This window comes from Bacteroides faecis MAJ27, assembly GCF_900106755.1.
In the GTDB taxonomy this organism is placed as follows: domain Bacteria; phylum Bacteroidota; class Bacteroidia; order Bacteroidales; family Bacteroidaceae; genus Bacteroides; species Bacteroides faecis.
Map to the genome: position 1 here is coordinate 1 of NZ_FNNN01000014.1, position 57,671 is coordinate 57,671.

A 57,671-nucleotide genomic window follows, 5' to 3' on the forward strand; every position below is an offset into this window, starting at 1 on the left:
CTAAAGTTAAGTTCTTCATTGTTTCACGTTTTAAATTCACGCAAAACTAGGAAGAACTTTCAGAGGGGGAAATACGGGGTTTGCTGAATGCTTACGTACATCCGAAACGAGATATGCGGAAAAAAAATAATCTCGGCATATAATTACATCATAACATTCCTTTTTCAATAGGTCAGAAAACGATTTACCAAAAAGCAACGCATAATTTTCAGGAAAGAATGTTTCATTGTTTTTGAAATTGGCTTTGTGGAATTCCCAAACCTCAGCAAACACAGTTTCGCCTACCCATATCACCCTATGTTTCTTTTGAAGTGAAGTGTATAGAGAGTAAAGAGTACCTGACCAGTTATTTTGATCATTAGGGTTTAATGAAGATAAAAAAGCGATATTCATGATTGTCCTAGTTATATCTAAAATAATTTATTAATTTTCAATTGAAAGATTAAACCATCGTATCGCGTTGTATTCTATTAAATAGATTCACAAAAAAACGAAATATGTCTTCATTAGACATCCATTTATTCTTTTCTAAATTTTCAAAATCGGATAATAGGCTATTTAATGTTTTATTATTATATACAGAGAGAAGATAGAGAAGAATTTCCTTTCTCAAGCGTATTGAACCTAAAGACATTTCCTCTTTCTTCGTTACGGTGACCTGCGTATCACTTCTTCTAAACATTAATAGTTCTTGTGGTTCTACAAATAATATTCCTCCAGATTTCGCTATATCAAACCACAATTTATAATCTTCCACACAGGGGTAATTTTGATATTTAATATGGTGATTAAGCAGAAACTCTTTTTTAATCATCACACTAGGGTGAAGTAGCATGTTATATTTTAGTAACTCCAATACAGGTTCATGTATAATTCCATATCCAAGATGAGAAATTTTTCTTTCGTTGCCCTTATCGCTGAAAATCTTAGCCCATGTACCACAAACTGTGATATCCGGATTTTTTTTCATTCGTTTTAATTGAATTCTTAATCGTTCTGTATGCATGATATCGTCTGCGTCCATGCGTGCGATATAAGCGCCGGAAGCTAACTGCAATCCTTCATTTAAGTTTTGAATGAATTGATGTTTTCTTTTGACCAAATGTATTCTTTCATCTGCATAGTCCTGAATGATTTTCACAGTCCGGTCTGTTGAACCGTCATCTATAATAAGAAATTCAAAATCGGTCAGAGTCTGATTCAAGACACTGTCAATAGCATTCTTTATGTATTTTTCGCCATTTCTGACAGGCATTAAAACTGTTATTTCAGGCATTGTCTTGTTCTATTAATTGTTCATATACATTAATCGTATTATCTATCATCTTTGTCAGTGTGAATCTTTCTTGGTAGTTCTTGATTGCATTTGCGCTTAGTTTTAACCTTAAGGCTTCGTCATCTATCAAACGCATGATGGCATCCGCTAATTTTTCTTCATCTAGCTCTAAGCCAAAATCTTCATCAAATATTAAAGGAATTTTTAAAGCATTCACTTCATCTTCAAACATCTCGGAAAGTGCGTCTACGTCCGATACAATCATTGGTATACCAAACATTGACATTTCAATAGCTACATAGCTACATTGTTCATGCAAAGAAGGAATGACTCCTATAGTATTTGCTGAATATAATTCTTTCAGTTCATTAAAAGAAACAGCCCCCAATATTTCAATGTTTAGTTGTTTGTACGCTTTATGAATATGTGTCGACATATAACCAGTACATTGTCCAACTAATTTCAGTTTACAAAAGTACCCTCTATTAAATACTTTGTTCAACGCATTAAGTAGGCAAATCACTCCTTTTTCACGGCTGATTCTACCTACGAAAAGAATCTCTGGTATTCCATGTTTTCTTTCCTGCAAGGTAATCCCCGTATTATCCATACCATTATATATTACAGATATTTTGTCCGGATGAATACCATATGCTGAAACAATGTGTTTCATTGCGGAATAAGAGACACATATAATTCTATCAGATAAGGGATATGCAATCTTTTCTAGTTGATTATCGTTTATTAAATTGAATGTATTATTCAACCATTGAGAATACTGTTTTCTAAACTGGCTTTCGTTATATTCAAGGCTTAATTTCCAAGGAATGATATGTAAATGGGTCAAAGTATATCCGCCCAAAGACGATTTTAAAATATCGGCTAATTTAAATAGTAATAATTCTTGTACATGCCAAATTAATTGTTTCCTATCTTTTAAATAAGGGGATATTAGGTCGGATATGACGTTAAAATACTTAGTAAGCCAATATATTTCATTTCTCAGAGGCTTGGATTTAGATGGATATGGGATATTAGCAATTATCCTATCCTCCATCACTTCTAATTCTGGAAATATCAGACTGGTATTTAAACAAATGATGTGAACTTTAATACCGTTTATATGCCTCATGCCTTCTGTTAACATTTGAATATAGCGTACAACACCGGACGGATTTCCAGTTTCTATTCTGAGGATTACAATATTCTTTTCTGTCATTGTTGCATTAAATAGTGTCCGGTGGATCTTATATCTTGAAAATTAAGACATTTCATAAGTAGTAATTGAGGAATTCCTCCTTTTAGCCTATTTAATGTCAGTCGATTTCCTTTGTATAAATAAGATTCTTTATTAAACAGTAAGTTTGATAATTCTTCTTTTAAAGATGACCATTCGCTTTTTTTATTAAGAAGTTGCAATTTATTCAGATTGTAAATCGTGTCAATTGCCTCTTTTAAGTTTAGGGTTTCCAAAACCATATTTGAAAAGTAGCATTTTGTAATCGTATTTGCCAACTTTATGATATCTTTGCGTTTATGGTACAAGCCATATTGCAAAAGATTGACTCCAAACGATATATTGGTACAAACATATTTATCACTGATTAATTTTCTATGTGTTTGTACTATTATGTCAATTAATGTTTCTCCTCGAATATTTAATTCTTCATAAAGATTATATTGACAAAGCACTTTCGTAGCATGGTAATAGAATAAGTTACGTTCAAACAAGCTTTTAGGAATTAGTTTCAAATAATCACAGAGGTTCTCTATTAAATTGGGAACTATTTCATCAATATCAGATTCTGGAATATATGATTTAGAAGTTATTAAAAAAGATATAGCGTCGCTTTTAGATACAATATTGTTCATATCTGTTTTTAATTGTTTTATGAATGCTACTATTTCTTTATGTTCTTGACCATATAATTCCAGATAATCAGCTTCAATATATTCTTTTTCGATAAGATGAATAAGTGACCATGCTATTCCCATTTTTCCTTCATTAAATGTATTGCTTTTCATAGGAGAAGCTAGTACCTCTTGCAATAACTCAAAAGCATGTTTTTCAGCTAAAGCATCCTTAAAATAGTGAGAATATTCGAAAAGAATTAAAGAATACCCCATTTTACCAAACATCAGACTAGAGTTGTCTAATGAATATCCATGTAATAATATAAAGTTCACCAAAAAAATATTTTTCATACTTCGTTTATATTAACTCGCTTTAATAGGGAAATCTTCAATATTGAATTGTACTATGGCAGAATGGTTGTAGTCCTTCTTTGTGGCAATTTCAATAAGCAGTGTCCGAAATCAGTGACTTAGTATTGTTTCTTGACTTAATATCAATATTCAAGGTAGTCTTCAATCTTAAACTTTTCATCTTTTACAATAAATTTTAAATATCGACCATATAACATTTTCTTGTCAATGGTTATCAGGGGGCCAAAACTGTTTTCAGGAAACTTCCTTATTTGTTTTTCTAAATAAGATACAATCATTTTCTCGTCGGTAGATAATGCTTTCGGCAATAAGAGGTGTGGAATAATTTGTCCTGTTTTAGGGGCTACTTCCAATAGAAATGAATATTCCTTCCCAACATGTTTGCTAAATTCTGTAGGAAAATTTTCATTAATAAGAGGAGAGATTAAAAAATCTATATTCCTTTTAATGTCATCATACCAACATCCGTCTTCGCGTATTAATATCATACCTCCTTTTTGTGGGAAACAAGAAGATTCAAACTTACCCTCATCTGGAGTTATTTGTTTTTCGTCAGATATCCTGCCTTTATGAATGGATATGAGTGAAGCTTTCTTTGATACAATTGTATTAAATAGCTTTCTTGGGCAATGCAAAACGAATAATCTGCCAGTGAACCATTTGGCAATTATACCATTATAACCTGCGGGCACATCTTGATACATAGCTGATTCTCTCATTCCATATTTCTCTTTTATTTTTTGTAATTCAAGAGAAGCTTGTTTTAAGGAATCTTTGTTTTGCGGAAATATATCTTCTAAAAATAGATACTTACAGTTTCTGTTTGGGATTCTCCATTGAGCTACACAACAAAATTCTTTCTTTAAAGGTGAAGGATACATAAAGGAAGGCTCATAGAAGTAACCGGGAACATATATTTCGTCATAATCTTGAGGAACACTATTTTTACTATCCTTGAAAAGACTAAACATGTCAGTTAGAGACAGAATCTCATATTTGTCGTCTGCATTATTTTGAGCATAGATCAAACCGGGTAATAAATATACGAAAAGTGATATAATTCTATTTTTCATAATTGTTATTCTCAATATGGAATATAGGTATCAGTTGGCTCATGATAAATATAAAATTCTTTATATCCAATTTCTTGTAATTTACTCTTTGTTTCATAGTCTGCATCACTTGGATAGTTAGCATATTCACTCTGATGGTTATGATATTTTATATCACATCCACTATACGCCATTGACACTTCTTTTTCTTGATGATTGGTACCTGCGAAAAAATGATAAGTTGAACTATCCACGCACATAGACCATTCTACAGAAGTATTTTGAGTTAAAAAACTATAGATTTCTCGATTCTGTTCACTAGTACCTTCAATAACCAATTGACCAGAAGATATTTGAAAAGATGTACCTTGAGGTAATTTCATTGTTGGAGCCCCATCCCATGATCCCATTGATACAAGAACTTCATCTGAATTTGTTTCGTTTGAGTAAAGTACACGCCCATCCTCTCCAATTACATATAAGGTACCTCCGATTACTCCTTTTTCTTCATTTTGACTCAATACCGGCATCTCTTTCCGAATCTCATCAATAAGTGCTCTTGTTAATTTTTGCTTCATAAGTATTAAATTTTATTTGTGTGATTCTCCAAATATAGAAATAAATTCCCATCTTTACAAAGAAATATAAATCTTTTTTTATGCAAACAAGACAATTTCCCTGGGAGTACCAAATGGATGCAAAAGATTGTGGCCCAGCATGTATCAAAATGATAGCTAAATATTACGGCAAATACTATTCGTTACAATATTTGAGGGATTTATGCGGGATAACCAGAGAAGGAGTTTCCTTTTTGGATATTAGCTATGCTGCCGAAAAAATAGGACTAAGAACTGTAGCTGTAAAGGCGACTATGGAGAATCTGACTAACAGGATTCCACTGCCATGTATCATACATTGGGACCAACACCACTTCGTTGTTGTGTATAAAACAAAAAAAGGGAAGATATATGTTTCAGATCCTGCCAAAGGCTTGCTTTCCTACCCGGAAGAGGATTTCAAAGACAGATGGTATAAGGAAGGGGAAGAATTCGGGATGCTGATGGTATTGGAGCCTATGGCAAACTTTAAGCAAATAGAAGCTCATGAACGGATAGAAAGATTCAAAAGTTTCGAAAACCTTCTCAACTATTTTACACCATATAAAAAAGCATTCGGCATATTGTTCGCTATCATGCTGATAGCTACCGGACTGCAAGCCGTACTTCCGTTTATCTCAAAGTCTGTAATAGATATAGGTATATATACTCAGGATATATCTTTCATCTATATGATGCTAATCGGCAATATTGTTCTTTTACTCAGTATAACACTGTCCAATGTATTAAGAGACTGGGTATTGCTGCATGTTTCTACCCGTGTCAATATCTCTCTCATATCGGACTATCTGATCAAACTGATGAAGCTACCGGTGACTTTCTTCGAAAATAAGCTGGTCGGTGATATCCTTCAACGAGCAGGCGATCATGAAAGAATACGCAGTTTTGTGATGAATAATTCTTTGGGGATGTTCTTCTCCATCATTACATTCGTTGTATTCAGCATTATACTGTTGATTTATAATTCTATGATCTTTTTTATATTCATAGCGGGCAGCGGAATCTATGTGGCGTGGATTTTCACTTTTCTGAGTATACGTAAAAAGCTCGACTGGGAATATTTTGAACTGAATGCCAAGAACCAAAGCTATTGGGTGGAGACCATTGAAAATGTTCAGGAAATTAAAATAAACAATTACGAAGACCTTAAACGCTGGAAATGGGAAGCTATTCAGGCAAGGATATACCGGCTGAATCTGAAAGTGTTGAAAATCAATAATGCACAGTCACTCGGTGCGCAATTCATTAATAGTATGATGAATATTGCCGTTACATTCTACTGTGCCATTGCTGTAATCAATGGAGATATAACTTTCGGGGTCATGATTTCAACACAATTTATTATAGGTATGCTGAATGGACCTGTGGCGCAGTTGGTCAGCTTTATGCAATCTGCCCAGTATGCTAAAATCAGTTTTATGCGTATCAATGAAATTCATCAGTTGAAAGATGAAGACGATTCTTCGCCGGTGGTGAGCAACAGTCTCAGTTTACCTTTAGACAAAAGTTTATATTTGAAGAATGTATCATTTCAATATTCGAGAAATGCTCCGTTGGTTTTGAAAAATATCACGCTGCAGATTCCCAAAGGAAAAGTGACCGCTATCGTTGGCGATAGTGGATGCGGCAAATCCACTTTACTCAAACTGTTGTTACGGCTTTACATGCCCTCTTATGGAGAAATCTGTATGGGAGATATGAACGTGAATAATATCAGTCTGCGCAATTGGCGAGCCAAATGTGGGTGCGTGATGCAGGATGGAAAGTTATTTAACGATACCATACAGAATAACATTGTACTGGATGATGCCAATATTGATTATGATGCGTTGCAGAAAGCAGTTGAAGTAGCCAATATCAGTCATGAAATAGAAGCCATGCCACAGGGATACCAGACGATGATCGGAGAAATGGGCAGAGGTTTAAGTGGAGGGCAACGGCAACGGGTGTTGATAGCGAGGGCGCTCTATAAAGATCCGGACTATCTGTTTTTGGACGAAGCGACGAATGCACTGGATACCATTAATGAGCAAAAAATAGTGAAGGCATTAAATAATGTTTTCAAAAACAGGACTGTCATTGTGGTAGCTCATCGGCTTAGCACGATTCGCAGGGCAGATCAAATCATTGTGTTAAAAGCAGGAATAATCATAGAGACAGGCAATCATCAAAGCCTGATGACAAATAAACAGTATTATTATAATTTAATTCAAAGTCAGTATGAGCCGGAAACAAATACCTTCTCCACAGAAGAAAGCACAGACTAAACCATCCGGAAGAAGCGAAGAACTGGATGAGATTATTGACCGGATGCCCATGGCTTTCGGAAAATGGGTGGCATTGGCAGTCATTGTATTTGCAGCATTATTTCTATTGTTCGGATGGATTATCAAATACCCGGACATGGTGACCGGGCAAATTAAAATTAATGCGCAGAACCCGACCATAAGACTTGTTGCCAACAGTACGGGGAATTTGCTGCTTCTTTCGCACAAAGCACAGGAGGAAGTGAAGAAGGGAGAGTATATAGCTGTCGTGCAAAACCCTGCTTCTACAGAGGATGTACAGAAGATTGCGGATATAATGGGCAAAATCAGCATGGAGGATGTGCAATTACCAACATTCAGAGACAGCTTTCCCGATAAAATGTCTTTGGGGGAAATTAATTCCCAGTACTATGCTTTTCTTGCCGCTCTAAAAGCCTGGTGTGATTATATGAGTCGGAACGTGTATGAAAAACAAAAGGATAATATTGCGGCAGGCATTCAATGGAAAAAAGAGATTGTTGGTGAAGCGGAGGAGGCACGGAAAGCGGCAAAAGACAGAATGGACGTCGCTCAAAAATGGCTTAAACGCTATACTTCACTCGATCGGCAACAAATAGCGACTTATGAGTATGAGACTGATCAAGTGAAGAATAATTATTTGACCACTGTACAAGAAGTACAGAACATAAACAGGGAAATTTCTTCGACCCGAATGCAAATAACAGAGGCATACCATCAGCTGGAACAGCTGGAGATTGAACAGAAGGAAAAGGAACGAAATCTGCAAGTAGAACTTTTGTCTACTTATCAAAGCCTTCGATCCAACATTGCTGCATGGGAACAGAAATATGTGCTCAAGGCTCCTTTTGATGGAAGGGTCGAATTCTTGAAGTTTATTGCGGACGGACAATTCGTTGAGGCAGGGGAATCTATATTTGGAATCATACCGAAAGAGAACCATATATATGGGCAGGTACTATTGCCGGCCAGCGGAGCCGGAAAAGTAAAACAAAACAGTAAAGTCGTTATTAAACTGGAGAACTATCCTTATATGGAGTACGGATATATCGAAGGATATGTATCTTCCATCTCCCTGGTCACCCAAACGCAAAAAACAGAAAAAAGCACTGTTGAAACTTATCTGATTAATGTAGAACTGCCCAATGGACTCACGACTAACTATGAGGAGGTTTTGGACTTTAAATATGAATTAGGAGGAACTGCCGATATGATTGTAAAAGACAGAAGATTGATAGAGCGCCTGTTTGATAATTTAAGATACCGGACTAAATAAACTCCATACTTAAATTTGCTCTCCAAGTGAATTAAACATAGATTTTGCTCCCATGCTCTCACTTTCTGCCTGTATCCCTTTATTCATCGTGGTTTTAGCTATGGTAGCAAGTGTGGTGGCAAGTATGAGAGCAAGCTGTTGCTCTCACTTTACTATATTGTATTTTTTATTGTTTCTTCAATGTTATCTTTTGGTTTACAGTGTGTTAATGTCTGACGTGTCAACCATTAACAATTGATTTCTCAGTTATTAATAATTGAGAAATCAGTCGTTAATAGCTGATAATTCATGTATTATTGACTGATAAATGATTTAGTGCTACTTGAAAGAACAGGGTAATTGAAATGCCTGATATGGTCGAATGAATCGAATCATGTGGTTCATTCACTCCAATCAAAGGAGCTTTTGTTAGTTTCATACGCTTGAAACCTTTGGTTTCATGCGGTGAAACTATAGTTTCCAAGCAATGAAACTAAAAGTTTCAAGTAATGAAACCAATAGTTTCAAGCGTATGAAACTCTTATTGGAACTTTTGTTGTATTTTATTATAAGGTTAATATAGGATAACAGGCTGTTTTATCCGGAGAAAAGTTTGTGCCTCGTCATATTTTATCGTACCTTTACAGGACTTAAACGATAAACAATATTGGTAGATAAACAGACAAAAAAATAGAATGAAAATAACTTTAATCAGACAAGACAGCGGGAGTGGAAAAGAAGCTCTGAGCATATGTGAAGCAGGTACATTATTCAACAAAATGAAAACGGAAACAAAATCGGGACACATTACGGCTTTGCGAGAACTTATACCGATGCTGGAAGGTACGTACAGTCAGTACGAACATATAGACAAATTGCCATATATCTATTCTGCTGTAGAATATACCCGCACCAAAGAAGGCGAACGAAAAATGAAACAATATAACGGCTTGGTACAGTTGGAAGTGAAGCGGCTGGCAGGCTTGTCCGAAATGGAATTCGTGAAGCGGCAGGCGGCACTTTTGCCTCAGACCTTTGCCGCTTTTTGCGGTTCCAGTGATCGCAGCGTGAAGATATGGGTACGTTTTGCCTTACCGGATGACAGAGGACTGCCCGAAAAAGAAGCGGAAGCGGAATTATTTCATGCCCATGCCTACTGGCTGGCGGTGAAATGCTACCAACCGATATTACTTCCTTACGATATTGCCCTGAAAGAACCTGTGCTGACACAGAAGTGTCGCATGACACTGGATGAATCTCCTTATTATAATCCTGATGCAGTGCCGTTCTGTCTGGAACAACCGCTCACGATGCCCGGTGAAGAAACTTTCCGGCAGCGCAAACAGGGTGAGAAGAATCTCTTATCACGGCTGCAACCGGGATATGAGTCTGCGAAAACCTTCACGAAGATTTACGAGGCAGCATTGAACCGTGCGTTTCAGGAAATGGAAAACTGGAAACGTGGAGATGATTTGCAGCCTTTGCTTGTACATCTTACCGAACAGTGCTTTAAGTCCGGCATTCCCGAAGAAGAAGCAGTCCGACAGACACTCATTCATTATTATCGGGAAGAGGATGAACGGACCATACGTTCGACGATTCATAATCTTTATCAGGAATGCAAGGGTTTTGGCAAGAAAAGCAGCATAGGCAGGGAACAGGAGACGGCTTTTCTGATGGAAGAATTTATGAACCGTCGTTATGAATTTCGTTATAATACCGTGCTGGATGATCTGGAATACCGTCAGCGTGATTCCATTCACTTCTACTTTAAGCCTGTAGACAAACGTGTGCGCAACAGTATCTCTATCTGTGCTTTGAAAGAGGGCATCAATGCCTGGGATCGTGATGTAGACCGTTTTCTGAATTCGGAATATGTTCCGTTGTACAATCCTGTAGAAGAATATCTTTATGATGTCGGTCGTTGGGACGGGAAAGACCGTATTCGTGCATTGGCCGGACTGGTTCCTTGTACGAATCCGTATTGGAGGGAGTTGTTTTACCGTTGGTTTCTGAGCATGGTGGCGCATTGGAGAGGAGTGGACCGGCAGCATGGAAACAGTACGTCACCTTTGCTTGTCGGCCCGCAAGGGTATCGCAAGTCCACATTTTGCCGGATTATCCTGCCGCCGGAATTGCGTTTCGGCTATACAGACAGTATCGATTTTAAGAGTAAGCAGGAAGCGGAGCGTTATTTGGGACGTTTTTTTCTGATCAACATTGATGAGTTCGATCAGATCAATGTCAGTCAGCAGGGGTTTCTGAAACATTTGTTGCAAAAGCCTGTCGCCAACTTACGCAAGCCTCATGGTAATACTATCCGTGAAATGCGCCGTTATGCTTCCTTTATCGGTACCAGCAATCAGAAAGATTTGCTTGCCGATCCCAGTGGTAGCCGTCGTTTCATCTGTATCGAGGTGACAGCTCCTATTAAAACCAATACTACCATCAATTACAAACAGCTTTATGCCCAGGCGATGGAAGCTATTTATAAAGGCGAACGTTACTGGCTGAATGATGAGGATGAAAAGATTTTGAAGCAGACGAACCGTGAGTTTGAGCAGGCAAGCCCGTTGGAGCAGTTGTTTCATTGTTATCTTCGTCCGGCAGAAGAGAAGGAGGAAGGCGAGTGGATGACGTCCATGCAAATTTTGAATTATTTGCAGACAAAGACACGTGACAAGTTGGCTATCAATAAGGTAGCGGTGTTCGGTCGTACGCTTCAGAAACTGAATATTCCTTGCCGGAAGTCTGCTAAGGGAATGCTTTACCATTTGACGAAAGTAGAGTAACTGGTTTTAAAAAAGTGAGGGCAACTGCTTGCTCTCACTTTGCTACCACTGGATCTCTCATCGCTGGAGGTGCGATGAATAGGGACGTTGAAGTCATTTGTGGTAGCATGGGAGCAAATATCAGTTATAAATCAATGGGGATTTCTTCCATCCGTTGCAATTCCCAGGTACGGAACTGTACCACAATGCAATGCAGCTTCGTGTTCTGTACAAACTGACGTACTTTGGGAGCGGCAGCATATTCTCTGATCTGTGCAACGGCTTCTTCCCATTGTGTTTCGGCTTTCGCATCGGAATCTTTCTCCGAAAGGTATTTCAATTCTATGATATAGCTATGGTTTACTTCATAATGCAACAGGTCCGGCATTAAGAATAAGTCGCAGTAGCCATGATTCAGCTCTACTTCCGGGGCAGTCAGGTAATAAGCATTCACACTCATGTAGGCAGTAAAGAATCCTTGGATATTTCGTTCACCTTCAATGGCACTACGTACTGAAGAATTTTCTTTGTAAGCATGGGCGATAAACTCCAGTGTTTTTTGCCATTGGCCGTCGAATGCCATATCATCAAACAAATCTCCTAAGCTATTCAAATCGATATGCCGTTTCTCTTGATATTCTTCCAATAGGAAATCGTAATATTGCTTACGTACATTATTGTTGGGAATGCCCAGTATCAGACGGACCCCGCGTGTGCCGGTGATGGTCAGCATGCCATAATAAAAGAGCAGACTGGGGAAGATTTCCGGGTTGGCAATTTCGGTAGCGGGAAAGGTCGTCACTAAGTTAGTGATAATTTCTCCCTCTTCGGTGATTTTGCGCAACACACCTTTGCGGTTCCCGTCCAGTTTGTCCAGTCGGATCAATTTCTTCATTTTGTTATAATCCGTGCGGGTGTTAGGGTCAATCATCTGCTCGGGAGACTTTCCTAACGTTATATAATGGCGCAGATAATAAAATACCATGTCGCAGTTGAACATTTTCGGATCACGTTCCAAACTTTCCTTTGCAAAGCAATAATTGTCATACCACGGTTTCATTTCCTGAATCATCGCATCTATATCCGTATCTGCCGACAGTTGTCCTGCGTCTTTATAATATTGGAGCATGGTTCGCACATCCGTTTCACTGAAGCCCAGCATCATATTGAATTGAAAGTCAGTACTGATGTTCCATCCAATATTGAATCCGCTGGTGAGATCATCTAATGTGACGGGACTGACGCCCGTCATGAAGATACGTTCGAACATGCCTTTAAACTTCTTGAAAATCTCCCGATAGAATCCGCTGGCATGCGTCAGGGCATGGTAGACTTCATTTCCTTGTTCGTTAAGAACTACGTTGGTGAAGTTGTCGTATTCGTCGATAATCAGATAGAGGCGGGAGGCATTGTTGCGGGCTTTCCGATCCAGAAAATTCAGTTTATTGGTGGAGCCTTCCAATTGCTTCATTTCTAATGCAAAGCCCGGATAATAGTATGGTTCATAAATAGATGCGAAATCATCCAGTCCGCCGCAGCAATAATCGTCAAAGTGTTGTGCCAATGTTCCATCAATTCCGGCTATGCGTGAGAAATCGAGAAAAAGTATCTGGAATGCTCCCTGCAAAGGAGTGGGCCGGCTGCCTATCCATAAATCACCGAAGCGTTTTTGAAATTTTTCTTTTTGCGAGATGTCATAATAGGCACGAAGCATGCTCAGGAAAATACTTTTGCCGAAACGCCTCGGGCGTATAAAGAATAAACTGCTGGGTTGCTTCTCCAGTAAAGGCAGATACATGGTCTTATCTACATAATATTGATTTTGTTCCACCACTTCCACGAAATTGGAAACTCCATAAGGGATTCTCTTAGCATCATTCATCATAATTCCTGTTATTTTAGTTCATTGCTCACGGAATAAGACAAAAGTAGTCTATTCCGGCTGAAAGAACAAAGAAAAGGAGAGGAAAGTTGGAACTTGAAGTGGAGAACTTATGATATGTCATGCTTTGATTTCGTTTCGTCGATTAGTCTTTATTTCTTGTTACTCCCGTACTCGTTTCACCGTTTCCTCAACCAGACTATCCAAATCAAAATCAATATTATAATCCTTTTTTATCTGAATGTTTCTTATTTGATTGACCAATGAATGCGGTTTCACTCTTCGGGTCATTTCTATTTCCATTAGTCTTTCGGGAAAACGTTTGCGAATTTCATCAATATCTCTCATAAACAGTGAATCTTCTTTCTCGTAGAGGGCATTGGCTGCTTCTGCCAGAATGAAAGCTCCCAGACTGTCAGGATATTGCTTTAATACCGCCTGAAGAAAGGCTCTGCTTTGGCCGAAACTTTCGTGAGCTTCGGTGTACATGTCTTTGGCAGCCTGAAGTAATCCTAGCTGAAACAGATATTCACCGGTAATTGCTTTTTTCTTCATCGCGAGCGTTTGTACATGCAGGGCGGAGTCCAGTTCTCCCATTTCAGATAAAAGCTTGGCTTTTATGCCATAATAGTCGGGATTTAGACTGTCGATTGCCAAAGCTTTATCCAGAAAGCGGATGCATTTTCGAGTGGAGTCTACGTCATAAGAAGATTCCATTAGTGTCATTGCTTGCTGGTAGAAACTGTCTGCCTGAAGATTGATATGATGAGGAGTGATGTCTACTTTGGGCTCTTGCCGGGAATGGCAACCTGTGGTTGTAATAATCATTGACAAGATAGTTAATAAGAAGCCCGATTTTCTGGATTTTATATTCATAATTCTTATCATCTAATTTTATAAAAAGTAAGACTGGCGAAGAACTCGATAAGAAAATGTGTCTAATCTGATCTTATTTTGTTCTTCGTCAGTCTTTTCTTGTTTTATTAAATGCCTAGCTGTTCTCTTGCCCAGGCTTCATCATGTCTTATTCTGTAAAGGTATATCTCGGACATATTCCACCATGCGCTGCCTGCGACAGTATAATTTAATGGATCTTTGTCACGGCGAGCCGTAGGAGTAAATCGGATATAGTTATAGGCTTGTTTTCCGCTCACATTGTTTTTAGCGGTAGCATGTCCACCGTTTGTTGTCGGCAGATTGAACTCTTCACTACCCATACTTTCAAAGAACTCACCGTTCATGCTTCCATATATCGTTGCGGCTTTTACGTCGCCTCCGTTATTCACTCCGCTTTGACGTGCATCATATTCAAAACAAAGGTCTTTTAATGGTTTGCTCAGTTTGATCTGGACATAATGGGCTTCTGTTGTAACAGGAGCATTCCATTTAGTATGATAATAAGTACTGACTTTGCCATCAATCAATGCCGGTAAACCACCTCCGTCTCCGACATGATTGGCATTGTCGGAAAGCATGTCGATAGTAAGAGTAACCCGTTCCATCTCGGAAGCTTCGCCGGAAATGCCTGTCACTGTTACCGGACTATCTGTCTCCATACCCGTAGGACCATAGGTGTTGATAGTAAATGAGTATTCACCTGCACATTGGTAAGTATCATCTATGATATAGGATGTTGTCTTATAGTCATTTATCACGATCTCTTTATTTTCTTTCGTGACTTTATCGTAATAGGTAATCTTTATCTTGTTGAAGTCTACATCTTCAGGTATCTCCCATTGCAGCTGAATACTTCCGGCTCCCGGAGTAGCAGTAGCATTGATTACATTTAAAGGAGGTGTCGCGATAAATCCGGCCTGTTTTACTGTGACTATGAACTGACTTGGTACTTTGTCGGTGCTATTGGTGCTCTTGAAGGTTATCTTTCCTTCACGAGGTTGATTCTCAACTTCAGTGTTGGCTTTAATGATAAAGCTTTCGGAGACATCACGCAGTGCTCTTGAAGCGGGTAGTGATACTGGAGTGATCCAGGATTGGGCGGATTCTTCGATTTCATAGGTATATGACACTTCACCGGCAGGAGAATTCACTTTGAAAGGAATAGTGATTGTTTCTCCCATTGCCTTCACTTCATAGATCTTCTTGTCTTCATCGATTTCGACTATATAACCTCTGGGTTGTTGCTTTATCAGGAAAGAAGCTGTATAGCTGTAATTCTGGGAAGACTGGAGGATAATCGTACAATAACGTACGTCAGTCTCGGTGCTTTTATCCAGCGTAAATTTCAGTTCCTGTTTGTTTACGTCTTCCGCTGCACGCGTCTTTGCATCAAATGTGGCAGGTTGCTCTGCCAGACGTATCCAGTCGCAAGTGTCTGGTATAATGATATTATCCAGATTCAGGTTGGTTGCTACAGGAATTGTCAATGTTTCTCTTTCTGCATCTATTATTTCTACATATCCTTCCTGCTGTAGCTTGTCACCTATCAGGATGGCCGGTTCTTTACCAAACTGCGAGACAGTGATGGAATAGCTTTGATGACCATAGGCTACAGTGATTTCCGCCCGGCGTTGTTTGTATATATTGTTTGCACTGGCAGATACGACTACTTTGCCCTCGTGTTGTACTACCTTGCACCATTCTGCATTGGACTGGGCACTCCATCTGTCGAGTGGTACATTGGTCTGCACTTCAATTTCATGTTCTCCTCCCAGAAGTGGGAAAGTGATAGGTGCCTGACTTTTATCAGGAACTACCAGCGTTTCTACTTTAAACTCGGTTTCGTAATCGGGCGAACAAGAGATAAGTCCGGAAGCAATTCCGAATATGCTTGCGAGCCCGATGATTAATATATTTTTTTTCATACTCATTTGATTTGATTACAAGTTATCTACTCTTGGGTTAAATTCATATCGCAGTTTGGCTTTCACTTCCCGGTAAGGGGCGGTGGATTCCAGGCGATATTTATAATGCAGACGGAACTCTTTGTAATAAGTGGCACGTCCGTCGGGTGTACGGATAGCGTTTAACAGGAATGTGTTGTCGTAATCATCGATTGGAGTAAGTTGTACTACATCGACCGGGTCCACTTCCACATCATTAACTCTGTCATGCGCTCTGATGGTAAGTTCTCTGGCCTGAGGATTCTCCGGTTGCTGCTCGCCAATTTCCAGAATGATACTCTTAGATACAATTCTGCTTCTTGCTGTCTTATAATCGCCAAGATCTTCATCACCTGCCATCATACGTACCGAATTGGCACCGATCGGGAATACTTGATTGGCATTTGTCGGTCTACGGACTTCGGGACTACCACTGGGGTTAGGAATTACAATCGTACTGCTTGTATAATTGTAGTAGGTAGAAGTCTTTGTCGTTGCGTAATAGTTTTCTTTATAGATACGCAATAATACATGACTTTTATCCGGATTATAATTAGGTGTTTTGTCCGGATCTATCTTGTAATCCAGAAAATAAATGGAATCCGGTGAAATCCTTTCCAGATTTTTCAGATAGATCGGAAACATTACTTTGGAAGTGCCTGCCTGAATATCCAGTTCCTTATTGGGAAAATCATAGCATTCATCGGGAAGCAGTTTGGCAAATTTTTCTTTTTCTATATCAAAGTTGGATTTGTTGTATGCTTTCAGCAAAGAGTCCGATTCCAGAAGAGCTACATGGTGTGTGTTAGGGCTTATTTGTGAGCCGCTAACCGTGGCAACCAGATAGACCGTATCTTTTTCTTGTCCTACATTAGCCACCTGCCGGTCGTAGATCAGACTCGAATTACTGAGTAAGCCTACTTCGTTCCGGTATTGTTCCTGGTCGAAATCGTATTCATTGCAAGCACTCAATACACCTATAAGGGTGCAGAGCATTATATTAAATTTCTTTTTCATATTCAGTCTGTTATTCATGTTTTGATATTATCTGTCCCATCCGAAATTCTGGTCGGCATTGGGAACCTTCAGCAATTCATCATGGCGGATCGGTAAGAATACCATTTTAGGCAGTGCAATGCGGTCTCGCACATTTTGTGTATTGATCGTCACAATATTCCAGAATCCTTCATTACCGTTGGCATTTGTACGGTCTTTTGTCACATCCAGTCCCCGCCAGTTGGAGCTGTTGGCATCTTCGTCCAGATAGGTTCCCCACCTGCGCGTATCGAAATATCGGTATCCTTCGTTAAAGAGCTCTACCTGACGTTCATTGCGGATGATTTTTTCAAAATTGTCTGCTTCTGCCATGTCGTTGGCATCTACTCCCGGCAAGCCGACGCGATAACGTATCATGTTGAAATATTTAGCCATTTCTGCCGGATCACGGCTAACGGTTTCCTCAATAAGTGTACCTGTATTGTCGGATACTTCTACGGTCACTGTACCTTCTACACGGTTCAATGCTTCTACATATTCCAGTAGCACTTCACCATAACGAATGATAGGGAACGGTTTAGGGCTGGTGACGAATGCGCCTTTTACACTCCCTTTGCCGTTAGCCCATGAGTCGTCCGGATGAATGTATTTGACGGGAACATAACCGCTGACACTGTAGTCGTTTACGTTATTTCCGGCACCGGCAATTCCGGCATTGGTATCATCGTGAGAATACCAGAATTGCTGATTGACGTAGGAGGCGTCGGTAGAAGCTGAACTCATCGGCCAGTAGCGACCCGGAAAACCTATCGAGGCATAGAAGCGTGCCGAACGATTGGCGTACATCATAGGTACGTTTTCCCTCAGTAGGTATGTCCCCAGTTTTTTGGATTCGCCGGTGAGTCTGCTGAAGTCCGGTTCATATGGATATTCTGCCGATGAATTATGAATAGTCCGCCCATCTGCCATCAGATAGCAATCAATTACCCTCTGCGGCACAGACATTGAACCCCATCCGCCAAACTTGACAGGGAATGAGTGATGGGTATAGTTAGTGACGTTACTGGATTCCATCGCCCAGATGAATTCTTTATTAGTCTGTATGATACCTTCTCCTGTGAACATGTCGGAGTAGGAGTGATAAGGATCGATATTGCCTGCTCCGTCAGGGAAGTTGGCAGTAGGGACATTGGAGGCCAGAGGATATGGGTTCTGGGCATCTGCTTCCACTGTATGTAGCTCGTATCCCATTTTGGTCAGCTGTTTGGCGGCAGCTGCTGCGACGGCCCAGCGTCTCGGGTCATACTCTTGATTGACATAGTAGGCTCCGTCGCTTTTACGTTTCCAGGTCCCGAAACATTTACGGGCTGCTGCTCCGCCATTGAAAAGCGGTGAAGCCTGGAAGAGACGCAAACGGGCGATGAGTGCCATGGCTGCTCCTTTGGTCGGACGTTGATAATAGTTGACGCTTTGCTCATCCGCCGAATAGATGCCTTGAGTTGCCAGGCGGAATTCATCGCATATATAATCTACAGACTCATCATAGGTAGCCCGTTCGCGATTATAATATTCGGCAGGTTCGGAGGTGCTCAGTTCTTCATCGCCTACGATAATCAACGGTCCCCAGTTCATCAAAAGATGATAATAAGCGTACCCACGCATGAAGTGAACATATCCGAGATAGCGTCTTCTGTCCATTTCGTTCATATCAGGTACATTGTAGACTTCTTTAAGCATTTTGTTACATCTTGCTACAATGACATACATGTCGTACCATTGGTTTTGGATAGGCAGATTTCTGCTGTTGATGGTACCTACGGAAAATTGTAGTCCCCAAAATTCATTTGTCTGATATTTAAGTGTTATTTCGTCCGAAGCAGATTCCCCCGGATTCCAGGAATTTCCCCAGATAGCCCCTGCGTCGGGAAAACCTTTCGGAGTGTTCCAGAGATAACCTTCAGCATTTTTCTTGCTGTGAAAGATGGAGTCTTCTTTGAAAGTAGCTTCGAAGTATGGGTCTACATCCAGAAAATTGCAGGAACTGAGTAGTAGTGTACTTCCTACTGTTGCTCCCAATATTATTTTGAATAACTTTTTCATGAGTGTTCTATATTATTTTTAGAATTTAAGATAAACCTGGAACGTGTAAGTTGCCGGTATCGGATAAGCGGCCCCGTTTGCAGATGCCTGTTCCGGATCAAAATACTTCACTTTGTCGATAGTAAAAAGGTTGTTGGCAACAAACTCCAGATCGACAGAAGATAGTCCTGTCTTTTTTATCCATGGAGTCTTCAGGTTGTACTTCAGACTGAGTTCCTGAAAGCGCAGGAAAGAACCGTTCCGTTTCCAGAAAGAGGAAAGCTGGGAGTTGTTCGTATTGCCTCCATAGGAGAGACGTGGGAATTCTGCATGGGGATTTTCCGTAGCGGTGGTGCCTGAATACCATGCGGGCGTCCATCTGTTCTTGGGATTGTTGGCCAGCTTGATAACGTTGCCGAGTTCTCCGTTATAGAAGGGAATCCATCCTGCGTCATTACCGAGTCCCGAACGGTAGTAGTCTACTTTTGCCGAACCTTTGAAAAGGAAGCTGAGGGTTAAGTCTTTCCAATGAAAATCGGCTCCGAACCCATACATTACCCGGGGGAGTTGGTTGGAATAGGACAAAGGTACTTTGTCATCGTCATTGATAATACCGTCTCCATTTACGTCACGATATTTGATATCTCCCGGACGAATGCGGCCGAATCCGCTTTGGTCGGCACTTGTGTTGATTTCTTCTTTACTGGAGAAGAGGCCTTCTGCAATATATCCGCGAAGGATGTTAAAGGGTTTTCCGGTTACACTCAGATAATCATAAGGTAACTTGTTTTCTTCATAGTAATCAATAATATTCTGAGAGAAAGTGTAATTGCCGCGTACAGTGAAGCTCATGTCTTTATTGATCTGGTGGAAGAATTCGAAGTTTCCGTCCGAACCATAGCTATGCATTTTTCCTACATTTGATTTCGGGACGGTAACCATACCTACAAACTTAGGCAGCGTCACACGATCCTGGAAGATGTGGTCACGTGTATCGCGGAAAAAGTCGACAGTGACAGAGAGCTTGTCGTGGAAGAACTTGGCATCGATACCAAAGTTGAGCTTCTTTGCTACTTCCCATTGAAGGTTGTCGGCTCCTTTCACGGTTTCTGTAATACCCCGTTCACGATATCCCCAGTAAGAGGCGGCATTGTCATTGATTAATGTCAAATAAGGGAACCGGTCACCACTGATCTGGTCATTACCTACCTGACCGTAGGAGCCGCGGAACTTGAGGAAGCTTAACCAGGGAATGGCCTCATTGACCCAGTTATAGGATGTCGGTACCCAGCCTACAGCAATGGAAGGGAAGAAACCGAATCTTTTTCCTTTTTCGAATTGTGCAGAACCAGTGTAACCGAAGTTTGCATCAATGAAATAGCAATTGTTATAGCCATAGGAAACACGTCCTGATAAGTTTTGACGGCGTTGAGGAATGGCATTGATACCCATTGCGTCATACTTCCATTGGGTGTTATGAACATCTTCCATGTAATATAAAGCCAATGCTCCTAGTGAGTGCAAACCAAATGTACGGTCCCAGTTGGCTTTGGCTTCCATGTAGTATTTTCTGTATCTGTTGTTATTTTGTGTATATTTCATGTTCTCTTTGGCAGTACGCAATGTTTTGATGAGTACACCTTGTGAACTTCTTCCTGTAGCGCGGTAGAGGTCAGGCCATATGTAACGTCCTTCATTGAAATAATTGATATTTTCGCTCATCGCTTGTACCGACGCTGTCATTCCTTTCAGGAATCCTCCGAATTCCTGTTCAAGTTTGAGTGTAAGCATATTACGCTGAGTTTCATCTTGCGTGTATCCGGTGTTATTCAGCATGACATACGGAGAAGCAAGGTCATGTTTTCCATAAGAAGGGAAGGTGCCGTCTGAATAGGTTTTAGGAAACATCAGTGGAGTTAGCTGACGGACTGCTGACCATACCGTATTCGTGTTTTGTCCACCCGGGCTGGTATAGTTGGAAATATATCCGTCCAGACCAAAATAAACTTTGGTTGTTTTGGTCAGATTCATGTCGATATTGGCACGGTATGTTATTTTTTTATATGACAAGGGCTTTTTGAACAGGTTGTCTTCCTGCCGGTAGGCCGCTCCTTCATCCTGATACCCTAATGAAAGATAATATCTGGCTATGTCGCCTCCTCCTTGTGCATTGATGTAATAGTTCTGCTGTATAGATGTGCGTTTCATTATTTCATCTATCCAGTTAACATCCGGGTAAAGGTCTTTATCCAAATTGTATTTTATCAGATCCAGTTCCAGACGGGAGTAAAGGTCGTCTTCACCCGACATGGCACGTGCCTCATTGGCAAGGAGAGCGTAGTCATAAGCTCCCAGGTATTCGGGCAGACGTTTGATATGCGATACCTTTAATGTTGCTCGTCCTGTGATGGTAAGTTTGCCTGTTTCTCCACGTTTAGTGGTAACCAAGACCACGCCATTGGCACCTCGGGTACCATACACAGCGGTGGCGGAGGCATCTTTCAGGATACTGAACGATTTTACATCATCAGGATCAATGTCTTCAAGGCGGCCTTCGATACCGTCAATCAGCACTAATGCACCGGAGCTGGCTCCGAAAGTACTGATACCACGAATCCAGAAGTTAGAGATGTTTTTTCCCGGTTCGCCCGAACTCTGCATGGTGATGACACCAGCCAACCGTCCGCCGATCATGTTGTTGAGGGAAGTACCGGGAGTACTGAGCTGGGCTACATCAATGGTACTGATTGCACCTACTACTGATATCTTTTTTTGTGAAGTCATACCTGTGACCACTACTTCGTCAAGCTTGGTGTCATCTTCTTCCAGTGTAACTTTGAGTGTCATTTCATCTTTAGTCACCAGTTTCTCGATAGATTTCATTCCAATAGCCTGAATGACTAATATTTGGTTGGCATCTACTTTGATACTGAATTTACCATCCATATCTGCTGAGGTTCCCACTCCCGGTGCATTCTTAACATAAATGGTGGTACCCGGTAGCGGTTCACCGGTTTTGTCTATTACGACCCCCGCTACAGTAAACTGTTTTTTCTTATTGTCTTGACTGTAACTCGTCAGCGGTATAAGCGCCATGATCAGTACAATCAGTAGAAAATTATTTCTCATATTGTATTTTGTATAAGGTTATTCAATGGATAATTTACGAATCACTTTGTTCTGTGTGTCGGCTACATATACAATAGTTCCATCACTGTTGACTGCTACTCCGCAAGGGAAGTGGAATTTGGCAATCTCCGGACCTCCATCCTTATAACCTTCCGCTCCCGGCAGACCGATAGGTGTGGTTACGGCTGCTCTTTCTTTCGGCATAGTAGTATCTACTACGCGGATGCAGGAATTACCACTGTCAGCAATGTACATTTTTCCGTCGTCGGTGAAACAAATCTGGCGCGGATGTCTGAATTTGGCGTTTTTCAGCAAGCCGTCTTCCCAGCCCTTCCCGTTCATAACTCCTTCGTAGATTGCTTTTCCTGCGTATGGCTCTCCGTTATAAGTGTCTTTATCCTCCGGAGTGATTTTGGATACGTCCACTCTCCAAATCTGGTGAAAGTCTGCAAGAGATACATAGAGTACGTTTTCTTCTCCTTTGATAGGGCTGAATGCGATATAGGAGTCACTTCCTGCTCCACCGCCGTCGCCTGTTGCTACATTAGATATTTTCTTTAGCAAAATTTCTGCTGTACGGTTTTTAGGATTGATTCGAACCAATTGCCCTTTCCACATGACCGTATAGATCATGTGATCCTGCTTGTTGATTACAAAGCAATGCTTCCAGTTGTTTTCGTCTACAGTGCTGAGTTCTTCTGATTTCAAGACTGTTCTATATCGGGGAACATAGTTTAGAAGTTTTTGCATGTCATAATACTTCATGCCGGCATCATCCGGAATGTAAACAGCTTCAGCATCTTTTTCATCAGAATAAGCCGGGGCATTAATATATGCAGTTCCATATTTTAATACAATGGAAGAATTGCTGGCGATGGAAATCATTGAAATGTTTCCGTTTACGCCTTCACCTTTTTCATTGCGGCAGGTTGTGTTTGGTTGTTTGGCTTTTCCACTGTCTCCTTTACGGTCTACCACAAATATATTGTCTTCACCGTCTATACAGAGATAGAAAGGAGAGGAGAAAGTACATGTGGCAAGGTCACCACCAACGGTATTTATATTATTGTCCGGTGATGCAAGTCCTGCTACCGTACTAACACTGGTTTGTGTCTTGTATAGGAATTGGTCTGGTGCTTTGCCTATGTATTCTTGACCGTCGGGCGTTCTTCTTTCTACAAGAATATTCATCTCTCTTTTGAAGGTGAGTCCTTTGGGAACAAATGCATAGATTCTGCTACCGTTACTGCTGACTAATCCGGCAGGATGTCTGATCCCGTCTACATCTTCAAAATAGACTTTCATGCCAGTGGTGTCTGTACCGAAGTTGCGGCCTTCGATGATCATCGGAGTGGCTATACCTCCGGAATCAGGATAAAATTCTGTAATCTCAATAGGCTGGTTTGGGTTGAACCCGCTGCTTCCATTGATGTCGTCATCTGAACAGGAAGCTAACCACGCGAAAGCTGTAATGAACAGCGTCCAATAAACTCTTCTTTTTCGCATTGTTTTTCTGTGATAAAAGGTTAATAATTAGATTGGTTAAAAAAAATGATAGGGAAACCTACTCTTATGTGTCTACGATATGGGTAGAACTAGGGTATGCATACAAGGGGGTATACGTTTGTTTTTGTATGTATGAGTAAGTTTGAAAATATATGGGTGTGTTTGACTGCTATTATTCATCTTCTTAAATTGGGGGTATTGAAGTTGATAATGAACTCAGAATACATATTATATCTATTCTGAGCTGTGCTGAAATGCAAGTAAAAAATGAGAGCAAATACTCCGTTTTTGAAAGGCGGAGGTTTGTTACTAGGAGTTTTCATAAATGTTAATTTAAGGTTATAATCATACTGGTTAATTGGGCTAAGTCGTAATAGGACTTGGTATGTGATTGTGTAAATACTTGAAACACAATGCATTGTTGAGCGTATAAATATTTGAGATGACAATTTGTGAACTATTTAGTAGAATTGATATCCTAAAAAAATAGTGCTTATTGATAATTAAAATAAAAAAGATATTGTATTTTTCGTTTTTATTAATAACTTTACACCGTCTAAGAATATACATGTACTTAATAACCTTTGAATAGCCTATGGAAACTGTAGAAAATATACTTTTGGGTATGAAAATACCAAGTCCTATTACAACTTCTTCAAAATCATTTAATTTTGCATAATGTCTTTTTTACTCTTCAGAATGAAAAGTAATGCTGTATTTCAACTAATCTCTTAGAAAAATAGGTCGATTTTTCTTTTGGATATAATGGGAGACTGTATTTTTGAGTTTATTCTACCTTATTATTATATTAGATTGTTCTACCCGAAAAATCAATCTCTTAAAGTAGTTTTTGAGCATCCGGAATCAGAATCTCTTTTCTGTGTAACTCGATTAAGCCACTATCCTGTAATTCATTCAGTGTTTTTGAAATATTTAATCGTGTATCATCCAGACAGCGTGCCAGATCATCCATTTTCACTTTGAAGACCTTTTCTCCTTGTGGCTTTTCACAGTGCAACAGGAAGAAGCGGATAATTTTGCCTTTTAAATCCAGCGTCGGTTCATCCCATAGACGGGAATAGAGATTTTGTGCCCGGTTGCTGACAATATTCATATAGTTGAGGCGGAAAATGTCATATTTGAACAAGTCACTGAGTACGAATGCTTTGCTGATACATACAGTATGGACTTCGGTATGTGCCACATAGGAAGATGCGTAATTGGTATTCATGCCGAATAGTGACTGGGGCTCTATCAGATAGGGAGCCTCTGTTTTTTCGATTACCGTATAAATGTTGTCTTTTGCATTAGTGACAATCGAAAGCTCACCTTTCAGCAGAAAACAGAGTTGCGTGCAGGGATTACCACTTTTTATGATGGTTTCCCCAGCTTTATGTTTGATAAAGTGTAGCTTGACTTTATCCAGAATACTAGTGAAATCTTCATGACAAAGACCTTGAAATAAAGGTAATTGGAGCAAAGTATCGAACATTGTTTCCATGCGTTGTAATCTCTCTTATTAATCGTACAAATTTACTCATAATAGAACACTGCTATCAACATATCCTCGTTCTTTTTGTTTTTTTTATTGTTTGAATGCATAAAAATAGAGTATATTTGCAAAAAAAAGGAGGAATTATGTTTACGGGCTTTAATTGGCAGCAAATGATCAGTGCGTTTATCGTACTTTTTGCAGTAATAGATATTATTGGTTCTATACCTATTATTATTAATCTGAAGGAAAAGGGAAAAGATGTGAATGCAACGAAGGCTACTGTTATTTCCTTTGCCTTACTGATAGGGTTCTTCTATGCAGGGGATATGATGTTGAAGCTCTTTCACGTAGATATCGAATCATTCGCGGTAGCCGGTGCATTTGTTATCTTTCTCATGTCTCTGGAAATGATTCTGGATATAGAAATCTTCAAAAATCAGGGGCCGATTAAAGAAGCGACGCTTGTTCCTCTGGTCTTTCCCTTGTTGGCAGGGGCCGGAGCTTTTACTACGCTACTTTCGCTTCGTGCCGAATATGCCAGCGTAAATATTATTATAGCCTTAATATTGAATATGCTGTGGGTCTACTTTGTCGTAAGTATGACCGGACGTGTGGAACGTTTTCTCGGAAAGGGGGGAATCTACATCATCCGCAAGTTTTTCGGCATCATTCTGCTAGCTATCTCTGTCAGGTTGTTTACTGCCAATATCACCTTGCTGATTGAGGCATTGCATAAGCCGTAACCGGGATTTGTGAGGTAATATCCGTAGAGTCGGTTGTATTGTGATCGTTGATATCTTCTTCCGGAGATTCTTCTTCTTCGTCGTCGTCCGTTTCGTCTGCAAAAGGTTCCGGTCGTTGAGGCCCGTGGTTCAAGAAACCGAATGCACAGAGTGTTCCCATGATTCCTCCGCTGAGATGTCCTTCCCATGACATGTTGGCGGGAGAGAAATAAGGAAACATATGCCAGATGATTCCTCCGTACAGGAAGGTGACAAGCAGTGAAATAGCGATCAGAGGAACATATTTGCGCAGGATGCCACTGAAAAAGAGAAAGAAGGCAAGTCCGTAGATCAGTCCGCTGGCACCGATATGCCATCCCGGTTTGCCGATCATGAATGTCAGCAATCCGGCCCCGATCCAGATAATCATGAAAATACGTCCCGCTATTCCCCTGTAGAAATAGAACAAACACCACGATAAAAAGAATAATGGCAACGTATTGGCCAGCAAATGACTGAACCCGCTGTGTATCAGCGGATGAGTAAAAATACCCACTATTCCCCGCTTTTCCATAGGGTATACCCCCATGTGGGAGAAGTCCCAGTCCATGCCAACTTCCATGAACTTTAGCAGAAACAGGATAAAAATAAGGAACAACGGTACCACCGCAGCTAGCATGATACGCTGAATATCTCGCTTCATTACATTCTTTTCTTTAGATATTTTACGCAATACTACGAATATTTGCACAAAAACTGAAAATAAAAAGCCTTTTTATTTTTGTTTTTATCTAGAATTTGTACATTTGGGCATTATACCTATATATACAGTGCTCTGGATGGTATATATACAGAACAGCAATAGATATATACGGATGATAGTGACCAATAATTAACCTTTAAATAATGCACAACTATGAGTTATTTACGATTTGACAAGACCCTCATGACGAATCTGGAAGAAACCCTGCAAAGGGAGATTCTACGGACGAACAAAGCAGGAGCTTATCATTGTACAACGATTGTTGATTGTAACACACGCAAATATCACGGCCTGTTGGTAATTCCTGTTCCCAATATAGACGATGAAAATCATGTGCTGCTATCTTCTCTTGATGAAACGGTAATTCAACATGGTGCGGAGTTTAACTTGGGATTGCATAAATATCAGGGAAACAACTTTAGTCCGAATGGACATAAGTATATCCGTGAGTTCGATTGTGAACATATCCCGGCGACAACTTACCGTGTTGGAGGAGTAGTGTTACGCAAAGAAAAAATCTTTGTACATCATGAAAACAGAATCCTGATTCGTTATACTTTGTTGGATGCGCACTCAGCGACGACTTTGCGCTTCCGACCATTCCTCGCTTTCCGGAGTGTGCGAGAGTATACACACGAAAATGCGCAGGCAAGCCGAGATTATCAGCTTGTGGAAAATGGGATCAAGACTTGTATGTATCCCGGTTATCCGGAACTGTTCATGCAGTTGAACAAGTCGTGCGAATTCCATTTCCAGCCCGATTGGTATCGTGGATTTGAATATCCGAAAGAACAGGAACGAGGTTATGATTTCAACGAAGACCTCTATGTTCCGGGATATTTTGAAGTGGATATAAAGAAAGGAGAAAGCATCGTTTTCTCTGCGGGTACTTCCGAAGTGACTCCGCGCAGATTGAAACAGACGTTCGAAGCCGAAGTGGCAGACCGTACGCCTCGCGATAGCTTCTATCACTGTCTGAAAAACTCAGCTCATCAGTTCCACAACCAGCAGGATGGCGAACATTATATCCTTGCCGGTTATCCGTGGTTCAAATGCCGTGCCCGCGATATGTTTATATCTCTGCCGGGACTGACACTGGCACTGGACGAGGTGGACCAGTTTGAAGATGTGATGAAGACAGCGGAAAAAGCGATTCGCAGTTTCATCAATGATGAACCGGCTGGATACAAAATTTACGAGATGGAACATCCGGACGTACTGCTTTGGGCTGTTTGGGCTTTGCAGCAGTATGCCAAAGAGACATCCCGCGAACAATGCCGCCAGAAATACGGAGAACTGCTGGAGGACATCATGGAATTTATCCGTCAGCGGAAACATGAAAACCTCTTCCTGCATGAAAACGGACTGCTTTACGCTAATGGCACCGACAAAGCGATTACGTGGATGAACTCTACTGTAAACGGACATCCGGTGATTCCCCGTACGGGATATATCGTAGAGTTTAATGCTTTGTGGTACAATGCGCTTCGTTTTGTTGCTGATCTGGTTCGTGAAGGTGAAAACGTTCTTCTGGCGGATGCGCTTGATGCGCAGGCAGAAGTGACGGGAAAATCATTTATCGAAGTGTTCCGCAATGAATATGGATATTTGCTTGACTATGTGGATGGAAATATGATGGACTGGAGCGTACGCCCCAACATGATATTCGCCGTAGCATTCGATTATTCTCCGCTGGATCGGGCGCAAAAGAAACAAGTGCTCGATATTGCAACCAAAGAGTTGCTTACCCCCAAGGGACTCCGTACCTTGAGCCCGAAGAGTGGGGGATATAACCCTAACTATGTTGGTCCTCAGATACAGCGTGACTATGCTTACCACCAAGGCACAGCCTGGCCTTGGCTGATGGGATTCTATATGGAAGCCTATCTGCGAATTTATAAGATGAGTGGTCTGTCGTTCATTGAACGCCAGCTTATTGGTCTCGAAGATGAACTGACAATTCATTGTATCAGTTCGTTGCCTGAACTTTTCGATGGTAATCCGCCTTTTAAAGGACGCGGAGCTGTATCGTTTGCCATGAATGTCGCCGAAGTACTGCGTATTCTAAAGCTACTGTCTAAGTATTATTAAAAAGAGGAGGAACGAAAATGAAAGTTTTAATGTTTGGATGGGAGTTCCCCCCGCATATCTTAGGAGGGTTAGGGACTGCCAGTTATGGTCTGACAAAAGGAATGTCTCAGCAGGATGATCTGGAAATAACATTCTGTATTCCCAAACCATGGGGAGACGAAGATCAGAGCTTTTTAAGAATTATCGGTATGAACAGCACACCGGTAGTGTGGAAGAATGTCGGTTGGGATTATGTGAAAGGACGTGTAGGAAGCTATATGGACCCGCAGTTGTTCTATGACTTGCGCGACCATATCTACGCTGACTTCAGTTATCTCAATACGAATGATCTGGGATGCATCGAATTTTCCGGACGTTATCCGGACAATCTGCATGAAGAGATCAATAACTATTCGATCGTTGCCGGGGTGGTAGCGCGTCAGCAGGAGTTTGATATCATTCATTCTCACGACTGGCTGACGTATCCGGCAGGAATTCATGCCAAGCAAGTGTCTGGCAAACCATTGGTGATTCATGTGCACGCTACTGATTTCGACCGTAGTCGCGGCAATGTCAATCCGACAGTGTATGCCATTGAGAAGAATGGCATGGATAATGCCGACCACATCATGTGTGTGAGTGAACTGACCCGTCAGACTGTGATCCATAAATATTTTCAGGACCCGAAGAAGGTGTCTACTGTGCATAATGCCGTTTCTCCTTTGTCACAAGAGATACAGGATATCGTTCCTCAAAAGAATCCGAGCGAGAAGGTCGTTACTTTCCTGGGACGTATTACCATGCAGAAAGGGCCGGAATACTTTGTAGAAGCTGCTGCAATGGTTTTGCACCGCACGCGTAATGTCCGTTTTGTTATGGCTGGCAGCGGTGATATGATGGATCAGATGATCCGCCTGGTAGCCGAACGCGGTATCGCCGATCGTTTCCACTTCCCCGGTTTTATGAAAGGAAAACAGGTGTACGAAGTGCTGAAAGCCAGTGACGTATATATTATGCCTTCTGTATCCGAGCCATTCGGTATCTCTCCGTTGGAGGCCATGCAATGCAGCGTGCCTTCCATTATATCCAAGCAATCCGGTTGTGCCGAGATTCTGGATAAGTGTATCAAGACGGACTACTGGGATATTCACGCCATGGCGGATGCCATTTATTCTATCTGTACTTACCCGGCTATGTACGAATATCTGAAGGAAGAGGGTAAGAAAGAAGTGGATGAGATTAAATGGGAGAACGTGGGATATAAAGTCCGCGGTATCTATGATGAGGTTATTAAAAATTATGGTAAACAATAAAATAATATAGACTATGAGAACGATCTGTCTTTATTTCGAAATACATCAGATTATACACTTGAAACGCTACCGTTTTTTCGATATCGGCACCGATCATTATTACTATGACGACTATGCGAATGAAACCGGTATGAATGAGGTTGCCGAACGGTCTTACATACCTGCTCTCAGTACGCTGATCGAGATGGTGAAGAACTCGGGAGGAGCTTTCAAAGTAGCGCTTTCTATTTCGGGTGTAGCTTTGGAGCAACTTGAAATTCATGCTCCGGCAGTGATTGACTTGCTGCATCAGCTGAATGATACCGGCTGTTGTGAATTCTTGTGTGAACCTTATTCACATGGCTTGTCATCTCTGGCTAACGAAGACTGCTTCCGTGAAGAAGTGCTTCGTCAGCGTGATAAAATGAAACAGATGTTTGGCAAAGAACCGAAGGTGTTTCGTAACTCCAGTCTGATTTATTCGGATGAAATAGGTGGAATGGTGGCCTCTATGGGCTTCAAGGGAATGCTGACGGAAGGTGCTAAACACATTTTGGGATGGAAGAGCCCGCATTATGTATATCATTGTAATCAGGCTCCGGGGCTTAAGTTGCTCTTGAGGGATTTTAAACTTTCTGATGATATAGGATTACGTTTCTCCAATTCGGAATGGCCGGAATATCCATTATTTGCTGACAAGTATATTAGCTGGATTGATGCATTGCCGCAAGAAGAGCAGGTGATTAATATCTTTATGGAATTGAGTGCATTGGGTATGGCTCAGCCACTTTCTTCCAATATCCTGGAATTCCTGAAGGCACTGCCTGAATGTGCAAAATCGAAAGGTATCACTTTCTCTACTCCGACAGAGATTGTATCCAAACTGAAATCAGTGTCTCAACTGGATGTTCCTTATCCAATGTCATGGGTAGACGAAGAGAGAGATACAAGCAGTTGGCTGGGTAATATTCTGCAGCGTGAGGCTTTCAATAAGTTGTATAGCGTAGCAGAACGTGTTCATCTGTGTGATGACCGTCGTATCAAACAGGACTGGGATTATCTGCAGGCCAGCAACAACTTCCGTTTCATGACTACCAAGAATACAGGTATCTGGCTGAATCGTGGCATCTATGATTCTCCTTACGATGCCTTCACTAACTACATGAATATCTTGGGCGACTTTATCAAACGAGTAGATTCACTGTATCCTGTTGACGTAGATAATGAAGAACTGAACTCTCTGCTGACTACGATTAAGAATCAGGGTGAGGAAATCGCTGAACTGCAAAAGGAAGTAACCAAATGGCAGGCTAAGGCTGAAAAAGGAGCTGCTGCTCCCAAGAAGGCTGCTGCAAAAAAAGAGATAGCTAAGGAGCCCGCACTAAAGAAGCCGGCTGCAAAAAAGGCTGCTGCACCGAAGAAAGTAGCTGAACCGAAAGCAAAAGCTACACGCAAGAAGGCTGCCGCAAAGAAAGAAGAATAAAAAAATGTAAATTAACTGGTTATAACCGTGGGGAGATGAGAATCACCTCACGGTTGTTTTTTTATATTAGGAGCTTATATAGGAATGAGATTGTCCGAGAAGGTCTTGTTTGCTATTACTTCCAATGAAAGGTAATCGTTATTGAATTGTTTTTGTTGTTTGGTTTCTAATGGCTTTATATATAAAAACGGCGCGAATTACTGAAGTAACCCGCGCCGTTTTTATATATTTTTTAGTTTGACTTAGTTGTTAATCCGAAGTCTGTAGAAATAACTTCAAGCTTCAACTTATAATTCTCACCACCTGAAGTTTCTCCAACTTCTCCACCTTTCAAGCGTACATAACCAGGTTTTAAGTCATGTTGTATTCTAATGATATTAGCCTGACCGGTTGTAGTGTTTGAAGAGTCGTAAGTTACAAGTACTGGTATAAGTACTACTTTGTTCCAGTCTGGATTATCTTTTAACCAAGTTTCTTCATTCCATGCACTACCTTTTGCTTTCTTAGCCTCCTCCTTTTCTGCAATGCAGGCATTTACCAATTTGGTGATATTGCTGAATACATATTGATTTGTACTACTTGTATGTGAAGTTAGATAAGAAGATACACCATCGCTCAACTTATTGTCTTTGAAGAAGCTGTCCTGGAATTTTTTACGTACAAGCATTACAGTAGATGGTATAGACATACCAAACTTTTTATCACTTGATTGATTGTAATTAGTGAATGTCAGTTTTACTGCATTTAATGTATCTCCAGTTAATTCGTTCTCTATGTCAGAAATGGGTAATGTAGCTTCAGTGAATATACCTGCCGGACTTTTTAAATAAGTACAGGTTTTTTCATTTATTCTTTCATTAATGGCTTGTTCGTCATTACTCAATTGATTAGCCTGAATAATTTCTCTGGTAGAAGCAAATTGACGCCAAGTGTAGTAGGTTGAATCTTTAATTCCATCCTGCATTTTTAATTTAATACCTGTGATGGAATCTGTAGCATAACATTTGTATACTACTCTCATTTGCACTTGATCTACATAAAGTACTGTGCCATCACCATAATCGCTTTTTACGTAAATCCCTGGAAAGGCTTTTCCAAATAACTGATTGTTAAATTTTTCTCCTGCTGCTCTTGATGCTTCTAAAATATTTTTGCCTACTTCTTTAGCTCTTTCTTCTTTGAAAGCAACATGAATATAGGGTACGTATGTACTTGAATTACGGTCTTCCTCAGATAGGGAGTAGTCTACGGCTGTATAAGCTTTTGTTCCTAAAAGATTCTGACTATCATAGAATTTTTCAGGAATAATATTTGTATAATATGCATTATCAGTGTTTAGTGTTTCTTTATTATCTCCACCCAATTCATAAACACTCAATCTACAAGCAGTCAGTGAGTCACCGAAATAGTTATCATACAATAAGAAAAGTTCGGTAGTACGTATGTTGCCAATAGGATTACCCTGGTCATCCTTAATGATTTCAATCGTTTCGTCATCTTCATTAGTTATAACCATTTTTCCTGTAGCTGAGATAACTTTACCGCTAGCATCTTTCTTTTCTGTATATACTTCAGGGAAAGTTAAGCCATCCGGACAATTTAATTGAGCAAGGAATCCTGCCTGATAAGTACCGAATGTTTCATCAGTGAACTTTCCAACATATCCGATGTTGGTTTTGGCATAGATCTTTCCAGTAGGAATTGATTTAGTAGTTACATCAAACGTGGATAACTTTCCTTTGATATTTTGGTCATTGCCTGGGAACATTCCTAATCCCAAGCCACCTGTACTATCATCGCATCCGAAAAATGTGATTGCCAATAAAGCTATTAAGGCATATTTTGCTTTCATGATTGTCGTATCTAGATTTTTATTCTTCTTCTTTATTTGTAGTGGTTTCCCATACCTGATCGTAGAATTCATTGCATGCGTTTGCGTAGTTTTCCGGACTCTGATAATCGAGAACCAACTTACCCGACTGACGAGCGTACTCAATAATGGATTCGTCTACCTTTTCGCTGTTCTGTATAATTCCGTCGGAATAATCAACAGCAAGTTTACAAAGTGCCGCATAATCTACCGGTTCTTTCAGAGATGCCAAATCCTTCTTGGTAATGCCTTTCAACATCAGTTTGGTTGCGAAGTCATCACTAAGTGTATTCTTGAAATCATCTTCATATACCGAGAATACAACTTTTGCATCACGGAAAGAGGGTTCATCTTTGTAGGCTTTCTTAATATAAAGAGGAGCTAATGCCGTCATCCAGCCGTGGCAATGAATAACGTCAGGACACCAGCGAAGTTTCTTCACTGTTTCCAGTACACCACGTGCATAGAAGATAGCACGACTGTCGTTGTCATCGTATTCTACACCATTTTCGTCCGCTGTCTGCAAACGATTCTGGAAATAGTCATCGTTGTCGATGAAATATACCTGCATGCGTGCGGATTGAATAGAAGCAACTTTTATAATAAGGGGGTGATCAGTATCATCGATGATCAGGTTCATACCGGAGAGGCGAATTACTTCATGCAGTTGATTTCTGCGCTCGTTAATGTTTCCCCATTTAGGCATAAATGTCCTGATTTCACGGCCTTTTTCTTGTATTGCCTGTGGAAGGTTTCTACCTATATTGGCCATTTCGGATTCTGAAACGTAAGGTGTAATCTCTTGAGTAATAAATAAAACTTTATTCGCCTTTGTCATAATAACAATAGTTCACTATAATATTCTGCAAAGATAGCAAAAAAAAGGAACTTTAAATACCATATTCTTTCTTTATGTGGCAAATATTAGTTTATTTTGCAGAGTTTTTGCAAACGACCAAAACATAAACCAATTAACAAAAATGAAAGTAATACACACTATCAAGGACTTACAGGCCGAATTGACGGTACTGAGAGCCCAGGGTAAGAAGGTAGGACTAGTACCCACAATGGGTGCTTTACACGTAGGACACGCATCACTGGTAAAGCGCAGCGTAAGTGAGAATGGTGTAACAGTAGTGAGTGTTTTTGTAAATCCCACTCAGTTTAATGATAAAAATGATTTAGCAAAGTATCCGCGTACACTGGATGCTGACTGCCGCCTGTTGGAAGATTGCGGTGCGGCATTTGCCTTTGCTCCTTCGGTAGAAGAGATGTATCCGCAACCGGATACGCGTGAATTTAGCTATGCTCCGTTGGATACGGTAATGGAAGGAGCTTTCCGTCCGGGACATTTTAATGGAGTTTGCCAGATTGTCAGCAAGTTGTTTGATGCAATACAGCCGGATCGTGCCTATTTCGGAGAGAAAGATTTTCAGCAACTGGCAATTATCCGGGAGATGGTTCGCCAGATGAATTATAAACTGGAAATAGTAGGTTGCCCTATTGTTCGTGAAGAAGACGGACTGGCTTTGAGTAGCCGGAATAAACGTTTATCGGCACAAGAACGTGAAAATGCTTTAAATATTTCTCGGACATTATTTAAAAGTCGTACCTTTGCAACCTCTCACACAGTGAGTGAGACGCAGAAGATGGTAGAAGAAGCGATAGAGGCTGCTCCGGGATTGCGTTTGGAGTATTTTGAAATCGTTGACGGAAACACGCTGCAAAAGGTAAACAGTTGGGAGGATGCTCAGTATGTAGTAGGCTGTATCACAGTGTTCTGCGGAGAGGTCAGACTGATTGATAATATAAAATATAAAGAAATCTAAATTTTAAAAGACGAAACCTTATGATGATTGAAGTGTTGAAGTCGAAAATTCATTGTGCACGTGTTACAGAGGCAAATCTGAACTACATGGGTAGTATCACGATTGATGAAGACCTGCTGGATGCTGCCAACATGATTCCGGGAGAAAAAGTGTATATCGCTGATAATAACAATGGTGAACGCTTTGAAACCTACATTATCAAAGGTGAACGCGGTTCAGGCAAGATTTGTCTGAATGGTGCTGCCGCCCGTAAGGTGCAACCGGATGATATTGTGATTATCATGTCGTATGCGCTGATGGATTTTGAGGAAGCGAAGTCGTTTAAACCGACGGTGATTTTCCCGGACCCTGCGACGAATAGCGTAGTGAAGTAAGAAGTATCTTGTGATAAGAAAGCCCCGTTTACATTCAGTAAACGGGGCTTTCTGCTATAATCAGGTCTTTTTTTATTTGCTTTGCAGTTGCTCATTCATGGCAGCAGCTGCCTTACGACCGTCGCCCATTGCAAGAATAACAGTAGCTCCACCACGCACAATGTCTCCACCTGCATAGATCATCGGAATAGAAGATTCCATATTTTCATCTACGGAAATGGTTCCTTTGCGGCCTAATTCCAGTCCTTTGATCGAACTGGGCACAATCGGATTCGGAGATACGCCAACGCTGACAATAGCCAGATCGATATCAATTGTTTCCGTTGCCCCCGGAATGGCGACAGGACTACGACGTCCGGAAGCATCCGGTTCGCCCAATTCCATTTTCTGGAGGATAACTTGTTTCACGCAACCTTGTTCGTCGGCAATATATTCGAGAGGATTGTGTAAGGTCAGGAATTCGACTCCTTCTTCTTTGGCATGTTTTACTTCCTCGATACGTGCCGGCATTTCTTCTTCCGAACGACGATAGATGATCATGGCACGTTCGGCACCTAAGCGTTTGGCAGTACGGACAGAGTCCATAGCAGTATTACCACCGCCGATGACAGCTACATTCTTACCGAAAGCTACCGGAGTATCGGAGTCTTCACTAGCGGCATCCATCAGATTGACACGAGTGAGGTATTCGTTAGAAGACATGATATTGATTGAGTTTTCACCCGGTATATTCATAAAGTTAGGCAGGCCAGCGCCTGAGGCAACGAATATTCCTTTGAAACCTTCTTCTTTCAAATCTTCCACACTGATTGTTTTTCCTACAATACAGTCTTTAATGAAAGTGACACCCATTTTGGCGAGGTTGTCTATTTCAACGTCTACAATCTTATTAGGCAGACGGAATTCCGGGATACCGTATTTCAATACACCACCGATTTCGTGCAGTGCTTCGAATACTTTTACGTCATAACCGTATTTTGCCATATCGCCTGCGAATGATAATCCGGCAGGACCCGAACCGATAACCGCAACTTTGATACCGTTCTTTTCGGCAATGACAGGTACTGAAATCTGCCCGCTTTCACGTTCAAAGTCAGCAGCAAAGCGTTCCAGATAACCGATGGCCACCGGTTTCTCTTTCATCTTTAAGTGTATACATTTGGATTCGCACTGTTTCTCCTGGGGGCAAACGCGACCGCATACAGCCGGAAGTGCACTTGTTTCTTTCAGTGTTTTGGCTGCTTCAAGGAATTCACCGCGCTCAATGTTCTTTATGAAACGTGGAATGTCAATGCCTACCGGACAGCCTTCCATACATCCCGGATTGGCACAATCCAGACAACGCTTGGCTTCTGTAACTGCTTGCTCGGCAGTCAATCCCTGGTTTACTTCTTCCTTACGGCTATGTGAGCGGTATTCGGCATCGAGCTCGTTCATCTCGACACGGGGGATAGCTGTACGTTCTTTCGGTTTCATCGATTTACGCAAATCCTGTCTCCAGGCAGCGTTACGACTTTTTTCATCCATTTCTTTGGTCGCTTCACATTCGGGTTGGAGCTTGTGCATCTCTTCACGCTCAATTTTCTTGAACGCACCCATACGTTTCAGCATCTCGTCAAAGTCCACTTGATGACCGTCAAACTCCGGACCATCAACACATACGAACTTCGTTTTTCCTCCTACAGTGATGCGGCAAGCACCACACATACCTGTCCCGTCTACCATAATGGTATTCAATGAAACATCGGTAGGTATCTCATATTTCTTAGTCAGCAGACAAACGAATTTCATCATGATAGCAGGACCGATGGCAAAGCATTTATCAACTTTTTCACGTTTGATTACTTCTTCTACGCCTTCGGTTACCAAGCCTTTGCGGCCATAAGAGCCGTCGTCCGTCATGATAATCACTTCGTCGGAGCTCTCGCGCATTTCTTTTTCCAGAATGATAAGATCTTTGTTACGTCCGGCCAATACTGTGATCACTCTGTTGCCGGCAGCTTTCAATGCTTGTACTATAGGAAGCATCGGAGCAACACCTACACCACCACCAGCACAAACAACTGTTCCGAAATTCTCAATATGGGTAGCTTGTCCAAGCGGACCTACCACATCGGTGATATAATCACCTTCGTTCAATTCACAGAGACGGGTAGAGGAGAGCCCGACCTCCTGTATCACCAAAGTGATTGTACCTTTCTTTAAATCAGAACCGGCAATCGTCAGAGGCATACGTTCTCCCTTATCGCCTACACGTACAATGACGAAGTGTCCGGCTTTGCGGGATTTAGCAATTAAAGGAGCTTCAATTTCAAGTTTAAACACTTTCTCAGAAAAGCGTTCTTTGCTAATGATTTTGTTCATTATCTAATTATTTTGTTGGTATTATTACGTAACTGCTATCAGAATGTTGTAAATTTTGGCAAAGATACAGCTTATTTACGAAATATAAAAAGAAAAGCCACTCTTTTGATGAGCGGCTTCCCATATCTATACGGATATCTTTATTTATTTCGTTCTGATTTTATATCCCGCCACTCCGTAATATAGAATAAACAGGAAACAGGGGAGGCAAATCCAATAAGCATTCTGGATATCTGAAATGTCTTTTAAATAACCGAATAAAGTAGGAATGACGGCACCACCTGCCATTGCCATAATCAAAAGAGATGAACCGGATTTGGTAAACTTTCCTAAGTCTGCCATAGCCAAAGGCCATAAAGCAGGCCACATTAAAGAGCATCCCAGCGCCATGAAGGAAATGAAATAGATGGATATATCGGCAGGCGTAAGTACTACTAATACGGAACCGATGATTGCTAAAATAGAACAAATCTTCAATGCTGTAGCCTGACTCATATATTTGGGGATGAAGATGATACCGCAAATATAGCCGATGACAATGCCTATCGGAGCGATCCAGGCATACATTGCTGCATTTTCCAAATGGAGGCTAGTGGCATAATCGACTAATGTGCCAAGTGATACAGTTTCTACACCTACATATAAAAAGAGGGCGAGGCATCCTAATAATAGATGCGGGAATTGCCAGACGGATGTTTTCTTTGCTGCATAAGGACAGGATTCGGCTGCCTCTTCGCTATCGTCTTCGCCGACAGCTTTTACCTCTGGTAGTGGAGCCATATAAGCAATAATTCCTAATGCAATGAATGCGGCGATAATAACGTAGAAGGGCAAAAACAGGTCGGAGACGGTAATATCAGTTACTTCTTTTCCGATAAGAAACGCCAGGAATAAAGGGGGGATTGGCCATGCAAGTTTATTGCATATACCCATAATGCTAATGCGTTTGGCGGCACTGTCTATCGGTCCCAGAATGGTGATGTATGGGTTTACGGCAGCCTGCAGATAGGCATTGGCGGTTCCGCTGATGAAGGAGGCCAGCAAAAATAGAGGAAAACTTTCATAACTTGCCGATGGTATAAAAAGCCCGAAAGCTATGGCAAACATAAGGAATGAAAGGACCATTGTCCGTTTGTATCCAATTTTTTTAATTGTAAGTCCTGCCGGATAACCAAAGATAAGAAATGGAATGAAAGTAGCGGCAATGATCAAGTACGATTCGGCTGAACTGATTTCCAGCGACCCTTTCAAAACGGGGACTAGTACGGAGTTGATACCAAGGGCGAAGCCCAATGAGAAGAACATGACGCCAATGAATGCCAATGGCAATGCAAAACTTTTTGTGTTTTTTGTCATGGGGGTAAATGTGTTAAAGGTTAATAAATAAAGAAAACTCCTGTAAGGGGCAAATATGTCTTGTTCTTACAGGAGTAAAAAGTTTCTTAGTCTATCAGGTCGAAACCGCAATATGGAACCAATGCTTTAGGTATTCTGATACCTTCGGGGGTTTGATTGTTTTCCAGTAAGGCGGCGACGATGCGTGGTAATGCTAATGCTGAACCGTTCAGTGTATGGCAAAGTTCTGTTTTCTTTTCTGCACTACGGTAGCGGCATTTCAGGCGGTTAGCCTGGTAGGTGTCGAAGTTGGATACGGAACTTACTTCCAGCCAGCGCTTCTGTGCTTCGGAATATACTTCGAAATCGAAGCATAGCGCAGCGGTAAAGCTCATGTCGCCACCACACAAACGGAGAATACGGTATGGAAGTTCCAGTTTTTGCAATAGACCTTCTACGTGGTCGAGCATTTGCTGGTGAGATTCTTTGGAGTGTTCCGGCTTGTCGATGCGTACTAATTCTACTTTGGAGAATTCGTGCAGGCGGTTCAGACCACGTACGTCTTTACCGTAAGAACCTGCTTCGCGACGGAAACATTGTGTGTACGCACAATTCATGATCGGCAACTGTTTCTCTTCCAGAATAACATCGCGGTAGATATTGGTAACAGGCACTTCGGCTGTCGGAATCAGATAAAGATCATCTACTTCGCAATGATACATTTGTCCTTCTTTGTCGGGAAGTTGTCCGGTACCATAACCGGAAGCTGCATTGACTACTGTCGGTGGCATGATCTCTGTATATCCGGACTTGCGTGCCTCGTCCAGAAAGAAGTTGATCAGAGCGCGTTGCAGCTGGGCACCTTTTCCTTTATATACAGGGAAACCTGCCCCTGTAATCTTTACACCGAGGTCAAAATCGATTAAATCATATTTTTTAGCCAGTTCCCAATGAGGCAGTGCATCTTTGGGAAGTTCTGTTTCCATACCTCCCATCTTTTCTACGACGTTGTCTTCGGCACCTACACCTTCAGGTACGCTGTCATAAGGGATGTTGGGGATGGTATAAAGTAGATTCTGCATGTCTGTAGCAGCCTGTGTCATAGTAGCGTCCAGTGCTTTGTTGCTTTCTTTCAGTTCGGCAACACGTGCACGTGCAGCTTCGGCTTCTTCTTTCTTTCCTTCTTTCATCAACTGACCGATAGTACGGGAAAGTGAGTTAACCTCTGCCAGATTCTTATCTAATAGGTTTTGCGTAGTACGTCTCTTGTCGTTGAGGGTGATGACTTCGTCAATCGTCTCTTTTGCATTCTTGAAATGCTTCTTTTCCAGCCCGCGGAGTACCGCCTCTGTATTTTCTGTAATCTGTTTAATGGTAAGCATATCTATACTTTTTATGAACTTTCTTTTTAAGGCTACAAAGATAAAGAAAAAACGAATAAGCGAGCAATGAAAATCTGCATAAATAAAGAAAGGAGATGCAATCCTTTTGGATTACATCTCCTTTTCTTGAATATTTCAGTTGTGCAATTATGCTTCTGTTGCTTCAGCAGGAATGATAGAAACGTATCTTCTGTCTTCTTTGCCTACTTTAAAGCTAACTGTACCATCTACTAAAGCGAAAAGAGTGTGGTCTTTACCCATTCCGATGTTTTCACCCGGGTGGAATTCAGTACCTCTTTGACGAATGATAATATTACCTGCTTTGCAAGCTTCGCCACCAAATATCTTTACGCCTAATCTTTTGCTATGTGATTCGCGGCCGTTCTTAGAACTACCGACACCTTTTTTATGTGCCATTTCTTCTTACTTTTTAAATGATTAAGCTACTACTTCTGTGATTGTTAACTCAGTGAACTGTTGACGGTGACCGTTCAGTTTTCTGTGACCTTTTCTTCTTTTCTTGTGAAAAACAAGAACTTTGTCGCCTTTAACCAAGCTTGAAACAACCTGGCAAACAACTTTTGCACCTTCTACAGTCGGAACACCTACAGTTACGTTTCCGTCTTTGTCTACCAAAAGAACTTTTTCAAATTCTACTGTTGAACCGTTTTCTGCACCTTCGATGTGGTGAACGAACAACTTCTGACCAGCTTCTGCTTTAAATTGCTGACCGTTAATTTCTACAATTGCGTACATCTTATATATAATGTATAAGTTAGCTCCGGCGGGTGGTCTTTAATCACTTAAAGAACTCTTTGTCGAACCCGTTGCGGAATAATCGGGCACAAAATTACTTTTTTTATTTGTTTCAGACAAATTTTTCCTTTATTTTTTGCTGTTTCTTATTAAAGCATTTTACATATACTCTGTTTTCCTTTTGGAGATACAGCTTTCACATGAATTTTTGAAGTATCTTTTGTCTTCGTCCACTTCAATAATTATATTTGTAGCAAGCAGGATAAATTCTCCATGATAAACCGATGGGGATAGGCTTTAAGTTCATCAGCGGTAGTCATCCCATTAAGGACACCTGCAAAGTCTACTCCTGCATTTTGTGCTGTTTCGGCATCTATTGTACTGTCTCCAATATATAAAGTTTCTTGCGGAGCACTGCCCAGGTGTTCGAGAGCGAAGTTTACTCCTTCCGGTGAAGGTTTGGCAGTTTGCACATTTTCTCCGCCTACCACTATGTCGAGAAAGTTTTCCGGCAAATACTCATCCAGAAAACTGAGTATACGGAAACGGTATTTAGTAGAGATAATACCGATGCGGGCACCTTGTTCTTTTAGCTCTTTCAGAGTAGAGAGTGTATCAGGAAAAAGACGGGTATTCACGTTCATGTGAACATCTGCTTCCAGTCTGTACTCTTGTCGGAAAACTGTGAGCTGTTCCCAGTCGGTGACTCCGGTCAGTATGCTGAAAGATTCTTCCAGTGTTTTGCCAATAGTACGTTTGATCGCTTCGTCAGTGACGTTCGTATATTGGTGGCGATTGAGTACATTCCTGAAACAAGTAACGATACCCCGTGATGAGTCGGCTAATGTATAGTCGAAATCAAATAAATAAGTTTTATAGTTCATGGGAAGATGTTTTCGGCAAATATAATGAACACCTTTTTTATTTCACTGCTTCTACTGTATATCCCTGTTTTTTCAGTAAGTTTAATAATCCTTTATCACCCGGCAGGTGCAAAGCACCGACTGCAACAAAGGTGGGAGCGGCTTTCATGATTGCCGGCAATTTCTGTGCCCATGTTTTGTTACGGTTGTAAATCATGGCATCTTCTTCTGCGGGAAGTGCGTCACATTGATTCCCTTTGCGTTCTTCGTTGATCTTAAGCATGGTTTCTAAATCTTGTTTCATGTAGGCGTCCGTCAGTCTTTTGAGGCTTTCCACTTCTTTGTCGATGTTGTTGAGGGTACACATGAGCAGTTGTGCTTGGCGTTGCAGGGATAGTCCATTATATAATAGGTTAAATTGGAAATCCGGGGTTTCCAGCCCATCTGTTTTTTTTCCTTTCTGTATTGCCTGAGTTTGGAAATAAGTATCAAGCTGTTCTTGAGGATTATAGTTTCCAATATGTTTGATGTATGCCACCACTGCTATGTTGTTCAGTAAGAAAGCTGGTTTGATTTTGGGTGCCATACTCAGGTCCATCATCAGGTTCTCTTTACAGAATTTATTAGCTGTTTCGTATTCTTCCGGTGAAAGGAGAGTGGTTAGAGTCGTATCGCTTTCGATCATCATCATTTTCTGCATCTTTTGGATGGTAGCCTGAGATTGTATCTCCGACATTTTCAGTTCTCCATATACTTGTTGCGTTTCATCCATTGCTTTCTGTAATCCGGTGATACCGTCTTTGATACTTAACGGAGCAAGATGGTGAGTCCCCATGATGTAGGAGGGGCTGCTAAGTCCGTTTCCAGAAACTTTCCATAAAAGTTGTGCATTTGCGCTTAATGCTACGCAGATAAATATGATTGCTCCAATAAATGATTTCATGATTCTATATGTTTTTAGTTGGTAATCAGCGTATTCTTCCTCCGGATATCCAGTGTCTGGTGTAATAGTCTTCACTCAGACGACTGACAATAACTCCTTTGCTGGTGCTGGCATGAATGAATTTCCCGTTTTTAAGATAGATGCCTACATGAGCTACTTTCTTTTTGGAACGGCTACTGCTAAAGAATACGAGGTCTCCTTCTCGTAGATTTCGTTTGGCTACTTTGGTGCTTTCTTTTCTCAGGTCTTCAGAGTTCCGCGGGACTTGCATACGGTAGACTTTCCGGTATATCTGGTAAGTAAGCCCTGAACAATCAGTGCCACGTTTTGAATCGCCTCCTCCACGATAAGGAACACCTATCCATTCGGCTGATTCCAAATAGAGTTTATGGTTATCTTCCATATTAATATCTACACCCAGCAGGATGGAAGCACGTGCTAGTGCTTGATAATCCAAACGGGGAGCGGATGTACGGCAGGAACTAAGGATAAAGATCAGTCCTGTCAGTATGAGGATAAGTTTGAATTTTACTTTCATCGGCTCTCTTTCATCAGGTATCGTAATTTGCTTTATTCTTCTACATTAAAGTAGTCTTCCAGTTCTTTTTCTGCAGAATTATTCTCATTAATAATATCCCGGATAATGACACCATTCTCCAGCAGGGCAATACGTGGACATACATCTGTCGTATGATTCAGATTGTGGCTGGAAATAATTACTGTTGCATTATGTTCTTCACTGTATTTCCTAAGCATATGCTTGATAATAGACTGCGAACTGGGATCAAGGAAGTTGAACGGTTCATCGAGTATCAACAGTTGAGGGTAATGAAGCATAGCGGAGATAATACCGATTTTCTGTTTATTACCGGCAGAATAATTGCGGATTAATTTCTTTTGCCCGATCACTTCTCCATTCATCAGACGTTCGAACGGTACAAGACGTTCGTCTACCTCTTCCTTTTTCAGTCCGTACATTTTCCCTATAAAATAGAAATATTCTTCCGGAGTTAGGTAGTCGATCAGAAATCCGTCGTCAATGAAAGCACCTGTAACGTTTTTCCAGTCTTCACTTTGGCTGACGTCAATATCGTTGATGACTACATTGCCATTATCCGCTTTCAGCAAATCGAGCATTAACCGGAAGAGTGTTGTTTTACCAGCACCGTTGTTTCCTACCAATCCGAGCATGTCGCCTTGATTGATCTCATAGTGGTCTATGTTCACGGCCATCTTTTCGCCGAATTTCTTTTGAAGATTATTGATGCTTATCATTGTCTTGGTATTTTTTATCGTAAAATGGTAAATCGGTTCAATTGTAAATCTCTTATTGGCGACTGTCTCTGAAGCCTTCCATATTCTCGTATCTTCGTTTCATGAAGCGCTTATAAACATTTCTGATCCAAAGCGGAGAAGTAATGGTGAATCCGAGCCCGATGACGAGCAGGATAGAGTATGCTACAGTCTCACCCAAAAGTGCATTTAATGTAGAATACAAGATTAAGGGAACTCCGAAAGCTCCGAAGTTGACAACCATTTGTATGGCGCTATTGGTTTGGCGGCTTGACACTTTTTCGTTTAGAGCTACAGTTTGTTTATTGTAAACAGCCAGTTGGAAGAAACAGAAATAGATAAAACCGGTGGTGTAAAAGAACCAGGCAAAAATACCCAATAAAGGTACTTTGTCCATTATTATGGCGGGGATCATCAGCATAAAGGGAACGACTTCGCCAATAGTATAAATATAATATTTTGCTTTCAACAGACTCATGATAGATTCTTTGCGGGACATTAGGCCGTCAATGTAGTTGCCCTCGAAGGACATAAGCTGTGAAAGAATGATCATGCCGAATACGGCAAAATTGTAAACACAAATAAAAGTAGTCATTGTGCTGCTGTCATAAAGGCTTGAAAAGCTCAGTATACAAGAAAAAGCGATGACGACAAGAATGACGCTTCGTAGCGCACCTTTACAACGCCGGTTGCGTAAAAGCATTTTTAACTCCAACCGCATATATTCACCAACTTCTCCGTATCGCTCGAAAAATTTGTATTCTGAAACATGCTTGATGCGAGTGTCATCTACTTTGGCTAATTCTGCGTAGATAAGACCGGACATGATTTTGCGGTTGATCAGCCACAAGATGGCTATGACAAGTATAGTACCTAGAAAATAGAGAATATTCCCGTTAATGTATCCGTCGCCCAAGTCCATAAAGAAGTAGAATAGGGGACTGTCTTCGGGAATAAAGGCAAGGCAGCCGAGCCCACCGTAAAAAGCGATAGGGAGCAGCACCCACCAAATACGTTCATTAATTAGTGTGCGACATAACAGGTACCAGTAGTTGTTGGCTACGATTAATAACCAAATGCCTATGAGATAGGTGAATACACCTAAGATACCGAAATACTTGGTAATAGTAATGAAGGAAAAAGGGATGAACATAAACAACCAGAACAGGTTGAAGAGGCTTAATCCCGAACGGATGAGCAGGAAATCGATAATACGATTCCGTTTTACCGGCAGCAGGAGGTAAGGCTTTACCTCCTGCGTCGGTGTTTTTTGGAACGGAACACGCAACAAGAAATCAAGTGCTAAAATAAAAATCAGGACAACTGCATTCATTACATGATACGGTTCCCGGTTGGGAACCATATCTGCAAAGCCGAATGCAAACGTTGTGCCGAAGAAGATCAGGTATCCTGCCCAAAAGGCAACCCCGATATATCCGAAAATTTTGGCAACTTTGTTCTTTTCATACATCGGATGCCGTTTGGAGGCAAGCCGTCCATGTTTGCGTAATTCGTTGAATATCATCATACTGTTGGTATGCTATAAGATGTTTATTTAGCTTCTTCTTCAGGTACGGTCATGATGACTTGGATTTCGTTGTTCTGTTTCATCAATTTAGCAAGGAATTCTTGTACATCTTTTGCTGTGATGCTGTTAACCAACGTTTCATAGTCTTTCGTATAGTCGATACCTGTGTAGAAGTACTCGTCCAGGTTACCCAGCCAGTAACTGTTTTCCTTTTGAGCATCTTTGTATTTTTTCAGCATATATTCTTTGATCTTCTGCATGTGTTCGGCAGACGGACCTTCTTTTGCCATTTTGTTCAACTGTTCGATAACAATGCCCGACAGTTTATCTTTCTTGGCAGGGTCAGTCTGGAATACAATTTGAAGAACGAGTTGTTCTTTCGGATATCTGCTGAGGCTTCCGCTACAGTTCACGCCATAGCTACCTCCTTCTTTTTCACGGATTTCTGCGGTGTAAACCATATCCAAAGCTTGGTCAAGGATGCTGAGAGTCATCTGGTTGCGCAAATCATACTTGCAAGTGCCGCTGAACAGGAACATAATGGAAGCCATCGGAGTTTCCTGCTTTTTAGCAAATTCGTTTTTGTATTGTCCTTTGCGGATTTCCATCTTTGTATCTTTGAAAGACTCTTTGCGATTGATAGACGGCAGACCACCCAGATATTTGGCAATCATCGGTTTCATTTTCTCAATGTCTACGTTTCCTACGAAGTAGAATGTAAAGTCACTGGCGTCTTTGAAACGGTCTTTGTACATTTCTAGTACACGGTCGTAGTCGATCTTGTCTACATCCTCTTCTTTCATGCTGAAAGAACGCGGGTGGTTGCCATACAAAGCGTAAGAAATAGTATCGCTGAATGCAGTCATCGGATTAGCATCGGCATTCTGCAGTTCTGCTTTCAGGCGATTCTTGTATGATTCGAATGCTTCGTTATCCTTGCGGGGAGCAGTGAAAGTCAGATAAGTAAGTTGCATCATTGTTTCAAAGTCCTTCGGAGAACAGCTACCGGAAACCGTTTCAGTCGTAGCGCTGACACCGGCTCCTACAGAAGCACGTTTGCCTGCAAGTGCTTTGCCCAAGTCTACTTTGTTGAAGTTGCCGATACCACCAACCAATGCAACACCATTGATCTGAGAGATATTCAGAATTTCTTTGTCAGCAAACTGACTGCTACCACCGAGACTGGTACCTTTCATCAAAATTTGGTCTGCTTTATAGTCTGTTGGTTTGATATATACTTTCACACCATTGGACAGAACCAGTTTCGTTGTTCCGTAAATGTCTCCGGCTTTTTCAGAAATGATCTTTCCGCCTTTCGGTTCTTCTTTCAGCAAAGGTTCGTTAGAAACTTTGTCTTCGTAGGGTTTCAAGTCGAAAGATTTCATCTGTTTCAGTAAAGCTGTGATTTCTTCTTTAGTCGGGTACTTCAAACCTTCTTTCTCCGGACCTGCCAGCAGTACTACCTGATTGTTGTCAGTAATCAACTGTTGCATCACCTGGTTGATAGCTGTCACCGGAATGTTGGGAGCCAACTTGTTCATCATTGCATATTCGTACTCAATGCCCGGCATCGGTTCATTGTCAAGGAAGTTGCTGATGTATTCGTTGACATAAGTATCATTTTTCATCTTTTCGCGTTCGTTGTAAGCGGATTCTACGCGTTGTAGATAGTTGGCACGAGCACGGTCATATTCTGTTTCAGTGAATCCGAAGCGGCGTGCGCGTTCAGCTTCTTCAAGGATTGTTTTCATGGCAAGTTCGATACCACCAATTTTGCTGCTGGCATCAATACCGAAAGCACTTTTTGTTTTAGCGACGAAGAAGTCACCATAACCTGCGCTTGCACCAGTGAAAGGAGGGTCAGCCTGCTGACGGATTTCTGCCAGACGGCTGTTGAGCATACTGATACCCATGCTCAGCATATATTGAATACCGTAGTAGTTGATTGTATTCTTCAGTGAATCGGGGAACGCTTCGCTCTTGAAGAAGAAGCTGATAGAAGGAGTCTCGATTTCCTTGTCCGTACCGATGAAGATCAATGGTTCCTGGTTGTCTGCTACCGGATAATAGATACGGTTGGCAGGATGTACCGGAGCTTTCACGTCTGCAAAAACTTTCTTCAGTTTTGCTTCCATTTCGTCCACGTTGATGTCACCGACAATCATGATGCCTTGTAAATCAGGACGATACCATTTAGCATAATAATCGCGGATGTCCTGATAAGGGAAATTGTTGATAACGTCCAGACTTCCGATTGGCATACAGTCAGCGTATTTAGAATCCGGATACATCGTAGGCAGGGCGTTAGTCATGATACGCTGCATACCACTGTTGCGGCTTCTCCATTCTTCGCGGATCACACCACGTTCCTTATCGATTTCTTTGTCGGCAAGGTTGATGGCGCTTGACCAGTCATGCAGGATCAGCAGACAAGAATCTACTACGCTGACGTTGTCAGTAGGCACATTGCTGATGCGGTATACAGTTTTATCGATACTGGTATATGCATTCAGGTTTGTACCGAACTTGATACCCTTGGTTTCACACCAAGGTACGATACCTAGTCCTGTTTCATCACCCGGAAAATTCTTTGTTCCATTGAAAGCCATGTGTTCAAGGAAGTGGGCCAGACCGCGCTGTTGCGGTTCTTCAAGGATGGAACCCACTTTTTGTGCAATGTGAAATTCGACGCGTTTTTCTGGGAGTGCGTTGTGTCGGATGTAATAAGTAAGCCCGTTCTCAAGTTTACCTATGCGGACATTTTTGTCCACAGGCAGTGTTTGCATGGGTTGTGCAGACACGAGTTGGAAATTGCAGCATATAAAGAGAACTGCAATAAAAAATCCACGTAATAAATGTTTCATGTTCTATTTAGTTTATAAAAAAGTTGTCTGAAATATCTGTCGTATTCTTTTGTGCATAATCACAAACAGGCAGAAAAAAGAATTATTTAATAGCTTCCCGTATTCTGACTAATTTAGTTAATAGTCCTTCCAAAAGGTCCAGCTTCAACATGTTTGCTCCGTCGCTCTTGGCTACGGCGGGGTTTTCGTGTGTTTCGATAAAGATACCGTCGGCTCCTACGGCAATGCCGGCTTTGGCTACGGTTTCGATCAGTTGGGGCATACCACCGGTCACTCCGCTGGTCTGGTTGGGTTGCTGTAATGAATGGGTGACATCCAGTATGACCGGATAACCAAACGTTTGCATTTCCGGGATTCCCCGATAGTCTACTACAAGGTCTTGATAACCGAAGGTTGTTCCTCGTTCGGTCAGCATCACGTTTTTGTTGCCCGCTTCCACCACTTTATCTGCAGCAAACTGCATAGCGAGCGGGGAGAGGAACTGTCCTTTCTTGATGTTAATTGTCTTTCCGGTTTTGGCAGCGGCAACCAGTAAATCCGTCTGACGGCAAAGGAAAGCCGGAATCTGGAGAATGTCAGCATATTCGGCAGCCATTTCAGCCTCATTGGCTGAATGTATATCCGTCACCGTGGGAACTCCGAAAGTATCACGTACTTTTTTCAGTACCTTGAGCGCTTTCTCGTCACCGATGCCTGTGAATGAATCCAGACGCGAACGGTTTGCCTTGCGGTAAGAACCTTTGAAGACATAAGGAATCTGTAATTTTTCAGTGATTCCGACCACGCGCTCAGCAATGCGCATTGCCATCTCTTCACCTTCTATTACACATGGACCAGCCAGCAGAAAGAAATTGCCGGCAGGATTGTTCTTAAGTTCGATCATTTTATTAATTACAAGTTACTAATTACTTATCTATAGTTTAAAAAGTTGAGGGCTGCCTTTTCGTCAGTTGCCCGATTTTATTGACTAATTTGGAATAATTAAAGTGGTCTTTTCTGATAATACACCTATCTCTAGTGGGAAGTGTCTTGCCAGCAGACGACCGTCCAGATCGACGGAAGCATTCTGTGCACGGAGCACTTTTACTTTTCTTGTCCGGTAACTTTTCACCATTTTATGATTCAGAATTCTTCCTTGAATCAGCATCCACAATCCCGAAATGATTTGCAGGAATTCCGGACGGTAGATGACAGATACATCCAGCCAACCATTGTAAGGTACGGCACTCGGAGTTTGTCCCCAACCCCAGGCACTTCCTACACATACGGTCATGATGCGTCCGCGGATGTGTTCATCGTTGATGCGAAGATGCATCCGGTACAGTTTCCGTTCGAATATCAGCGAGAATAGGGCGGCAACGTATGACAGGAATTTCACGCCCCAGAAGCGTTTGGTCTGGTCGGTGATTTTCACGATTCGTGCACCTAGTCCGATGTTGACTGCGTTCAGAAAATAACGGCGTTGGTGTTCCTTGCCGTCATAGAAATTGCAAAAGCCCACATCTATTTTTTTAAGGCGATGGTTAATGATACAATCCACGGCTGGTTTGTATTCGGTGCTGAGTCCCCAATATTTGGCAAAGTCGTTTCCGATACCATTCGGAATGATACCGAGGGCGATGTTCTCCTTGTCTTCGGCGTCAGAAAGCATGATACCATTGATAGCATCGTTCAGAGCACCGTCTCCGCCTACAATGACAATTGTGCGATAGCCGTTGTTCGCCAGTATTTTGGCAAGACGTTCTACAGAACCGAAACCTTCGGATTGTACATAGTCATAGTTGACACCTTTACTGTCCATGTACTCCTTGATTTCTTTCCATCGTTTCTGTACCTTTCGGGTACCTGCTTTGGGATTGTAAATTACTCCCCATTTTCCAGGTTCTACACTCATAACCGTTTTTCTATCCTAACTGTATTAACTAACAATCGCATTTTTATCTTTCACAGACTATTCGTAAATGACTGACAAAGATACTAATTCCCTCGCAGTTTTTCTATCACAAAAGCTATCTTTTCTTCCATAGGCAACTCTGCACTGACCCAATGGATGGTAAATCCTCTTCGTTCCATGCCGCGAAACCAGGTCATCTGACGTTTGGCAAATTGGTGGATAGCTGTTTCCAGTTCTGTGAACATCTCTTCATAAGTCAGTTTGCCTATGACGTACAACGTCAGGAATTTGTATTCCAGTCCATAGTAAACCAAGTCATCCGGTGAAATTCCTTGTTCTATCAACCGCCTTATCTCGTCTACCATTCCTTCGTCCAACCGTTGTTTCAATCGTCGGGTGATCTTCACACGGCGTAACTCCCGGTTGATATCGACTCCGATGATGAGGCTGTTCAACTTCGGAAATTCCCGTTCGGGAACCGGATGTTTGGCATAATACTCTTCAATTTCTATAGCGCGGATAGCACGTTTCACTGTATCCACATCCGTAGAGTTGTGCAACGTTTTATATTGCCTCAGGATTTCTGTCAGTTCTTCGAGAGAGTGATCAGCGAAACGGGCACGTAACTCCGGATTTTCCGGTACCGGCATTAACTTATAGCCTTTCAGCACAGACTCCAGATACATACCTGTCCCTCCACATAAAACGGGCAGACGGCCTTTTTGTTTGATAGATTCATAAGAAATCAGGAAATCCCGCTGATATTCGAAGACATTATATTTGTACCCGGGATCGGCAATGTCGATCAGATGATAGGGGATCGGATGTCCGTTGACTGTGTAATCAGCCAAGTCCTTCCCCGTACCGAGGTCCATTCCCCGGTAGATTTGACGGGAGTCGGCACTGATAATTTCTGTATTTAGCTTATGGGCTAATGCTGCTGCAAAAGGAGTTTTCCCTGAGGCAGTTGGTCCTAGTATGGTGATTAAATCATAGTCCGGCATAGCTTTATTCTTTTATGTCGGCAAAAATACAAAATAATTTTGACCCAATAGATATTCGGATGCTTTTATCTGATTATTTAAATGATATCTGTTTTGATTACTTATTGATTGTTTGTTGAAGACGACACACTTTTCCGTTCTTGTCTACTCCTTCGATAATAATATCTTCGGGTGCTGTACTGTCCGGTGTATAATATTCTATAGTCGCTTTACCTTCTGCATCCAATCGTAACTCCGGATTCCAATAAACGGTACTCCGGAAGTCAGAGCGCTGTTCGTTCTTTTTCTCGGGAGTATCATAAGTGGGATGATAAAATTCTACGGACTCACTGTATCCTAGCGGTGTATAAGTGATGATTCCCTGTGCCGGTTTAGCAGGGAGATTCCTGGGATCTTTTAAAGTAATCACAATGGCACCTCCGGAAGCGCGGGGACCCAGTATGATGGCATCTGCCCCGCGAAGCAGGCTGATACTGGACATGTCACTAATTTGTATATCTTTCAGAATGTCGGACGCATCATCATATACAATATCATCAATGACAATGGCTGCCGGTTCGGGATTGTTGCGGATGTGTATTTCACTTCCGTTCATGATCGTAACACTGGGTAGTCTGGTGGCTGCATCAAAAGCTGTTTGACCATATCCTTGCAGTCTGTCTTCTTCTACAGTATAAGTGTTGATGCCACCTGTATAGATACTTTTCGAGCTCGGACGTTCGCGTTTCGCTGTGACTGTCACTTCTTTCAGATTGTACACACGCATTCCCCCTTCCATATAATATTGGTCGCGGGTATTCAGCAGGTAGTCTTCCATAAAAGTGGTGGCTCCGTTAAAATAAGGAGCTTTATGTGTAGGAACCGGATATGGGGGAGTATCAATTTCAATGTCCACACCGGCAAAACCTTTTTTGGTACGTGCCTGAACCAGGAATGTCGTGCTGTCTCTGAATGAGGTGTTTACGATGAATTCACCTTTTTCGTCTGTCTCGGTGGTAGCGACGATATTGTATTTGGGAGCCAGTACACAGATTGGTCCTTTCTTAACATTTCCTCCGAAGAATCCCCTGATTCGTCCGCTGATAGTTTGTCCTTTTTCTATATAGTTGGTGAAATTCATTGAAGGAGTGCGGAGCACATTTTCTATTTTATGTCTGCGCCAGCCATGTGTCAGCATCAGATAATCAATGGATCGGAGTGTCCGGGCATCCTGATTCAGAAAATAGAATGCCGGATCTTCTACATATCCTTTCAAGTCCGAAGTCAATAGGAGATTGGACAGTATATTGTCAGCAAGAGAGTCGGGCTGAATACTTTTCCGATCGGTAATGCTGACGGAGAAAGTTCCTTCTACCGGATTCCCTTCATGGTCTTTGGCAGCGATCTGCAAAGATATTTTTTCTCTTTTTCCATAAGTCGGTTTGTCTGTCGTGACTTGCCATTGATTCGGTTTATGATCCGGTACGAAAATCAATCGTTCGCTGAGCGCATTTCCTTGCTGGTCGATTAGCATGAAGTGAGTAATCCCTTCTGTAAACAGACTGTCGTTCATCTTTCCGAAAGTCCTTTCCGGAGTGATGGGTTGTAGAATGGAAAGTTTGCCACGGGTATGCGCAAGCAGGAATAACTTCTGAGGCCATTCGGTAGCTTCTGTCTTTTGGACTTCGAAACGAATCTCCTGCTTATAGTGTGACATAGCGATGCTAATTCCTTTCGGTTCTACGGCAGGAAGGTCAAATCGTTTGGTGATACTGTCGTTGGTTTTAGCTGTAATGTAATAGGTCTCATTATCGATGGGATTCATCGTAAAAACACCCATGCCATTATGTTCAGAACGGAAATTAGTAAGTGTGTCTCCTTTTGAATTAAACAGAAAACCTTCGATATCTTTCGAGAATCCGTCTGCTCCCTGCGCTTTGAAGGCAACATTCTGATGAGGAATGCTGAGCAGGGCACCGCCTTCGGGGAAAAACTTCACATCGAAATCGTTTGTGAAGACAGGCAGATAGAAGGTACGTTTATAGATATATTGCGGATCGTCAAATTCTACTTCTATTCTGCGTGTTGCCGGAGATTTTAAATCGGGTAGGGAGATGGAGATCCAGCCGTTTTCATCCGTCTTTTTTTTTCCTTTGTTTTTTATTTTCCCATTCTCGAGATATAAGTATTTAATTGTTGTGTTTTCAAAAACAGCCTGCACGTTACTGGTGAATTTGATTTTGGCTGTATAATGTGTATCATCTTCTTGTTGGTACTCGATGTTTGATACGATGGTGTTGTCGATAGAGTTTCCTATCTTGATATTGCGCGAATAGAAAAAATCAGGATCATCATTCAACATCCAGTTAGTGTATCCTCGCAGGTAATAATCGCCTGCCGGAAGGGTCGCAGGAAGTGTGAAGGCGTTATGGAATCCCAAAGAATCTCTGCGGATTTTTTTTCGTTCTACAATGGAATCGGAACGGTTGATCAATTCCGTAATGATAAAATTACTTTGTGCATTATCCTGATGAGTGTTGGCGTTTACCAGATATCCTTTGAACCAGATTTTCTCTCCGGCTCCATAGAAAGGCTTGTCCAGATGCAGGTATAACTTTTCTTTAGGAATTCTTTCCATCAGGCTGAAGTGGGCGATGATTGTATCTTGCATGGTTTGTGCAGATAGTGAAGAGAAATATAGGAGTACTCCTAAAAACGCTGTAATACTTCTTTTACATTGAAGAGTAGTTATGTTTTTCATATAATGTGTTTTTAACTTTTATGCATCCAGATAGAAAGAACTTTTCGCTTGACAGTCAGTATGTTGATGACTGATACGATGAGGAATAAGAAAATACCCATGCTGATGGCTGCCCATAACGAACCGGTTTCCAGTTGGGGGAAGAGCAATCGGATACTTTCTACATAATAGCTGCGCAGCCAGCATACTAATCCGATGGATAAAATCAATACGATGATATTCAGCCCTACAGTCAATATCTGATAAGGCAATGCTACTCTGTTGGGGCTGTATCCTATCAGAAGCAGGCTTTCGAGTTTGGTTGTGTTCTTTTGGAGTAGTAAGAATATGCTTAGCATCAGGATATAGAACGACAGGATACTAATGAACAGACCTACTCCCAATACAATGCCTACGATAAGGCGAAGGAAGTAAGTGGTTTTTCCGGCATCCAGTTTTCCGTCTTCCGTTTCATAGCCTTTCTTTTGGAAATAGCTGGCAATAGAAGGATCAGCCGGATTGTTTACTTCGATGATCAGGCGGGCAGGTTGTGCTTCTGCATTGGGAGCGAAATTCTTATTGGCCCAGTCCATAAAAGACTGGGGTACGAGAATGGTATTTAAACGGTTGGAGAAACCGACGATGTTTCCTTTGTATTGCTCTACCCGTCCGTTACCTCGCATCATGATGTCCATTTGGATAAGACCCATTAGTCCTTCCGACAGTTTGGGCAGACTGCGGCTTTGAGCAAAACCGAAGTTGTACAAATTCAGATAATTGCGTGGGATAATGATGGGAATCGTATGCGTTTCTTCATCGAAATGCCATTTATCGAGTTTGATGTCTACAAACTCATCGGGAACTGATTCGAAGAACATATCCGTAGAGAGATGAATACCAGCTTCCTGCATGCCTAATCCTGCTGAAACTTTAAACTGAGAAGGGGTGAAAGCCCCTGTCGTTTTGGTAAACGATTGCTTTTTCAGATCGGCGATATCTTCGGGAGAGAACGTGTTGCTTTTTCCGGCAAAGGAGCCGAGTGTGCTGATTTTCTTGGTTGCTATGATAAAGTCTTTTTTCATAAAGCTGTCTCCTTCGGTGAATACGGGGATGACATCCTTATAAAACTGTACGCTGAGCAGTACAATCATCATGCCGAACAGGTTGGCTAAAAAGAAACCGGTCAGTTGGCCGATACTGATATGTTGGCGGAGAAGTTTCCAGACAAGAGCAGACATCTTATTTACAATTTTACAATTTATAATTAAATTAAAAAGGGAAGGTGAAACACTGATCCATCAGAGTTGGAGTACCTGTTTATAAGGTAGTTCAATATGCTTTCCAATGGATGTGGCGATGACTCCGGCACTTTGCTTCCCGGCTTCGTCGATGATGATTTCTCCCATGATACGGCTGTTCTCATCATCCAGATGGCTGATAGGTTCATCCAGAAACAAGAAGTCGAACGGCTGACAGAATGCACGGATAAAGGCAACCCGTTGTTGCTGCCCGAAAGAGAGTTTTCCGGCTTTCACATTCAGTTTGTCTGAGATACCCAGTTTTTCAAACAATGAAAGAATCTCTTTTTTCTTTTTGTATCCGGTAAGGTTGTTTTTCAGTTGTACGTTTTCAAGAGCTGTGAGTTCAGTGAAGATACGCAGGTCTTGAAAAAGCATACTCAGTGAATGCTTTCTCAAGTCTACCCATTGCTTCACGGAATATGCTCTGATATTGGTTTCATCGAAATTGATAATTCCTTGGTAGTCGTTGCGATAGCCGTAAATATAGCTGCACAACGAAGATTTTCCGGTGCCGGAGGCAGCTTCTATCAGATACATTTCTCCTTTTTGGAAGATAAGGTCCTGATGCCATATGTCAGAGGTCACCGAATTACGGTCAGCAAACACTTGAGGAAGTGTTTGCTGTAAGTGAATACTATTCATACCGTCCGTTTACGAGTTACATGCCGGCAAATTGCTTGGCAAAATCTACAATTTGTTTGAGGGCATTGACATCTTTGTCTTTCAGGCAAAGGTCTGTTTCGCTTGTTTCTCCTTCCGAACTTACGGATAAATAAGAAACTTTGGAAGCGAGATCAGAATAAGTCTTAAATTCCTTGCCTCCGAAACCTACCAGCATTTTGACAACCGGTAAATCCAGTATGGCTTCTGCATTGATAGCCATGAATACAGTTTTACCTTTCATCTCTGCCGCGTATGGAGCATCTTTGATGGATTTGTCAACAGCTTTGCCAATACTCTTGTAGAGCAGTTCGTCATTAGTGGCATACATTTGTTTGTCTTTGATGCCGAAGAATATATTCATTCCTCTTGTTTTATAGACATATTCATCTTTACCCAGTTCCATGATGTCTTCTCCTTTCTTGAGCCCCAATGCCTGTTTGTTTTTATAAAGAGCTTCAAGAGCATTTCCATTCTTTACATCGGCATAAGCAAGGAAAGTAGGAGCACTGTTCATGGTTACATTGATTAATCCGGCAGAAATATCACCGTTGAATGAACTGAACAGTTCTTTTACTTCATCTGCTTTGGCAATTGACACTGTGCTGCGGAATTCTTGATTCTCGCTTAATAGATTGTACAGTCCTTCTCCTTTTACACCCATATTGACGAACATTAGTGTGGATGCCGGGAAGTATTTCACGAATGTGCCGCTTGTCTTTCCGAATGATTCCATTTGTTTTTTCAAGAGAGCCTTTACAGCATCATTTTCCGTGTAGTTTTCTGTTTTGAGGGCGATCTTGCCTTTCTCAAAGTTCAATCCGCCTACAATGGTAATGTCTTCCGGCTTGATTTCAGAAGGAAGTCCCATGCTGATCTGGCTTCTGTAAGTAGAAGGAATCGCTGACATGGAGGCGAAAAAGTTGATATCACTTTTTTGTTTTGCGATTTTC

44 protein-coding genes (1 of these 44 running past the window's edge) are annotated in these 57,671 nt (G+C 41.5%); 9 read left to right on the forward strand and 35 right to left on the reverse strand.

Annotated features, from left to right (window positions below; genetic code table 11):
- Positions 1-36: 36 nt before the first annotated feature.
- The 6 genes from BLW31_RS13095 to BLW31_RS13120 form a co-directional block, all read right to left on the reverse strand.
- Positions 37-393, reverse strand: a complete 357-nt coding sequence (locus BLW31_RS13095; RefSeq protein WP_029425351.1) for a hypothetical protein — start codon at positions 391-393, stop codon at positions 37-39.
- 49 nt (positions 394-442) lie between these two features.
- Positions 443-1,276, reverse strand: a complete 834-nt coding sequence (locus BLW31_RS13100; protein WP_010536881.1) for a glycosyltransferase family 2 protein — start codon at positions 1,274-1,276, stop codon at positions 443-445.
- Positions 1,269-2,495 (reverse strand): glycosyltransferase family 4 protein, encoded by a 1,227-nt coding sequence (locus BLW31_RS13105; protein ID WP_010536882.1) that lies wholly within the window; start codon positions 2,493-2,495, stop codon positions 1,269-1,271. Before BLW31_RS13105 ends, BLW31_RS13100 begins: the two co-directional genes overlap by 8 nt.
- Positions 2,492-3,481 (reverse strand): hypothetical protein, encoded by a 990-nt coding sequence (locus BLW31_RS13110; RefSeq protein WP_010536883.1) that lies wholly within the window; start codon positions 3,479-3,481, stop codon positions 2,492-2,494. Before BLW31_RS13110 ends, BLW31_RS13105 begins: the two co-directional genes overlap by 4 nt.
- Positions 3,482-3,624: 143 nt before the next feature.
- On the reverse strand, positions 3,625-4,575 hold the full coding sequence (locus BLW31_RS13115) for a DUF5030 domain-containing protein (protein ID WP_010536884.1): 951 nt from the start codon (positions 4,573-4,575) through the stop codon (positions 3,625-3,627).
- Between the two features lie 11 nt (positions 4,576-4,586).
- On the reverse strand, positions 4,587-5,132 hold the full coding sequence (locus BLW31_RS13120) for a JAB-like toxin 1 domain-containing protein (RefSeq protein ID WP_010536885.1): 546 nt from the start codon (positions 5,130-5,132) through the stop codon (positions 4,587-4,589).
- A gap of 80 nt (positions 5,133-5,212) precedes the next feature.
- Between BLW31_RS13120 and BLW31_RS13125 the strand changes: the two genes are divergently transcribed.
- The 3 genes from BLW31_RS13125 (at position 5,213) to BLW31_RS13135 (ending at position 11,503) form a co-directional block, all read left to right on the forward strand.
- Positions 5,213-7,438 (forward strand): peptidase domain-containing ABC transporter, encoded by a 2,226-nt coding sequence (locus BLW31_RS13125; RefSeq protein WP_010536886.1) that lies wholly within the window; start codon positions 5,213-5,215, stop codon positions 7,436-7,438.
- Positions 7,392-8,732 carry an HlyD family secretion protein gene (locus tag BLW31_RS13130; protein ID WP_010536887.1) on the forward strand — a complete coding sequence of 447 codons (1,341 nt, stop codon included), beginning with the start codon at positions 7,392-7,394 and terminating at the stop codon, positions 8,730-8,732. The genes BLW31_RS13125 and BLW31_RS13130 overlap by 47 nt, the downstream gene beginning before the upstream one ends.
- 674 nt (positions 8,733-9,406) lie before the next feature.
- Positions 9,407-11,503: a BT4734/BF3469 family protein gene (locus tag BLW31_RS13135; protein ID WP_010536888.1), complete on the forward strand. Its 2,097-nt coding sequence runs from the start codon at positions 9,407-9,409 to the stop codon at positions 11,501-11,503.
- Between the two features lie 124 nt (positions 11,504-11,627).
- Here the strand turns inward: BLW31_RS13135 and BLW31_RS13140 are convergent, their stop codons facing one another.
- The 8 genes from BLW31_RS13140 to BLW31_RS13175 form a co-directional block, all read right to left on the reverse strand.
- Positions 11,628-13,364 carry an ATP-binding protein gene (locus BLW31_RS13140; protein WP_029425352.1) on the reverse strand — a complete coding sequence of 579 codons (1,737 nt, stop codon included), beginning with the start codon at positions 13,362-13,364 and terminating at the stop codon, positions 11,628-11,630.
- 162 nt (positions 13,365-13,526) lie between these two features.
- A complete protein-coding gene (locus BLW31_RS13145) occupies positions 13,527-14,240 on the reverse strand; it encodes a tetratricopeptide repeat protein (RefSeq protein ID WP_010536890.1) in 714 nt (237 codons plus the stop codon).
- 107 nt (positions 14,241-14,347) lie between these two features.
- A complete protein-coding gene (locus tag BLW31_RS13150; RefSeq protein WP_010536891.1) occupies positions 14,348-16,192 on the reverse strand; it encodes a BACON domain-containing protein in 1,845 nt (614 codons plus the stop codon).
- Between the two features lie 9 nt (positions 16,193-16,201).
- Positions 16,202-17,221, reverse strand: a complete 1,020-nt coding sequence (locus BLW31_RS13155) for a BT_3044 domain-containing protein (protein ID WP_022300806.1) — start codon at positions 17,219-17,221, stop codon at positions 16,202-16,204.
- 27 nt (positions 17,222-17,248) lie between these two features.
- A complete protein-coding gene (locus BLW31_RS13160; protein ID WP_010536893.1) occupies positions 17,249-19,300 on the reverse strand; it encodes a RagB/SusD family nutrient uptake outer membrane protein in 2,052 nt (683 codons plus the stop codon).
- Positions 19,301-19,318: 18 nt separating this feature from the next.
- Positions 19,319-22,408 carry a SusC/RagA family TonB-linked outer membrane protein gene (locus tag BLW31_RS13165; RefSeq protein WP_010536894.1) on the reverse strand — a complete coding sequence of 1,030 codons (3,090 nt, stop codon included), beginning with the start codon at positions 22,406-22,408 and terminating at the stop codon, positions 19,319-19,321.
- Between the two features lie 18 nt (positions 22,409-22,426).
- Complete coding sequence (locus BLW31_RS13170) at positions 22,427-23,914, reverse strand: hypothetical protein (protein ID WP_010536895.1); 1,488 nt, start codon at positions 23,912-23,914, stop codon at positions 22,427-22,429.
- Positions 23,915-24,752: 838 nt separating this feature from the next.
- Positions 24,753-25,415 carry a Crp/Fnr family transcriptional regulator gene (locus BLW31_RS13175; RefSeq protein WP_010536896.1) on the reverse strand — a complete coding sequence of 221 codons (663 nt, stop codon included), beginning with the start codon at positions 25,413-25,415 and terminating at the stop codon, positions 24,753-24,755.
- A gap of 137 nt (positions 25,416-25,552) precedes the next feature.
- On the opposite strand from BLW31_RS13175, the gene BLW31_RS13180 reads away from it, so the two are divergent.
- Positions 25,553-26,152: a MarC family protein gene (locus tag BLW31_RS13180; protein WP_010536897.1), complete on the forward strand. Its 600-nt coding sequence runs from the start codon at positions 25,553-25,555 to the stop codon at positions 26,150-26,152.
- Here the strand turns inward: BLW31_RS13180 and BLW31_RS13185 are convergent.
- Positions 26,118-26,834, reverse strand: a complete 717-nt coding sequence (locus tag BLW31_RS13185; protein WP_010536898.1) for a rhomboid family intramembrane serine protease — start codon at positions 26,832-26,834, stop codon at positions 26,118-26,120. The two genes, BLW31_RS13180 and BLW31_RS13185, sit on opposite strands and share 35 nt — an antisense overlap.
- Before the next feature lie 213 nt (positions 26,835-27,047).
- On the opposite strand from BLW31_RS13185, the gene BLW31_RS13190 reads away from it, so the two are divergent.
- Genes BLW31_RS13190 through BLW31_RS13200 form a run of 3 tightly spaced genes read left to right on the forward strand, consistent with a single transcriptional unit; the run spans position 27,048 to position 31,739 of the window.
- The gene (locus BLW31_RS13190) at positions 27,048-28,985 is read left to right on the forward strand and encodes a glycogen debranching enzyme N-terminal domain-containing protein (RefSeq protein WP_010536899.1); all 1,938 of its coding nucleotides are present in this window, start codon (positions 27,048-27,050) and stop codon (positions 28,983-28,985) included.
- Between the two features lie 17 nt (positions 28,986-29,002).
- Complete coding sequence (locus BLW31_RS13195) at positions 29,003-30,277, forward strand: glycosyltransferase family 4 protein (protein ID WP_010536900.1); 1,275 nt, start codon at positions 29,003-29,005, stop codon at positions 30,275-30,277.
- A gap of 13 nt (positions 30,278-30,290) precedes the next feature.
- On the forward strand, positions 30,291-31,739 hold the full coding sequence (locus BLW31_RS13200) for a glycoside hydrolase family 57 protein (RefSeq protein WP_010536901.1): 1,449 nt from the start codon (positions 30,291-30,293) through the stop codon (positions 31,737-31,739).
- Between the two features lie 232 nt (positions 31,740-31,971).
- On the opposite strand, the gene bamH is transcribed toward BLW31_RS13200, so the two are convergent.
- Both bamH and BLW31_RS13210 read right to left on the reverse strand, forming a co-directional pair.
- Positions 31,972-33,591 (reverse strand): BamH family beta-barrel-assembly machinery protein, encoded by a 1,620-nt coding sequence (gene bamH, locus BLW31_RS13205; protein WP_010536902.1) that lies wholly within the window; start codon positions 33,589-33,591, stop codon positions 31,972-31,974.
- Positions 33,592-33,610: 19 nt separating this feature from the next.
- A complete protein-coding gene (locus BLW31_RS13210; protein ID WP_010536903.1) occupies positions 33,611-34,447 on the reverse strand; it encodes a glycogen/starch synthase in 837 nt (278 codons plus the stop codon).
- 142 nt (positions 34,448-34,589) lie between these two features.
- On the opposite strand from BLW31_RS13210, the gene panC reads away from it, so the two are divergent.
- Together panC and panD are read left to right on the forward strand one after the other, a co-directional pair.
- Positions 34,590-35,438 (forward strand): pantoate--beta-alanine ligase, encoded by an 849-nt coding sequence (gene panC, locus BLW31_RS13215; RefSeq protein ID WP_010536904.1) that lies wholly within the window; start codon positions 34,590-34,592, stop codon positions 35,436-35,438.
- Between the two features lie 20 nt (positions 35,439-35,458).
- Positions 35,459-35,812 (forward strand): aspartate 1-decarboxylase, encoded by a 354-nt coding sequence (gene panD, locus BLW31_RS13220; protein ID WP_008759980.1) that lies wholly within the window; start codon positions 35,459-35,461, stop codon positions 35,810-35,812.
- 72 nt (positions 35,813-35,884) lie between these two features.
- Here the strand turns inward: panD and BLW31_RS13225 are convergent, their stop codons facing one another.
- The 18 genes from BLW31_RS13225 to BLW31_RS13315 form a co-directional block, all read right to left on the reverse strand.
- Entirely contained in the window at positions 35,885-38,176 is a 2,292-nt protein-coding gene (locus tag BLW31_RS13225) for a bifunctional dihydroorotate dehydrogenase B NAD binding subunit/NADPH-dependent glutamate synthase (RefSeq protein WP_010536905.1), read from the reverse strand.
- A gap of 144 nt (positions 38,177-38,320) precedes the next feature.
- A complete protein-coding gene (gene gluP / locus BLW31_RS13230; protein WP_022300743.1) occupies positions 38,321-39,532 on the reverse strand; it encodes a glucose/galactose MFS transporter in 1,212 nt (403 codons plus the stop codon).
- 86 nt (positions 39,533-39,618) lie between these two features.
- Positions 39,619-40,893, reverse strand: coding sequence for a serine--tRNA ligase (gene serS / locus BLW31_RS13235; RefSeq protein ID WP_010536908.1), 1,275 nt, complete (start codon positions 40,891-40,893; stop codon positions 39,619-39,621).
- A 147-nt stretch (positions 40,894-41,040) separates the two neighbouring features.
- On the reverse strand, positions 41,041-41,310 hold the full coding sequence (gene rpmA / locus BLW31_RS13240) for a 50S ribosomal protein L27 (protein WP_010536909.1): 270 nt from the start codon (positions 41,308-41,310) through the stop codon (positions 41,041-41,043).
- Positions 41,311-41,331: 21 nt separating this feature from the next.
- Positions 41,332-41,649, reverse strand: coding sequence for a 50S ribosomal protein L21 (rplU, locus tag BLW31_RS13245; protein WP_010536910.1), 318 nt, complete (start codon positions 41,647-41,649; stop codon positions 41,332-41,334).
- 242 nt (positions 41,650-41,891) lie between these two features.
- A complete protein-coding gene (locus tag BLW31_RS13255) occupies positions 41,892-42,533 on the reverse strand; it encodes an HAD-IA family hydrolase (RefSeq protein ID WP_010536911.1) in 642 nt (213 codons plus the stop codon).
- 37 nt (positions 42,534-42,570) lie between these two features.
- Positions 42,571-43,455 carry a TraB/GumN family protein gene (locus tag BLW31_RS13260; RefSeq protein WP_010536912.1) on the reverse strand — a complete coding sequence of 295 codons (885 nt, stop codon included), beginning with the start codon at positions 43,453-43,455 and terminating at the stop codon, positions 42,571-42,573.
- Between the two features lie 25 nt (positions 43,456-43,480).
- Positions 43,481-43,993: a C40 family peptidase gene (locus tag BLW31_RS13265; RefSeq protein WP_010536913.1), complete on the reverse strand. Its 513-nt coding sequence runs from the start codon at positions 43,991-43,993 to the stop codon at positions 43,481-43,483.
- Between the two features lie 32 nt (positions 43,994-44,025).
- Positions 44,026-44,730 carry an ABC transporter ATP-binding protein gene (locus BLW31_RS13270; protein WP_010536914.1) on the reverse strand — a complete coding sequence of 235 codons (705 nt, stop codon included), beginning with the start codon at positions 44,728-44,730 and terminating at the stop codon, positions 44,026-44,028.
- Positions 44,731-44,782: 52 nt separating this feature from the next.
- Positions 44,783-46,276 carry a DUF5687 family protein gene (locus BLW31_RS13275; RefSeq protein WP_010536915.1) on the reverse strand — a complete coding sequence of 498 codons (1,494 nt, stop codon included), beginning with the start codon at positions 46,274-46,276 and terminating at the stop codon, positions 44,783-44,785.
- 23 nt (positions 46,277-46,299) lie between these two features.
- Positions 46,300-49,140: a M16 family metallopeptidase gene (locus tag BLW31_RS13280; protein WP_010536916.1), complete on the reverse strand. Its 2,841-nt coding sequence runs from the start codon at positions 49,138-49,140 to the stop codon at positions 46,300-46,302.
- Positions 49,141-49,222: 82 nt separating this feature from the next.
- Positions 49,223-50,023: a 3-deoxy-8-phosphooctulonate synthase gene (kdsA, locus tag BLW31_RS13285; RefSeq protein WP_010536917.1), complete on the reverse strand. Its 801-nt coding sequence runs from the start codon at positions 50,021-50,023 to the stop codon at positions 49,223-49,225.
- 84 nt (positions 50,024-50,107) lie between these two features.
- Positions 50,108-51,034 (reverse strand): diacylglycerol/lipid kinase family protein, encoded by a 927-nt coding sequence (locus BLW31_RS13290; RefSeq protein WP_010536918.1) that lies wholly within the window; start codon positions 51,032-51,034, stop codon positions 50,108-50,110.
- Positions 51,035-51,117: 83 nt separating this feature from the next.
- Positions 51,118-52,038 (reverse strand): tRNA (adenosine(37)-N6)-dimethylallyltransferase MiaA, encoded by a 921-nt coding sequence (miaA, locus tag BLW31_RS13295; protein ID WP_010536919.1) that lies wholly within the window; start codon positions 52,036-52,038, stop codon positions 51,118-51,120.
- A gap of 97 nt (positions 52,039-52,135) precedes the next feature.
- Positions 52,136-54,778, reverse strand: coding sequence for a TonB-dependent receptor plug domain-containing protein (locus tag BLW31_RS13300; RefSeq protein WP_022301610.1), 2,643 nt, complete (start codon positions 54,776-54,778; stop codon positions 52,136-52,138).
- Positions 54,779-54,789: 11 nt separating this feature from the next.
- On the reverse strand, positions 54,790-55,995 hold the full coding sequence (locus BLW31_RS13305) for a transporter (RefSeq protein WP_010536921.1): 1,206 nt from the start codon (positions 55,993-55,995) through the stop codon (positions 54,790-54,792).
- Positions 55,996-56,055: 60 nt separating this feature from the next.
- Positions 56,056-56,700 (reverse strand): ATP-binding cassette domain-containing protein, encoded by a 645-nt coding sequence (locus tag BLW31_RS13310; protein ID WP_010536922.1) that lies wholly within the window; start codon positions 56,698-56,700, stop codon positions 56,056-56,058.
- 16 nt (positions 56,701-56,716) lie between these two features.
- A protein-coding gene (locus tag BLW31_RS13315; protein ID WP_029425354.1) for a DUF4836 family protein crosses the window boundary here: on the reverse strand, positions 56,717-57,671 show its 3' portion. 593 nt of this gene lie beyond the right edge of the window; the window shows 955 of its 1,548 coding nt (coding positions 594-1,548); its start codon lies off the right edge, out of view; its stop codon occupies positions 56,717-56,719.

Coding starts and splice junctions, on each gene's coding strand:
- BLW31_RS13095 (WP_029425351.1), bottom strand. CDS start 393: ATGAATATCGCTTTTTTATCTTCATTAAACCCTAATGATCAAAATAAC.
- BLW31_RS13100 (WP_010536881.1), bottom strand. CDS start 1,276: ATGCCTGAAATAACAGTTTTAATGCCTGTCAGAAATGGCGAAAAATAC.
- BLW31_RS13105 (WP_010536882.1), bottom strand. CDS start 2,495: ATGACAGAAAAGAATATTGTAATCCTCAGAATAGAAACTGGAAATCCG.
- BLW31_RS13110 (WP_010536883.1), bottom strand. CDS start 3,481: ATGAAAAATATTTTTTTGGTGAACTTTATATTATTACATGGATATTCA.
- BLW31_RS13115 (WP_010536884.1), bottom strand. CDS start 4,575: ATGAAAAATAGAATTATATCACTTTTCGTATATTTATTACCCGGTTTG.
- BLW31_RS13120 (WP_010536885.1), bottom strand. CDS start 5,132: ATGAAGCAAAAATTAACAAGAGCACTTATTGATGAGATTCGGAAAGAG.
- BLW31_RS13125 (WP_010536886.1), top strand. CDS start 5,213: ATGCAAACAAGACAATTTCCCTGGGAGTACCAAATGGATGCAAAAGAT.
- BLW31_RS13130 (WP_010536887.1), top strand. CDS start 7,392: ATGAGCCGGAAACAAATACCTTCTCCACAGAAGAAAGCACAGACTAAA.
- BLW31_RS13135 (WP_010536888.1), top strand. CDS start 9,407: ATGAAAATAACTTTAATCAGACAAGACAGCGGGAGTGGAAAAGAAGCT.
- BLW31_RS13140 (WP_029425352.1), bottom strand. CDS start 13,364: ATGAATGATGCTAAGAGAATCCCTTATGGAGTTTCCAATTTCGTGGAA.
- BLW31_RS13145 (WP_010536890.1), bottom strand. CDS start 14,240: ATGAATATAAAATCCAGAAAATCGGGCTTCTTATTAACTATCTTGTCA.
- BLW31_RS13150 (WP_010536891.1), bottom strand. CDS start 16,192: ATGAGTATGAAAAAAAATATATTAATCATCGGGCTCGCAAGCATATTC.
- BLW31_RS13155 (WP_022300806.1), bottom strand. CDS start 17,221: ATGAAAAAGAAATTTAATATAATGCTCTGCACCCTTATAGGTGTATTG.
- BLW31_RS13160 (WP_010536893.1), bottom strand. CDS start 19,300: ATGAAAAAGTTATTCAAAATAATATTGGGAGCAACAGTAGGAAGTACA.
- BLW31_RS13165 (WP_010536894.1), bottom strand. CDS start 22,408: ATGAGAAATAATTTTCTACTGATTGTACTGATCATGGCGCTTATACCG.
- BLW31_RS13170 (WP_010536895.1), bottom strand. CDS start 23,914: ATGCGAAAAAGAAGAGTTTATTGGACGCTGTTCATTACAGCTTTCGCG.
- BLW31_RS13175 (WP_010536896.1), bottom strand. CDS start 25,415: ATGGAAACAATGTTCGATACTTTGCTCCAATTACCTTTATTTCAAGGT.
- BLW31_RS13180 (WP_010536897.1), top strand. CDS start 25,553: ATGTTTACGGGCTTTAATTGGCAGCAAATGATCAGTGCGTTTATCGTA.
- BLW31_RS13185 (WP_010536898.1), bottom strand. CDS start 26,834: ATGAAGCGAGATATTCAGCGTATCATGCTAGCTGCGGTGGTACCGTTG.
- BLW31_RS13190 (WP_010536899.1), top strand. CDS start 27,048: ATGAGTTATTTACGATTTGACAAGACCCTCATGACGAATCTGGAAGAA.
- BLW31_RS13195 (WP_010536900.1), top strand. CDS start 29,003: ATGAAAGTTTTAATGTTTGGATGGGAGTTCCCCCCGCATATCTTAGGA.
- BLW31_RS13200 (WP_010536901.1), top strand. CDS start 30,291: ATGAGAACGATCTGTCTTTATTTCGAAATACATCAGATTATACACTTG.
- bamH (WP_010536902.1), bottom strand. CDS start 33,591: ATGAAAGCAAAATATGCCTTAATAGCTTTATTGGCAATCACATTTTTC.
- BLW31_RS13210 (WP_010536903.1), bottom strand. CDS start 34,447: ATGACAAAGGCGAATAAAGTTTTATTTATTACTCAAGAGATTACACCT.
- panC (WP_010536904.1), top strand. CDS start 34,590: ATGAAAGTAATACACACTATCAAGGACTTACAGGCCGAATTGACGGTA.
- panD (WP_008759980.1), top strand. CDS start 35,459: ATGATGATTGAAGTGTTGAAGTCGAAAATTCATTGTGCACGTGTTACA.
- BLW31_RS13225 (WP_010536905.1), bottom strand. CDS start 38,176: ATGAACAAAATCATTAGCAAAGAACGCTTTTCTGAGAAAGTGTTTAAA.
- gluP (WP_022300743.1), bottom strand. CDS start 39,532: ATGACAAAAAACACAAAAAGTTTTGCATTGCCATTGGCATTCATTGGC.
- serS (WP_010536908.1), bottom strand. CDS start 40,893: ATGCTTACCATTAAACAGATTACAGAAAATACAGAGGCGGTACTCCGC.
- rpmA (WP_010536909.1), bottom strand. CDS start 41,310: ATGGCACATAAAAAAGGTGTCGGTAGTTCTAAGAACGGCCGCGAATCA.
- rplU (WP_010536910.1), bottom strand. CDS start 41,649: ATGTACGCAATTGTAGAAATTAACGGTCAGCAATTTAAAGCAGAAGCT.
- BLW31_RS13255 (WP_010536911.1), bottom strand. CDS start 42,533: ATGAACTATAAAACTTATTTATTTGATTTCGACTATACATTAGCCGAC.
- BLW31_RS13260 (WP_010536912.1), bottom strand. CDS start 43,455: ATGAAATCATTTATTGGAGCAATCATATTTATCTGCGTAGCATTAAGC.
- BLW31_RS13265 (WP_010536913.1), bottom strand. CDS start 43,993: ATGAAAGTAAAATTCAAACTTATCCTCATACTGACAGGACTGATCTTT.
- BLW31_RS13270 (WP_010536914.1), bottom strand. CDS start 44,730: ATGATAAGCATCAATAATCTTCAAAAGAAATTCGGCGAAAAGATGGCC.
- BLW31_RS13275 (WP_010536915.1), bottom strand. CDS start 46,276: ATGATGATATTCAACGAATTACGCAAACATGGACGGCTTGCCTCCAAA.
- BLW31_RS13280 (WP_010536916.1), bottom strand. CDS start 49,140: ATGAAACATTTATTACGTGGATTTTTTATTGCAGTTCTCTTTATATGC.
- kdsA (WP_010536917.1), bottom strand. CDS start 50,023: ATGATCGAACTTAAGAACAATCCTGCCGGCAATTTCTTTCTGCTGGCT.
- BLW31_RS13290 (WP_010536918.1), bottom strand. CDS start 51,034: ATGAGTGTAGAACCTGGAAAATGGGGAGTAATTTACAATCCCAAAGCA.
- miaA (WP_010536919.1), bottom strand. CDS start 52,038: ATGCCGGACTATGATTTAATCACCATACTAGGACCAACTGCCTCAGGG.
- BLW31_RS13300 (WP_022301610.1), bottom strand. CDS start 54,778: ATGAAAAACATAACTACTCTTCAATGTAAAAGAAGTATTACAGCGTTT.
- BLW31_RS13305 (WP_010536921.1), bottom strand. CDS start 55,995: ATGTCTGCTCTTGTCTGGAAACTTCTCCGCCAACATATCAGTATCGGC.
- BLW31_RS13310 (WP_010536922.1), bottom strand. CDS start 56,700: ATGAATAGTATTCACTTACAGCAAACACTTCCTCAAGTGTTTGCTGAC.